Source organism: Paenibacillus sp. NPDC056579 (assembly GCF_042793215.1).
Taxonomy (GTDB): Bacteria; Bacillota; Bacilli; order Paenibacillales; family NBRC-103111; genus Paenibacillus_S.
The window spans coordinates 142034-199704 of the sequence record NZ_JBHTVD010000002.1; the positions used below are offsets into that span (position 1 = coordinate 142034).

General features: G+C 51.7%; 51 protein-coding genes. 30 read left to right on the forward strand and 21 right to left on the reverse strand.

The window, feature by feature from the left end:
• Positions 1-582 precede the first annotated feature (582 nt).
• Positions 583-1155: an RNA 2',3'-cyclic phosphodiesterase gene (gene thpR, locus ACFQ88_RS08195; RefSeq protein ID WP_379453776.1), complete on the reverse strand. Its 573-nt coding sequence runs from the start codon at positions 1153-1155 to the stop codon at positions 583-585.
• 176 nt (positions 1156-1331) lie between these two features.
• On the opposite strand from thpR, the gene serC reads away from it, so the two are divergent.
• A complete protein-coding gene (serC, locus tag ACFQ88_RS08200; protein ID WP_239632637.1) occupies positions 1332-2420 on the forward strand; it encodes a 3-phosphoserine/phosphohydroxythreonine transaminase in 1089 nt (362 codons plus the stop codon).
• A gap of 161 nt (positions 2421-2581) precedes the next feature.
• On the opposite strand, the gene ACFQ88_RS08205 is transcribed toward serC, so the two are convergent.
• Positions 2582-3295, reverse strand: a complete 714-nt coding sequence (locus ACFQ88_RS08205) for a response regulator transcription factor (RefSeq protein WP_239632640.1) — start codon at positions 3293-3295, stop codon at positions 2582-2584.
• A 151-nt stretch (positions 3296-3446) separates the two neighbouring features.
• Here ACFQ88_RS08205 and trmL point away from each other — a divergent pair, with 151 nt between their 5' ends.
• Positions 3447-3911, forward strand: coding sequence for a tRNA (uridine(34)/cytosine(34)/5-carboxymethylaminomethyluridine(34)-2'-O)-methyltransferase TrmL (gene trmL, locus ACFQ88_RS08210; protein WP_239632643.1), 465 nt, complete (start codon positions 3447-3449; stop codon positions 3909-3911).
• A 149-nt stretch (positions 3912-4060) separates the two neighbouring features.
• Complete coding sequence (locus ACFQ88_RS08215) at positions 4061-4315, forward strand: AbrB/MazE/SpoVT family DNA-binding domain-containing protein (RefSeq protein WP_239632645.1); 255 nt, start codon at positions 4061-4063, stop codon at positions 4313-4315.
• 327 nt (positions 4316-4642) lie between these two features.
• On the opposite strand, the gene ACFQ88_RS08220 is transcribed toward ACFQ88_RS08215, so the two are convergent.
• The 4 genes from ACFQ88_RS08220 to ACFQ88_RS08235 are packed head-to-tail and all read right to left on the reverse strand — an operon-like array spanning position 4643 to position 9635.
• A complete protein-coding gene (locus ACFQ88_RS08220) occupies positions 4643-5719 on the reverse strand; it encodes a phosphodiester glycosidase family protein (protein ID WP_239632647.1) in 1077 nt (358 codons plus the stop codon).
• Positions 5720-5743: 24 nt separating this feature from the next.
• The gene (locus ACFQ88_RS08225; RefSeq protein WP_239632650.1) at positions 5744-6178 is read right to left on the reverse strand and encodes a hypothetical protein; all 435 of its coding nucleotides are present in this window, start codon (positions 6176-6178) and stop codon (positions 5744-5746) included.
• Entirely contained in the window at positions 6175-7791 is a 1617-nt protein-coding gene (locus ACFQ88_RS08230) for a response regulator (RefSeq protein ID WP_379453777.1), read from the reverse strand. The genes ACFQ88_RS08225 and ACFQ88_RS08230 overlap by 4 nt, the downstream gene beginning before the upstream one ends.
• 50 nt (positions 7792-7841) lie before the next feature.
• Positions 7842-9635 (reverse strand): cache domain-containing sensor histidine kinase, encoded by a 1794-nt coding sequence (locus ACFQ88_RS08235; protein ID WP_379453778.1) that lies wholly within the window; start codon positions 9633-9635, stop codon positions 7842-7844.
• A gap of 168 nt (positions 9636-9803) precedes the next feature.
• Here ACFQ88_RS08235 and ACFQ88_RS08240 point away from each other — a divergent pair, with 168 nt between their 5' ends.
• From ACFQ88_RS08240 to ACFQ88_RS08260, 5 genes are all read left to right on the forward strand, one after another.
• Positions 9804-10688: a carbohydrate ABC transporter permease gene (locus ACFQ88_RS08240; RefSeq protein ID WP_379453779.1), complete on the forward strand. Its 885-nt coding sequence runs from the start codon at positions 9804-9806 to the stop codon at positions 10686-10688.
• Positions 10688-11524 (forward strand): carbohydrate ABC transporter permease, encoded by an 837-nt coding sequence (locus ACFQ88_RS08245; protein ID WP_239632658.1) that lies wholly within the window; start codon positions 10688-10690, stop codon positions 11522-11524. The genes ACFQ88_RS08240 and ACFQ88_RS08245 overlap by 1 nt, the downstream gene beginning before the upstream one ends.
• A 142-nt stretch (positions 11525-11666) precedes the next feature.
• A complete protein-coding gene (locus ACFQ88_RS08250; protein ID WP_239632660.1) occupies positions 11667-12968 on the forward strand; it encodes an ABC transporter substrate-binding protein in 1302 nt (433 codons plus the stop codon).
• Positions 12969-13492: 524 nt separating this feature from the next.
• Entirely contained in the window at positions 13493-14764 is a 1272-nt protein-coding gene (locus ACFQ88_RS08255; RefSeq protein WP_239632663.1) for an MFS transporter, read from the forward strand.
• Positions 14765-14913: 149 nt separating this feature from the next.
• On the forward strand, positions 14914-15873 hold the full coding sequence (locus ACFQ88_RS08260; protein WP_379453780.1) for an NAD(P)/FAD-dependent oxidoreductase: 960 nt from the start codon (positions 14914-14916) through the stop codon (positions 15871-15873).
• A 73-nt stretch (positions 15874-15946) separates the two neighbouring features.
• Here ACFQ88_RS08260 and ACFQ88_RS08265 read toward each other — a convergent pair whose 3' ends face one another.
• Both ACFQ88_RS08265 and ACFQ88_RS08270 read right to left on the reverse strand, forming a co-directional pair.
• Entirely contained in the window at positions 15947-16828 is an 882-nt protein-coding gene (locus ACFQ88_RS08265; protein ID WP_379453781.1) for a polysaccharide deacetylase family protein, read from the reverse strand.
• Between the two features lie 121 nt (positions 16829-16949).
• Positions 16950-17825 carry a DUF2161 family putative PD-(D/E)XK-type phosphodiesterase gene (locus ACFQ88_RS08270; RefSeq protein WP_379453782.1) on the reverse strand — a complete coding sequence of 292 codons (876 nt, stop codon included), beginning with the start codon at positions 17823-17825 and terminating at the stop codon, positions 16950-16952.
• A 121-nt stretch (positions 17826-17946) separates the two neighbouring features.
• Between ACFQ88_RS08270 and ACFQ88_RS08275 the strand changes: the two genes are divergently transcribed.
• Positions 17947-19275: a sn-glycerol-1-phosphate dehydrogenase gene (locus tag ACFQ88_RS08275; protein WP_379453783.1), complete on the forward strand. Its 1329-nt coding sequence runs from the start codon at positions 17947-17949 to the stop codon at positions 19273-19275.
• Positions 19276-19808: 533 nt separating this feature from the next.
• On the opposite strand, the gene ACFQ88_RS08280 is transcribed toward ACFQ88_RS08275, so the two are convergent.
• Positions 19809-20021, reverse strand: coding sequence for a hypothetical protein (locus ACFQ88_RS08280; RefSeq protein ID WP_379453784.1), 213 nt, complete (start codon positions 20019-20021; stop codon positions 19809-19811).
• Positions 20022-20251: 230 nt separating this feature from the next.
• Between ACFQ88_RS08280 and ACFQ88_RS08285 the strand changes: the two genes are divergently transcribed.
• On the forward strand, positions 20252-22147 hold the full coding sequence (locus tag ACFQ88_RS08285) for a PrkA family serine protein kinase (RefSeq protein WP_379453785.1): 1896 nt from the start codon (positions 20252-20254) through the stop codon (positions 22145-22147).
• A gap of 203 nt (positions 22148-22350) precedes the next feature.
• On the opposite strand, the gene ACFQ88_RS08290 is transcribed toward ACFQ88_RS08285, so the two are convergent.
• From ACFQ88_RS08290 to ACFQ88_RS08300, 3 genes are all read right to left on the reverse strand, one after another.
• Positions 22351-23889 (reverse strand): PAS domain-containing sensor histidine kinase, encoded by a 1539-nt coding sequence (locus ACFQ88_RS08290; RefSeq protein WP_379453786.1) that lies wholly within the window; start codon positions 23887-23889, stop codon positions 22351-22353.
• Positions 23890-24154: 265 nt separating this feature from the next.
• Positions 24155-24316, reverse strand: coding sequence for a hypothetical protein (locus ACFQ88_RS08295; RefSeq protein WP_239632682.1), 162 nt, complete (start codon positions 24314-24316; stop codon positions 24155-24157).
• A gap of 62 nt (positions 24317-24378) precedes the next feature.
• Positions 24379-25134, reverse strand: coding sequence for a YwaF family protein (locus ACFQ88_RS08300; protein ID WP_239632684.1), 756 nt, complete (start codon positions 25132-25134; stop codon positions 24379-24381).
• 300 nt (positions 25135-25434) lie between these two features.
• Here ACFQ88_RS08300 and ACFQ88_RS08305 point away from each other — a divergent pair, with 300 nt between their 5' ends.
• The 7 genes from ACFQ88_RS08305 (at position 25435) to ACFQ88_RS08335 (ending at position 34217) form a co-directional block, all read left to right on the forward strand.
• On the forward strand, positions 25435-25584 hold the full coding sequence (locus ACFQ88_RS08305) for a hypothetical protein (RefSeq protein ID WP_379453787.1): 150 nt from the start codon (positions 25435-25437) through the stop codon (positions 25582-25584).
• Positions 25585-25726: 142 nt separating this feature from the next.
• Positions 25727-27679 carry a DUF2334 domain-containing protein gene (locus ACFQ88_RS08310; RefSeq protein ID WP_379453788.1) on the forward strand — a complete coding sequence of 651 codons (1953 nt, stop codon included), beginning with the start codon at positions 25727-25729 and terminating at the stop codon, positions 27677-27679.
• Positions 27680-28011: 332 nt separating this feature from the next.
• Positions 28012-28896, forward strand: a complete 885-nt coding sequence (locus ACFQ88_RS08315) for an N-acetylmuramoyl-L-alanine amidase family protein (protein ID WP_379453789.1) — start codon at positions 28012-28014, stop codon at positions 28894-28896.
• Between the two features lie 72 nt (positions 28897-28968).
• Entirely contained in the window at positions 28969-29661 is a 693-nt protein-coding gene (locus ACFQ88_RS08320; RefSeq protein ID WP_239632693.1) for a response regulator transcription factor, read from the forward strand.
• A gap of 214 nt (positions 29662-29875) precedes the next feature.
• Positions 29876-30133, forward strand: coding sequence for a MerR family transcriptional regulator (locus tag ACFQ88_RS08325; RefSeq protein ID WP_239632695.1), 258 nt, complete (start codon positions 29876-29878; stop codon positions 30131-30133).
• 192 nt (positions 30134-30325) lie between these two features.
• Positions 30326-31618: a cupin domain-containing protein gene (locus ACFQ88_RS08330; protein WP_379453790.1), complete on the forward strand. Its 1293-nt coding sequence runs from the start codon at positions 30326-30328 to the stop codon at positions 31616-31618.
• A 13-nt stretch (positions 31619-31631) separates the two neighbouring features.
• Positions 31632-34217, forward strand: coding sequence for a glycosyl hydrolase family 95 catalytic domain-containing protein (locus tag ACFQ88_RS08335; protein WP_379453791.1), 2586 nt, complete (start codon positions 31632-31634; stop codon positions 34215-34217).
• 572 nt (positions 34218-34789) lie between these two features.
• Here the strand turns inward: ACFQ88_RS08335 and glsA are convergent.
• Entirely contained in the window at positions 34790-35731 is a 942-nt protein-coding gene (gene glsA / locus ACFQ88_RS08340; RefSeq protein ID WP_379453792.1) for a glutaminase A, read from the reverse strand.
• Positions 35732-35901: 170 nt separating this feature from the next.
• Between glsA and ACFQ88_RS08345 the strand changes: the two genes are divergently transcribed.
• Positions 35902-36954 (forward strand): class I SAM-dependent methyltransferase, encoded by a 1053-nt coding sequence (locus tag ACFQ88_RS08345; protein WP_379453793.1) that lies wholly within the window; start codon positions 35902-35904, stop codon positions 36952-36954.
• A gap of 132 nt (positions 36955-37086) precedes the next feature.
• Positions 37087-38016, forward strand: a complete 930-nt coding sequence (locus ACFQ88_RS08350; RefSeq protein WP_239635304.1) for a manganese-dependent inorganic pyrophosphatase — start codon at positions 37087-37089, stop codon at positions 38014-38016.
• 51 nt (positions 38017-38067) lie between these two features.
• Here ACFQ88_RS08350 and ACFQ88_RS08355 read toward each other — a convergent pair whose 3' ends face one another.
• Together ACFQ88_RS08355 and yhbH are read right to left on the reverse strand one after the other, a co-directional pair.
• Positions 38068-39501 carry a SpoVR family protein gene (locus ACFQ88_RS08355; RefSeq protein ID WP_379453794.1) on the reverse strand — a complete coding sequence of 478 codons (1434 nt, stop codon included), beginning with the start codon at positions 39499-39501 and terminating at the stop codon, positions 38068-38070.
• The gene (gene yhbH, locus ACFQ88_RS08360) at positions 39498-40655 is read right to left on the reverse strand and encodes a sporulation protein YhbH (protein WP_239632707.1); all 1158 of its coding nucleotides are present in this window, start codon (positions 40653-40655) and stop codon (positions 39498-39500) included. Before yhbH ends, ACFQ88_RS08355 begins: the two co-directional genes overlap by 4 nt.
• 295 nt (positions 40656-40950) lie before the next feature.
• Between yhbH and ACFQ88_RS08365 the strand changes: the two genes are divergently transcribed.
• Together ACFQ88_RS08365 and ACFQ88_RS08370 are read left to right on the forward strand one after the other, a co-directional pair.
• Positions 40951-41142 (forward strand): IS1096 element passenger TnpR family protein, encoded by a 192-nt coding sequence (locus tag ACFQ88_RS08365; RefSeq protein ID WP_379453795.1) that lies wholly within the window; start codon positions 40951-40953, stop codon positions 41140-41142.
• A gap of 54 nt (positions 41143-41196) precedes the next feature.
• Positions 41197-41409, forward strand: coding sequence for a hypothetical protein (locus ACFQ88_RS08370; protein ID WP_379453796.1), 213 nt, complete (start codon positions 41197-41199; stop codon positions 41407-41409).
• A gap of 549 nt (positions 41410-41958) precedes the next feature.
• On the opposite strand, the gene ACFQ88_RS08375 is transcribed toward ACFQ88_RS08370, so the two are convergent.
• From ACFQ88_RS08375 to ACFQ88_RS08400, 6 genes are all read right to left on the reverse strand, one after another.
• A complete protein-coding gene (locus ACFQ88_RS08375; protein ID WP_379453797.1) occupies positions 41959-43008 on the reverse strand; it encodes a copper amine oxidase N-terminal domain-containing protein in 1050 nt (349 codons plus the stop codon).
• Positions 43009-43153: 145 nt separating this feature from the next.
• Positions 43154-43492, reverse strand: coding sequence for a cytochrome o ubiquinol oxidase subunit IV (cyoD, locus tag ACFQ88_RS08380; protein ID WP_239632716.1), 339 nt, complete (start codon positions 43490-43492; stop codon positions 43154-43156).
• A gap of 1 nt (position 43493) precedes the next feature.
• A complete protein-coding gene (gene cyoC / locus ACFQ88_RS08385) occupies positions 43494-44105 on the reverse strand; it encodes a cytochrome o ubiquinol oxidase subunit III (protein ID WP_379453798.1) in 612 nt (203 codons plus the stop codon).
• Complete coding sequence (locus ACFQ88_RS08390) at positions 44105-46078, reverse strand: cbb3-type cytochrome c oxidase subunit I (RefSeq protein WP_239632720.1); 1974 nt, start codon at positions 46076-46078, stop codon at positions 44105-44107. The genes cyoC and ACFQ88_RS08390 overlap by 1 nt, the downstream gene beginning before the upstream one ends.
• 17 nt (positions 46079-46095) lie before the next feature.
• A complete protein-coding gene (gene cyoA, locus ACFQ88_RS08395; RefSeq protein WP_379453799.1) occupies positions 46096-47088 on the reverse strand; it encodes a ubiquinol oxidase subunit II in 993 nt (330 codons plus the stop codon).
• 259 nt (positions 47089-47347) lie between these two features.
• Complete coding sequence (locus ACFQ88_RS08400) at positions 47348-47623, reverse strand: hypothetical protein (RefSeq protein WP_239632725.1); 276 nt, start codon at positions 47621-47623, stop codon at positions 47348-47350.
• Between the two features lie 288 nt (positions 47624-47911).
• Here ACFQ88_RS08400 and ACFQ88_RS08405 point away from each other — a divergent pair, with 288 nt between their 5' ends.
• The 9 genes from ACFQ88_RS08405 (at position 47912) to ACFQ88_RS08445 (ending at position 57433) form a co-directional block, all read left to right on the forward strand.
• Positions 47912-49096: a glucuronate isomerase gene (locus ACFQ88_RS08405; RefSeq protein ID WP_239632727.1), complete on the forward strand. Its 1185-nt coding sequence runs from the start codon at positions 47912-47914 to the stop codon at positions 49094-49096.
• Positions 49097-49131: 35 nt separating this feature from the next.
• Positions 49132-50091 (forward strand): Gfo/Idh/MocA family protein, encoded by a 960-nt coding sequence (locus ACFQ88_RS08410; protein WP_379453800.1) that lies wholly within the window; start codon positions 49132-49134, stop codon positions 50089-50091.
• Between the two features lie 125 nt (positions 50092-50216).
• Positions 50217-51242 carry a response regulator transcription factor gene (locus tag ACFQ88_RS08415; RefSeq protein ID WP_379453801.1) on the forward strand — a complete coding sequence of 342 codons (1026 nt, stop codon included), beginning with the start codon at positions 50217-50219 and terminating at the stop codon, positions 51240-51242.
• 37 nt (positions 51243-51279) lie between these two features.
• On the forward strand, positions 51280-52293 hold the full coding sequence (locus tag ACFQ88_RS08420) for an NAD-dependent epimerase/dehydratase family protein (RefSeq protein WP_379453802.1): 1014 nt from the start codon (positions 51280-51282) through the stop codon (positions 52291-52293).
• 67 nt (positions 52294-52360) lie between these two features.
• Positions 52361-53344 carry an aldo/keto reductase gene (locus ACFQ88_RS08425; protein WP_379453803.1) on the forward strand — a complete coding sequence of 328 codons (984 nt, stop codon included), beginning with the start codon at positions 52361-52363 and terminating at the stop codon, positions 53342-53344.
• A gap of 125 nt (positions 53345-53469) precedes the next feature.
• The gene (locus ACFQ88_RS08430) at positions 53470-53760 is read left to right on the forward strand and encodes a DUF3817 domain-containing protein (protein WP_239632738.1); all 291 of its coding nucleotides are present in this window, start codon (positions 53470-53472) and stop codon (positions 53758-53760) included.
• Between the two features lie 209 nt (positions 53761-53969).
• On the forward strand, positions 53970-56282 hold the full coding sequence (locus ACFQ88_RS08435; RefSeq protein ID WP_379453804.1) for a glycoside hydrolase family 95 protein: 2313 nt from the start codon (positions 53970-53972) through the stop codon (positions 56280-56282).
• Between the two features lie 200 nt (positions 56283-56482).
• On the forward strand, positions 56483-56785 hold the full coding sequence (locus ACFQ88_RS08440; protein WP_239632742.1) for a hypothetical protein: 303 nt from the start codon (positions 56483-56485) through the stop codon (positions 56783-56785).
• A gap of 267 nt (positions 56786-57052) precedes the next feature.
• The gene (locus ACFQ88_RS08445; RefSeq protein ID WP_379453805.1) at positions 57053-57433 is read left to right on the forward strand and encodes a DUF423 domain-containing protein; all 381 of its coding nucleotides are present in this window, start codon (positions 57053-57055) and stop codon (positions 57431-57433) included.
• Positions 57434-57671 lie beyond the last annotated feature (238 nt).

The window sequence follows — 57671 nt, forward strand, 5'->3', positions numbered from 1 at the left end:
CGCCCCAGCTCAGCTGTAACGCTGAAAAACCGTCTTACAGCACGCGAGAAGCGCCTGCGCCATGCTGTAAGCCGGAAAATCCGCGTTACAGCGTGACATGAAGCACGTTCAGGTGCCCCAGCAGCACTGTAACGCTGAAAAACCGTCTTACAGCACGCGAGAAGCACTTACGGCCATGCTGTAAGACGGAAAAACCGCGTTACAGCGCGACAAGCAGCACGTTCAGGCGCCCCAGCAGCACTGTAACGCTGAAAAACCGTCTTACAGCACGCGAGAAACGCCTGCGCCATGCTGTAAGACGGAAAAACCGCGTTACAGCATGGTATGAAGCACGTTCAGGCGCCCCAGCTCAGCTGTAACGCTGAAAAACCGTCTTACAGCACGCGAGAAGCGCCTGCGCCATGCTGTAAGCCGGAAAATCCGCGTTACAGCGTGACACGAAGCACGTTCAGGCGCCCCAGCAGCACTGTAACGCTGAAAAACCGTCTTACACGCACGCGAGAAGCGCCTACGGCCATGCTGTAAGACGGAAAAACCGCGTTACAGCGCGGCTCTATGCCCGCCCCACCACGCCGCTCCGCATTATCCCCCTAGCACGAAGGTGTCCACGGCTTCGTACATCGGCTGGCGCCCCAAATGAGTGCGGTACAAGATCACATGCTCCGCCATCCACTCGGAGGGAGCGGATAGCGCATCTGCAGCGGCGTTCCTGAGCTCAGCCTCCGGGAGCGCCGCTTCGCCTTTATATTTCCGCGCCATCGTAATATGCGGGCGAAACGGCCTGTCCTCCGGGGCAAAGCCGAGCGGGGCCACCGCCGCTTCTACTTTGGCCTGCAAGGCGGCCAAAGCGTTCATATCCCCGCGGACGCCCATCCACAAAATGCTCGGTGAAGACGGTCTTCCGAACGTCCCCAGCTCACTCAAACCTAGAGAAAACGGCTGGCTGCCGGCCGTGATTTCTCTTAGCTTTTCCCCGACTCGCTTGGCTGTTACCGGATCGGTGTCACCCAGAAATTTCAAAGTTAAATGCAGGTCGTGCGGATGCACCCATTTGCTGAAAGGCAGGGCCGACTGGAGCGTATTTCCCAGCTGCTGCAGTGCCGTCCGCTGCGCTCCTCCGACCGGAATGGCGATAAAAAGACGGTCTGTGCTCATAAGCCAAACCTCCTGTTGAATTGTCTTACTGGATAAGGTATCCGGCAGCTTGTGAAATATGTATCAATGATGTGAAGAATACGCATTTCTACTTGATGGATAGGGACAAACTTTGCTATCATAGCCATATCATATCAAAAGATGCTGATGCTAAAAACAAGGTGAAGGTGGAAACCATGACAAAACGCGCGTACAATTTTAACCCGGGTCCGGCGGCGCTTCCATTGGAAGTTCTCCAGCAGGCTCAAGAAACATTTGTGGAATATAATGGAATCGGTATGTCCCTGATGGAAATTTCCCATCGCAGCAAAGAGTACGAGGCTATCAACTCGGAAACGCAAAGCCTGCTGCTCGAGCTGTTGGGATTGGAATCCGGTTACCAGGTGTTGTTCTTGGGCGGTGGCGCCAGCACGCAATTCGCTACCATTCCTTTGAATTTCTTGAAGCCGGGTAAAGTCGGCAGCTACATCATCACCGGAAGCTTTTCCGAGAAGGCTTATGAAGAAGGTAAAGTGGTCGGAGAAGCCGTTATCGCGGCATCCAATAAAGAGGGCAAGTGGAGAAGCCTGCCGAAGCAGGAAGACCTCCAAATCGACCCGAACGCTGCTTATGTGCATATGACTACGAACAATACGATCGAAGGCTCGCAGTTCTCTTACATTCCGGAAACGGGCAATATTCCGCTGATCGGCGATATGACGAGCGGCATCCTGAGCCGTCCGATCGACATGAAGAAATATGCAATGGCTTATGCAGGCGCACAAAAAAATCTGGGTCCTGCAGGCGTTACGGTAGCCGTAATTCGCGACGATTTGCTGGCGGAAGAGCCTAAGCACATCCCGACGATGCTGCGCTACACTACGCATGCGAAGAACAGCTCCCTGTACAACACACCTCCGGTACACTCGATCTACATGATGAACCTGGTTCTGAAATGGGTCAAGAACAACGGCGGCGTTGCAGCAATGGAGAAAAGCAACATCGAGAAAAGCAAGCTCGTTTACGATGTAATCGATGCAAGCGGCGGCTTCTACAACGGAAATATCGACAAGGACAGCCGTTCCATCATGAACATTACGTTCCGTTTGCCTAGCGAAGAGCTGGAGAAGAAATTCGTTAAAGAATCGGAGCAAAACAACTTTGTCGGCTTGGCCGGTCACCGCAGCGTAGGCGGCATCCGCGCTTCCGCGTACAACACAGTACCTTATGAAGCTTGCAAAGCATTGGCCGAGTTCATGGTCGATTTCCAACAACGCAACGGATAATACGTTTTACAGGGCAGTCCTCCCCGCAAAAGAGGGCTGTCTTTTTTTGCCCTAATGTCGCCGGGGGTGACGAACCTTGGAGGCCTGTCTTCTACGGAAAAAAATAAAAAATATGAGCACCGTCCTACTTACGGCACTCATATTTTATCGAAAGGTTCGGATTAAGCAAGAGATTCCTTCATCACAGGCTCGGTCAGCTTATAGCCGACGTTGCGGATGGTTACAATATATTCCGGATTGCGTGCGTTGTGCTCAATCTTATCGCGCAAGTGGCTGATATGAACATCGACGATGCGCGTATCTCCAAGAAAATGATAATCCCATACTCCGTGAAGAAGCTGTTGACGGCTTAACACTTTGCCTCGATGCTTGCACAAGAACAGCAGCAGGTCGAATTCCTTCGGAGTCAGCTCAATCGCTTCCCCGCGGATCGTCACTTCACGCTGGTCCGGCTGAATCTCGATTTGGCCGATAGTCAGAGGAACATTCTCTGCGCTGGAAGGCAGCGTTTGAATGCGGCGCAAAATAGCCTGAATCCGGGAGATAAGCTCTTGCGGACTGAAAGGCTTGGTCATATAATCGTCGGCTCCGTTGTCGAGGCCGGCGATCTTATCGGACAAGTCCTGCATTGCTGTCAGCATAATAATAGGTACTAGATTGTTTTGGCTGCGCAGCTTTCTGCACACTTGAATTCCGTCCATTTTAGGCAGCATCAGGTCTAGCACGATGACATCAGGGCGAAAATGTTGAATAGCCTGGAAAACCGCTTCGCCGTCATATACGCAATGTACCTCGAAGCCTACCAGCTTCAGGTTAAACTCTATCAGCATCGAAATGGAAGGTTCGTCGTCAACAACAAGAATTTTCTTCTTCATCGCTCGAATCTCCTTTTGTGTTAGCACGTGATATACTTATTATGACAAGGCTCTATCATCCGCATATTAAGAAAAGGTAAAACGAGTGTAAAATTATCGGTGCGGAAAACATTGTAATGTATTGTAAAATTTAAAGAGGTGACCTATCAACATGGCGTTTCATATCGTATTGGTAGAGCCGGAAATTCCGGCCAATACAGGCAACATTTCAAGAACATGCGCAGCGACAGGCACGGTGCTGCACCTCGTGAGGCCGCTTGGCTTCGATACGGACGACAAAACTCTGAAAAGAGCGGGGCTCGATTACTGGCATTCCGTGACCATCGAATATCACGATTCGTTTCAGGAAGTGAAGGACAAATATAAGGACGGCCGCTTCTTTTTTGCAACGACGAAAGCGGAAAAAGTTTACACTGAGTTTACATTCCGGGACGGGGATTTTTTCGTATTCGGCAAAGAGACCAAGGGGCTGGATCCTGAAATATTGGCCGCCCACCCTGGTCAGCTCATGCGCATGCCGATGACGAATACGGTGAGGTCGTTGAACCTTTCGAACTCCGCTGCGGTGATTTTATACGAAGGGTTAAGACAAACCGGCTTTCCGAATCTTTCCTAATTGTTAAATCATAACAAATCGTATGGGTATGGCAGGAATTTTAACACATGTAACGAATAGGTATAAAGACAGGCTGCAGATACGGTAGTTTTTCCCGGCGGCTTGCGTGATACTGTTCTTTTTTGGGTGGAAAGAGAGGTGAATTAATAATGAAGCCAGCAGGTGTAGTAAGAAAAGTCGATCAATTGGGCCGTATCGTGCTTCCGAAATCGCTGCGCAAACGTTATCAGATGAATGAAGGGGACCCTGTTGAAATATTAGTGAGCGGAGATCACATCATTTTGGAAAGATACCGTCCTCGGTGCGTATTTTGCAGCTCGATGGAGCAGGTAAGCGAATTCAAAGAACGTCATATTTGCGCTGAATGCTTGGGCGAGATGAACAGCTTGAAGCAAAAAGCATAGCATAGAGCGTACAGCATAACTTGGTATAAAAAGCAGAAAGCATCACGTGGTTCTCCGGTCGGGAGAGACGTGATGCTTTTTTTACCACAATAGAAAGGACCTCGATAGAGGTTTCTCATCTTGAGTATTTAGTAAGGCCGAAGAAGAGGCGAGCCCATTCCTACAGACCTTTTGTTTTGTCATCGTTATATGATGCAGTTAACATCGCTACGATAAACAGAAGAAACACTAAATTGATAATCCAAAATGCTGCTGACATTTGCCGCACCCCCTGCCCCTTATTATAACCAATGATTGCCCAAAAAAATGTTACTGAATTGTGAACATTTATTTAAAAAACAAGAAATGCGTCGGCAAAGGCCGCAATCTTCCGTCCGAAGGACGATTTATGATTTGCCCTTCGTAAATCAGGCTGGAGGAGCCTCCTCCGTCCAAATTATAGGCGTCCTTCACGCCAAGCTGTACAAGCTTCTCCTGCAGCTCGGCCAGCGTCGCTCCGGAATTGCCCCGCTCGTCGTAGCCGTCGGTAACAAGGAACAGCAGCTGATCGTTCTTAAAGTTGCCGACGACGGTACGTGGCGCTCGTGCAGGTGAGGTTTGCCATTGCGGCGGAATCGCCTGTTTCTTGCCGTTTTGCAGCAATACAGGAACGAACGTGGCGCCAAACGCCGGCTTGAGCTTGTCCAAGTCCTCCTGCCGCGAAAATCGTCCGCCGATCAGCTTCTGGTCGGTGCTTAAGCCGATGAAGGCCAAATCCTCGAAGGTCGGCTCGAAGCCGTATACGTATTTGCTGTTGTATACGGTCGTGCTCAGCGGGAACCGCTTGCCCGTCTTGTTATCATCGGCAAAACCGCCTGCGTTGATACCGGCGACCGCTCCGTAGCGTCTTGCGGCATCCAGCGTTGTCTCGCTGCCGCCTACCGCGTCTTTGCCGAGCACCATCTTCATCGCTTTATCCGACTTCATATTAACCTTAAGCGCGTAGCCTTTATAGTTGGCGTCACTGAAATTGTACAGCTTTAAATCGATATTGCCGCTGTTCGTTTGACGGGCAATCTTCCCTCCCAGCTTCGTGCTGATCCGAGAGTCGAAGATCGCATTCGGCTTGGTGGAAGCCGCATCCGCCGTTGCCACCATGGCTGTCATATCGGAGGCGCTTTGCTCGTACAGCTGGAAAAAACGCTCGATCGTCGATTTCGTCTGTGCCGCGTCCACTTTGGCTTTATCGAGCTGCTGTTCGGACTTTTGCAGCTCCGCCTGGATGGAAAATTCCGTTTTGGCGAGCCGTTTCACTTCCGGCAGCTGAACAGTTGGGGGAGAGAGCAGTAAATAGATCATGAGTCCGATAAATGGCGCACAGGCAAGAAGCAAAGTACGGTTGATAAGTTGTATACGATTTGTCATGTCGATATCTTCCTTATAAAGCTGTTATTGCAGTACATCCAGGTTTTTCTTCAGCTCGTCCAGCTTCTTCTTCACTTCGTTAAGCTGGGTGTACAGCTGGTTACTGTTGTCGGTTTTGCTGTTCGCACTATCCTTAGTAAAAGCGAGCAGCTCGTTCAGAGAATCGATCTTTCCTTGCATTTTGGATAAATCGGCACTTACGCTTTCCTTGAGCTGCCCAATCTGCTTCTGATAATCCTCCTGCACGGCCTGCAGCTGCACCTCGGTCTGCTGAGCGATTTCAGCAGCGATTTGCTGGCGCAAGTAATCCGTGTACATTTTGGCGCCAAGCACTCCCATAGCTATAAGCAAGGTCCAGCCCATAAACAAGAAGAGATAGATTCGCTTTCTTCCTCTCATAGGCTTGGCGTTTCGCACCAAGGGCTGCTCGTAAACGGCAGGTTCAATGGGCGTGTTCATGGTTGATTCACCTTCCTGTATTCGTTCGGTGAGAGGCCAACCATCTTTTTAAACACTTTGCTGAAATATTTCTCATCGTCATACCCGACCATGCCGGCGACCTGAGCGATCCGCAGATTCGGATTCAACAGCAGCAGCTTCGCCTTCTCCACACGAATATCGCTTAAATAATCGGATAAGTTGACTTTAAACTCTTGTTTAAACTTACGGGAAATATATTCACGGCTTAAATAGAAATGATTGGCAATCTCTTGAAGCGTAATATCCTGATGATAATGGTTTTGAATATACTTTGCAATCTCATAAATGACATTGTTATCCTGGTGCTGATGCTTCAGCAAATGCTTGGATAGCTCCGTCAAGCCCTCTGTTAGCTCCTTTTGCCATTGGTTAATGGATAGGGAACCGCCATCGTCCGAAGGGATGGCCAGCGGGGAAGAGGCGTTCAAGAGCGATTTCAGCTCCGGCTGCCGATCCCCGAACCAGTCGACGAGCCAGCGGTTGCGGACGACATGGTATTCGTTCCACCACAGCTCGAGCTGCTCCGGCGTGATGATCTCCAAGGTACGAACCGCATTGATCCAGCCTTCGGCCGCTTTGGCTATTTGCTCCGGGCTGCCGCTTTGGACAGCGAGTCGGATTTGTTCCGCATAATCGGAAAAAGAGAGCATCGGCTGTACAGCGGGAGGCGTGTTGGCCGTCTGGTATATCTGCTTGTCTTTGGCGAGCAGGTTGCGGCGCCTTAGCGCCGACTTCGCTTCCTTGTAAGCGGAGGGAAGGCCGGTAGGAAACGGCCTGGTATCGCTCAGCCCGATGTCGAAGCTGGCGCGGAGCGCTGCCGCCAATCCGCGCTGAATCTCTCGCAGAACGGTAAGGGGCTCCGAAGCGCCGTACAGCAAGATGAGGATTTCACCCTCGGTGTTCATATAACGGAAAGCGACGCCGCTGCGGGTCCCGCGCAATATCTCATTACATATGTTCGTTAAGGAGAAGAACAATAGGTCCGAATTGGCTTCGAACTTTTGCTTCAGCTCCTTGTTCATCGTGTCCATGCTGATGACGGCCAGCCGGCATTGGTTCACGCTGCGGTCCATGCCGAATTCCTGGGCTAACGCCAGGGCGGATTGCTCGTAGGCTGACGGCTCGGTCACCAGATTGGATAAAATCTTCTCCCAATACACCGGACGAATTTGATTCATCTCAATATTGCTCTGCAATTGGCGATTCCGCTCGTTTTCCTCGCGATGCCACGCTTCTATGGCCTTTTCGACCGCATCGTGAAGCTGATCCGCATCGATAGGCTTCAATATGTAGTCAACGCCGCCGTGCTTGACTGTATGACGAAGCAGCTGGAAATCGTCGTGGCCGCTGATGACGATCGTTTTGCCGCAGGCGTAATGCCGATCCAGCCATTCCAGCAGCTCCGGACCGCTTTTGACGGGCATCATCATGTCGGTAAAAATAATCTGGGGCCGGTGCTCCGTGATGAGAGCGATCGCTTCTTCTCCGTCCTGCGCCTCCAATATCGTATCTATATGGAAATGCTGCCAATCGACGAGCAGCTTGACGGCCTCGCGGACGTGCTTCTCATCGTCAACTATGATGGCTTTCATGAAGTTTCTCTTCCTTTGTCAGCAATTGTGTATAAAATGATGCGTAATTCCTAATCGCTATGCTCGGAATCCGGCAGGGCGAGCGGGATCGTCAGCGTAATCCGCACGCCTGAAGGCTCGGCTGCCTCCAGCTTCATCGACGCTCCGGGATAGTAGAGCTGAAGCCTTGACGATACATTGACGAGCCCGATGCTTTCCGTCGGGTCGACAGGCAGCTCCGGGCGCTGTCCAAGCCTCCGCTGAAGCTTGCTCAGCAGCTCCGGCTCGATGCCCTTGCCGTTATCCTCGACGACGAGCTCTAGCTCGCCGTTACCGGTAATGGCGGCTGCTATGTACAAGGTGCCTGTTTTTTCGCTCGGATCGAAGCCGTGCTTGAAGTAATTTTCTACGAGCGGCTGCAGGATCATTTTGGGCACGTGGATATTCAACGTGTCCGGCGACACCTTGTAAGACACGGTCAGCTCGTTCTCGAACCGCTGCATTTGCAGCTCCAAATAAGATTTCACATGGTCGATCTCCTGCTTGAGCGGAACCTGCGTTTCGTTCGTATTCATGCTGTAGCGCATCATCTTGGCCAGGGACGAAAGCAGCGAATACACCTTGGGGGCCTGATGCTGAAGGGCCAGCGTTCCGATGGATTGCAGACTGTTGTACAGAAAATGCGGATTGATCTGCGCCTGCAGCGCCTTCAGCTGGTTCGTCTTATTCGCGATATCCAGCTTATATTCGCTCATGATCAATTCGTTTATCGTCTGCATCATAATCCGGAAGCGGCGGGCCAAAATCCCGATTTCATCATTGCTGGATACTTGGATATCCACATGCATATTCCCGGTTTGAATTTTGTTAATGTAGCCGATCAAATTTTTGATCGGGGCCGTAAACCGGAACGAAATAAACAAAGTCGCGGTAATTACGATAACCAGGAACAAACTGGAAATAATTGTATTGATCATGGTCAACTCTCGGGCGTTCTTGTACAGGCTCTCATACGGAATCCGTTTGACCAAGGTCCAATCCATGTAAGGCGTTTCCATCCGCTCATAAATATGCATGCCGGCAAACGATTTGCTTTTCCACTCGAAGCTGCCTTTTCCGTCCGGAAGCTCCCTTAGATAATTCACCCAATCCTCATTCAATACTTTACCCCAAAGCGAAGGATCGGAGCCGTACACGACCGTTCCTTCCTTATCCAGAATATAAAGCTCCTCTTCACCCAATGTGTACAGCTGCTTGCTGATCGAAGCAATGACATCGATGCTGAAATCAATGGACAGGATGCCGAGCTCCTGCTGGGTCAGAGCGTTGCGGATGGACCGGTGAAGGGTGATCACGGTGGAGGGAGGCACGTAAAACAAGCTGCCCATCTTATAATCGTGGCTTAGATGCGTCGGCTCCAGCCGCACCACAGACGAGCCCATATCGGGATGATATTTATCCGAAGATCCTTCGTTACGGCCCGGGTTCCCCTGGGAAATAAGGAAGGAGCGGTTGCTGCTCGCAATATACAGGTACGTTTGCTTAATTTCCTTAATCGAATTGGCGATCGTCAGCATACCGCGGAAGATTTCGCTTGTGCTCAAATAGTCGGTATCCCCGTCCTCGATAATCGAATAAAGCACCGCATCGTTATAGACGGACAGCGAATTCTGCTCAATTACCCGCAAATAATTGATAATGTTCGCCTTTCCCTGAAAGATAAGATTCGAGTTGTTCTTCACCGCTTCGTTAGTTATCGACTGCTTCGTAAAAAAGTAAGAAATCACAATTGAAGTACCGATCGGGATAATCGTGGCGACAAGGAGGAAGACGATTAATTTGTTGCGGATGCTGTTGCGGATCATGGACGTCCCCCTTATTTTGTCTCGGTTAATCTCCGATCAGGTTGGGTATATCATTATTGTAGCAAGGCACATCAATAAATTCCACCTGATGGGTCACGATAGTCGGTGTTGCCGAATGAAGGAAGTTTTTATACTGGGGGTATACTATCAAGAGGGGGAAAGATGCTTATGAAAGCAAAGCGTCGCTTGTCGGATTGGATGCTTCAGACGGTTTTTGTCGGTCCGGCGATCGTCTTTTTCTCCATTATCGTTATCGCACCGTTTCTGATGAGCATTTACTATTCGTTTACAGAATGGAACGGGGTTACCTCGACGGTCAAATGGATCGGATTCGATAACTTCAAACACATCATAATGGATGATGAAGACTTTCATAAATCGTTCTGGTTTACCGCCAGATTTACGGTAGCTCAGGTGATATTCGCCAATTTGCTCGGTTTTTCACTGGCATTGCTGCTGACACAGGCCTTGAAAACACGGAACGTGCTCCGCACGGTGTTTTTCCTACCGAATGTTATCGGCGGCTTGCTGCTCGGCTTCATTTGGGAGTTTATTTTCGTCAAAGGCTTTGCAACGATCGGTGAATTGACGGGGATCGGCTTCTTCCAGCTTCCGTGGCTCGGGGACGCTCCGACCGCCTTCTGGGGACTTATCATTGTCAGCGTATGGCAGACGGCCGGTTATTTGATGGTCATCTACATCGCGGCATTGGCCAACGTGCCCAAAGATATTGTCGAGGCCGCCTACATAGACGGCGCGAGCAAATGGCAAACGCTACGCAGCATTACGTTTCCGCTTATTATGCCGGCTGTAACGGTTTGTTTGTTCCTGACGATTTCGTGGGCGTTCAAAATGTACGATCTTAACGTATCGTTGACCAAAGGTGGACCGTTCAACTCGACTCAATCCGTCGCTCTGAACATTTATGAGGAAGCGTTCCGCAACAACCGGTACGGTCTCGGAACCGCCAAATCGTTCATTTTCTTCATTGTCGTTGCCATCATTACGATGATTCAAGTGGGGATCACCAAGAAGAAGGAGGTTGAAGTGTAATGGAAACGAAGCACACTTACAATCTTCGGCTGCTTTCTCTGGAAGTGTTAGGTATCGTGCTCGGATTGCTCTTTCTGGTGCCGTTTTACTTCGTTATCGTCAACTCGATGAAAACGTTCGGCGAGCTGCTGATCAACTCGGCCAACCTACCGCAATCGCTCAATTTTGCTAACTATGCCAGAGTATGGGATATCATGAAGTTTCCGAAAGTGTTCTGGAACTCGCTTTTGATCACGGTATTCAGCAACATCGGGCTAGTCGTGATCAGTTCTATGGCGGCTTACCGCCTTGTACGTGTACCCAACAAGTTCAACAATCTTGTGTTTCTGGCTTTTGTCGCTGCGATGGTTATTCCGTTCCAGTCGATTATGATTCCGCTTGTACGCGTAGCCAGCGAGGTTGGTTTGATGGACAGCATCCCGGGCTTGATCATTTGTTATTTCGGCTTCGGTGTATCGTTGAACGTATTTTTGTACCACGGCTTTATTAAATCGATCCCTCTTGAAATTGAGGAATCGGCTACGGTCGACGGCTGCTCGCCGTTCGGCGTCTTCTGGAAAATCGTTTTTCCGCTGCTTAAGCCTATGACCGTTACGATCGTTATCCTAAACAGCTTGTGGATATGGAACGACTTCCTCTTGCCGATGCTCGTTCTGAACAGCCCTGATTTGAGGACGATTCCACTCGCGACTTACTCTTTCTTCGGGCAGTATACGAAGCAGTGGGATTTGGCCTTGGCCGCACTGGTGCTCGGCGTCATTCCAATTGTCATCTTCTTCCTGGCAATGCAAAAACATATTATCGAGGGGATTACGGCAGGTTCCGTCAAAGGGTGATCTATGGTACATCCCGCAAGGGTGTAAATGCTTACATGCATCAACAGGTTACACCTTTTCGATCAATATAGTCCGTGTTCTGCGGGCAAACTATTTTTTACAATGATCATGTAAACAAAGAAGATGAAGGGGAGGCTTTCACATGAAGAAAAAAATCGGAATTATCGGTATGACCACCGTCATGCTGGCATCCCTCTTGGTTGGCTGCGCAAAAAGCGAACCGACTCCAGGGGCAGGAGGCACTACCGGAGGGAATGCAGGGAATAAGCAGGTAACGTTGAAAATGTTCCAATTTAAAGTGGAAATTGCCGAACCGCTGGCAAAATTGGCGGCGGAATACGAAAAAGCAAATCCGGGCGTTAAAATTCAAATCGATACAGTAGGCGGCGGCTCCGACTATGGCGCTGCATTGATGGCGAAGTTCAATTCGGGCGACAAGCCGGACATCTTCAACAACGGCGGCTTCTCCGATCTGGATAAATGGATCGAGCATCTGGAGGACTTGTCCGACCAGCCTTGGGTCAAAGATATGGTGACCGTTGCCAAGGAACCTATGACCAAAGACGGCAAGCTGTACGGCCAGCCGTTGAACCTGGAAGGCTACGGCTTCCTGTATAACAAAGACTTGTTCGCTCAAGCCGGAATTACCGAGTTGCCTAAGACACTGTCCCAGCTCGAAGCAGCCGCTCAAAAGCTGCAAGCTAAAGGCGTAACGCCGTTCGTGAACGGTTATGGCGAGTGGTGGGTGCTCGGCAACCACTTCGTGAACCTTCCGTTTGCTTACCAGCCGGATCCGAATGCATTTATCGACAGCTTGAATAAAGGAACAGGCAAAATTCAAGGCAATGCAACGTTCGATAATTGGGTGAAGCTGTTCGATCTGCAATTGAAATACGGCAACAAAAACCCGCTGCAAACCGATTACAAAACGCAAGTGACCGAGTTCGCGACGGGCAAAGCGGCTATGACGCAGCAGGGCAACTGGACACAGCTGCAAATTACGCAAACGAACCCTAACATTAAAGTAGGCTTCCTGCCGATGCCGATCAGCGAAGATGCGGCTGCCAACGACAAGCTGCCTGTAGGCGTGCCTAACAACTGGGTAATCAACAAAAACTCGCCGAATAAAGAAGAAGCGAAGAAGTTCCTTAACTGGATGGTTACTTCCGATATCGGTAAGAAATATATTACGGAAGAATTCAAGTTCATCCCTGCCTTTACGAACATCCCTGCCGATGAGAAAATTTTGGGACCGTTGGCGGCAGACATTATGAAGTACAGCAAAGACAACAAAACGCTCAGCTGGAACTGGTTCAAATTCCCTGGCGGAGAAGCTAGCAGCAAGAAGTTCGCCGCTACGATGCAGGCTTATGTTGCGAAGCAAAAAACGAAGGATCAAATGCTTGACGAGTTCCAAAAAACTTGGGAAAGCTTGAAGAAATAAGCTTGAAGTTCACTAATGCCCCCGGCGGTAAGCCGGGGGTTTTTTTAGTCTCGACTTAATGAAGCGGAAGATGTGACTAAGGGTTTCAAAGATGTTGAAGACAGCACACCTGTAGAACCGAAGAGGAGATGGGCAGGGGGTGGAAAAGCGGCAGCGGCCGCCTTTGAAATCGCAGGTATACCTATAACATTATTAATTAATTCAAAAATCTGCGATTTCAACAGCGGTTGGAACCCTCTGCCCATCCCTCCCGCGCACATACGATTGGGTCAGCACTTGCTTTTAATTGTATTTAACTGCTTTTAACTGAGTCCAAGAGTTACTATTTTACACCGAAGAGAGCATAAGGAAGCAATGGAGACGAAAAGCCATTCAAAGCAGGAATAGGGAATGTTAAATGAGGTAAATCCGTCCACAACCCTCTACATAGCTTAAAGCAGCCGGATTAAGCATTTAACATGGAGGGGAAGCGCTGTTACAATGGTTATGATTGCAGATAGGGAGACGCTGACGGGGGATGGGTCATGATAACTAAGCTTTATTCGGGTGGCAGGCAGTGGGTTCAAGCAAGAAGACGTTATTTACCTGAGGATAAGCGGTTATCTAGGGATGCGGTAGTGTCGTTGTTTATTCATTTTTGTTTCCAGTTCGGGGCTTCCATGTCGGGTATTTTCCTTACCCTCTATTTATGGCGTCTCACGGAAAGCCTGTGGATCAACGGGATGTACTATATTTTCAACTATGCGATCGCTCCGCTCGCGTTTGCACTCGGAGGGCTGATCATCAAGCGGAAAGACCGGATGGTTACGTACCGGATCGGGATCGCACTGATCGCCATATTTTATCTGCTGGTTGTATTTGCCCAGGAAAAAGTCGTCGACTACTATATTCTGTTCGGGATCTTCGCCGGTTCGGCCTCGTCATTTTATTGGGCGGGTTATTTGACTTTAATGTACGATGTGTCGACGGAGCAAAACCGGATACGCTATTTGGCGATCAATATGATCGTCTTCACGCTGGCGGGACTGATAGGGCCGGCGCTGGCCGGAATCATCATCCGATATAATGAAGGCTTGCAGGGCTATACAATCGTATTTTCCATCGCCTTCTTCATGTTTCTGATCGCGACGTTAGGGAGCTTCAAGATCAAGACGGCCGTGTCTCATCATAAGGCTTACTACTTGAAATTCGTCGGGCTGCTGATGAACAAGAATAAGCAGTGGTCCAAATCGCTGTTCGGATTTCTCGTATTGGGGCTGTTCCAAGGCATTATGCTCTTTTTGCCGAACATTTTGCTCTTTCAAATCGTCGGCAGAGAGGATCTTGTCGGATATTTGGGCGTGCTGTACGCAACCCTAAGCATTATAACGGGCTTCGTTCTGACGAAGTACGGCAGGGAAGACCGGACGAAGCTGTTCCTTATTGTTTCGACGCTCGGCTTTATTATCGGTACCTTATTCATTATTTGGCAGTTATCGTTAATCTCCGTCGTTTTATTCATGGTGCTGTACTCCATCTGCGCGCCGCTGCAAGGCAATACGATTACTTCGGTTTATTTCCGTATTATCGGGGCTCTTCCCTTAAAAGGGCAGCTTCGGGTGGAATCGGTCGTCATGCGGGAAACGTTCGTGAATGTAGGGCGCGTCATTTCGATATTTACGCTAATTTTACTGACCAAATATGGCGGCAACGGCTTGCTGCCGTGGGTGCTGTTCGGAGCATCGATCTCGCAGGCGGGACTGGTGTGGCTGCTGCAACGATCACCGGATATCGCTACTGAGAAACAAAATCAATAAATTATAAAAGGAAGGGATGCCGGCAGGCAATGCCCTTCCTATTTTTGTTCGTAAGTAGGCCTGGGCGTCCCATGAAGAAAAGCGCATCGCACTCAGGCGGAATGGTTACCCTAAGGGCATTACGTATTTTGAAAGGACGGTTATGCCGGATGACGATCGATACGGGGACCAAGTACGACTGTATTGTCATCGGAGGGGGGATTGCAGGGCTGCAGGGAGCTATTCAGCTCGGCAGATACAAGCATCGGACACTGATAATCGATAAAGGAGTCGGCCGTTCTACGCTGTGCAGAAGCTACCACAATGTGTTGGGCTGGCCGGATGGCGTATCGGGCACGGAATTGCGCAGGCTGGGAAGGCAGCATGCGGAGCAGCTGGAAGTGCAGTTCATGGAAGACGAAGTTGTAAGACTGCTTCGATCGGAGGATGGCTTTGTTGCGGAGACGAAATCCGGCGGCGACAAGCTGGCAACCGCAACGATTTTGTTGGCTACCGGTATTATGGACCGCTATCCGAACCTTCCGGGGCTTGAGCGCTGCTTTGGCTTAACGGTATACGTTTGCCCGGATTGCGACGGCTACGAAGTCAGCGGCAAACAAACCATCGTCATGGGGGCGGGAAACGTAGGCGCTTCGATGGCGTTAACGCTCCGCTATTGGACGGAACAATTGACCTATATTAACCATGAGCCAGGCATATCCCGCATAAGCACCGATGTTCGAGAGCAGCTGGCCGATCAAGATATCACGCTTATTGAGCAGCCGATAACGGAAGTTCTAGCTTCGGAAGCGGGCGAATTTCATGGCGTGCGGCTTCAAGACGGGCAAATGGTGGAGGGGGAACGAGGGTTTATTGCTTTCGGAGGAAATGAGGTGCAATCCGGTCTGGCGGCTCAGCTCGGGCTGGAGCGTCTGGAGAATCGGCACATCGTCACGGACCCCCGATCCAAAATGACCAATGTACCGGGGGTTTGGGCGGCAGGAGATGTAGGAGTACATGCGGAGCAAGTGACGATTGCAATGGGTGAAGGCTCCCAGGCAGCCATTTGGATTCATAAGGAGCTGTTGAAGCGCGGGAGCAAGACGCTGCACAGCTGCGGAACGACTTAAGGAATGAGAATGAGATATAAGGCGATCGTCCGCCACTTTTTCTTGGCAGGATGCACCATCGGAAGCGGCTGGACTACCATTTTTCTAATCTGTATATCCATTGTTCGATATGCTCCTCTCCATTGACGAACACACGCTTAAGCTTGAGCTTATCCTGCTCGTGGGTCGTAAACCCTTGCTCGATGGTGAAGGCGTAGCGGAATCCGTGCTTTTTTAACAGATTGAGTGTCGTTTGATTGAATTGACCGTATGGATAACAGAATACATCGGCGGTCGTACCGAGCTGCTCTTCGATTTGCCGTCTTGCTTCCGTCAGCTGATACTCCTGATCGGCTTGCTTAAGCCGGTTCAAGTAAGGATGGTTTATGCCGTGAGGCTGGATATCCCAGCCGGCCTGATGCATTTCCTTGACTTGATCCCAGTTCAGGAACCATCCGTCGTCTACCATGCCAGGTGACATAAAAAGGGTGGCGTGAAAGCCAAGCTTCTTCAACACCGGCATTGCGTGCACATAATTGTCGGCATAACCGTCGTCGAAAGTCAGCAGAACGGGCTTCGCAGGAGCGCGCTTCCTTCCTTCGAGAATGCCGATAAACTGTTCTAGCGTTAACGTTGTGTAGCCGTTGGCGTGCAAATAATTCATTTGAGCTTCGAATTTCTCGGGTGTGATGGTGGCGCGGTTGCCGGGGTCAACGGTGATGCTGTGATAATTGAGCACGGGGATGCGGGGCGGAGGCCCGTCAGGCTTGTCTTCCAGGTTGTCTTCGACAACGGCTGCAGGAGCCTCCTGCTGCTGGAAAACGGGCTCGGCTGTCTGGGCGGAAGCGGAAGTAAGCAGCATCGACCAGACGACGCAAATGACACCGAGCATGAAGGCAAGCAGGGTGAAGCCAATACGATACGTTTCGGTGCTGACGAAATGAGACCGCATACATAATGGAACCGGCTGACTCATAGACACAGACTCCTTTACTAAGAAATCTAGTACTCTATTTATATCCTGAGCTAGACCGTAATATGACTGTAAGCCGGAAAAAGAGGGACGGCCCGCCGGAGAGCTCCAGTGGAAAAACGCGTCAGACCGTATCGGGCGGGACGGCGGCGGAAACGGGAACAGGCAGCCGCTCGATGACATGAGCGTATGTTCGCAGCGCTTCTTCGCCTTGCGGGGTCAATCGGTAAATGCCTCGTTCTACCCGCTGAAACCAGCGGTAATAATTTTTTTGCAGCAGCCCTGCTGCATTGGGGATACCTGTCTGATCCCGCAGCTTGCGCGGACTCATAGGACCGTTTTGCAGGAGCAGCTGCGCCATGAAAAGGGCTTTTTCACGGTAGGAGGTGACCAGCTTGCGTTTGGTGCTGCCGCCTACATTGTAATCGGCGCGCCGTTCCTTGAACTCGCGGACGAAGCGTTCCGTTGCCCGTTTATTATGGCGGGGCAGGACGGTGGGAAGCGGCGGAGGAGACAGCGGGTCTTCCTGAGCAGCTGCAGCGGCGGCTTCAGCGTCAGCCGGTTCATGAGCCGGAAGCAGAGCGGCGACAACAGCATCGGCCGTTAGTCCCAAAGGGGAAGCGGAAGCGGTAGTGGCCGGAGGATGGCATTCTACCAAGACCTTCGGTTTCCTCGTTTTATAAAATTGCACGGTGATCATGCCGACACCGAGCATTTGGCAAAGCTTGCGCAGCTCGGGCCAGGTGGCTCCGTGCGGGGCGCGGCCTTTGTTCGGAAGCTCGAAGGCCACATAGACGTAGCGGGTTAGCCGCAATCGGTTGATTCCTTGCAGCAGCAAGGGGATGGAGAAGTTTTTCTTCAGCTCTACAATGACCGGAGGCTCCTCATCGCGGATGGCAACCAGGTCGCAGTGGTGCACTTCGCCCCGAACGAGGTAGCCTAGCTGCTCGAAGTAGCTTTTGACCGGCGCGTATAGCTCCGTTTCGGTTTTGATCGCCACAGTCGTTTGGACTCCTTTTATAAAAATCAGTTGATGAAGGTTTTGTTTTTATTCAAATTCACTGTAATTATAGCATAATTTTGCTAGTATTATAGGTATAGATAAATGGAGGGGACCTACGATGATTGCTGATGCCGGACGGATAGAACCGTGGCTTGGAAAAAGATTTCAATGCTCTTGCGGGAGGGAGCACGAAGCTCCGATCCGCAAGGTGACGATAGAGCGCGGAGCCTTGACCGCGCTCCCTAAGTATGCCGAGGAGCGCGGGTACCGCGAGCTCCTGCTGGTAGCCGACCGGCGCACGCTGGATGCGGCCGGGAGGGAGCTCTTGCAGCTGTGCGAAGCCGCTCAGCTGCAAGCGCGATTGTGCGTGCTCGAGGACGACGAGCACGGGGAGCTTGCCGCCGACGAGCGCGTCATTGTGCAGCTGATGCTGCACGTGACGCCGTCGGCGCAGGCGATCGTGGCCGTCGGCTCGGGCACGATTCACGACGTCGTCCGGTTCGTTGCGCACCGGACGAACCGGACGTTTTGGTCCGTGCCGACGGCCCCGTCGGTGGACGGCTTCGCCTCGGTAGGCGCGCCGCTGATCGTCGGCGGCTTCAAGCAGACGGTTCCGGCCTGCGCGCCGGAAGCAATCTTCGCCGACTTGGCGCTGCTGGCCAAATCGCCGCAAGCCATGATCGCCGCAGGCTTCGGCGACATGCTGGGCAAGTACACGTCGCTCGCCGACTGGCAGCTCGGACGGATCCTGTTCGGCGAGCCGTACTGCGAGCTCGCCGCCGAGATGACCCGGCAAGGTCTCGCGCTGTGCGTCGACCATGCCGAAGACATCGCCGCCGGCACGGAGCTGGGCGTACGCAAGCTGATGGAGGGCCTGACACTGTCGGGCATCTCCATGCTGCTTGTCGGCAACTCGCGGCCGGCCTCCGGCGGAGAGCATCATCTCTCCCACTATTGGGAGATGCGGTTCATTCAAGAGCGGCGCCGGGCGCTGCTGCACGGCGCCAAGGTCGGTGTCGCGGCCGTGAAGATGGCCGCGCTGTACGAATCCGCCGCAGCACTGTCGCAGGAAGCGGCGGCAGAAGCGATCGCCGCGCGTCAAGCTCGCGGCGATGTGCCGACTCTTGAGCGGATGCGCGCTCAAATCGCGGCGGGCTACGGCAGCATAGCGGAGCAGGTGCTGGCCGAGAACGGCCTCGGGGCGGCGTCGGAGTCCGCCCTGGACAGCGAGCTCCCGCGCCTCATCGTGGAGCGCTGGGACGACATCCGCTCCGTCTGCCGGAGCGTACCGTCCCCGCAAGAGCTCGCAGCTGCGCTGCGGCGGGCCGGAGGACCGGCCGCCGTCGAGGAGCTCGGCGTAGAAGAGAGGCTATTGCGCGATAGCTTGCAATATGCGATGTATGTGCGCAACCGGTATACGATCATCCGGCTTGCGCAATGGCTATAACCGCGACCCGGCGGCGCGTCTGCCTTGCGCTCCAAGCTGTAGCGCGGATTTTTCACCTTACAGCAGGATCCTCGGCCGTTCGCCCTGTCCTCAGAGCAGTAACGCGGATTTTCCGCCTTACAGCAGGAGTAATCGGCCCGCATTCTTGCTTTCAGAGCAGTAACACGGACATTCCGCCTTACAGCCCAGCAGCCCCACAAATCCGCCTGCTGTAAGGCGGTTATTCCGCGTTACAGCAGGAGTAATCGGCCCGCATTCTTGCTTTCAGAGCAGTAACGCGGATATTCCGCCTTACAGCCCAGCAGCCCCACAAATCCGCCTGCTGAAAGGCGGTTTTTCCGCGTTACAGCAGGAGCCATCAGCCGGCAAGCTTTGCTTTCAGAGCAGTAACGCGGATTTTCCGCCTTACAATCTGCGGATTCGCAAATCCGCCTGCTGTAAGGCGGTTTTTCCACGTTACAGCAGGATCCCCGGGCGCGCCAGCCTTGCCTTCAGAGCTGTAAGGCATTTTTACCGCGTTAAAGCAGGAGCCTTCAGCCGCACGCCTTGTCCACAGAGCTGTAACGCGGATATTCCGCCTTACAGCTCAGCAGCCCCACAAATCGGCCTACTGTAAGCCGATTTTTCCGCCTTACTGCAGGAGCTATCGGCCCGTACGCCTTGCCCTCCGACCTATACCGCGAATTTCCCGCCGTACAACCAGAGGCTTCCCATCCGCCCGGCTCGCTCTCCAAGCTGTAACGCACAGATTATCCGCCCTGCGTCTATATGGGTGACAAGTACCATCGGACAACGGCGGCAATCACCGTCCTTGACGACCTCACAAGGGGAGTCAGGTAGGGATTGCCGCCGTTGTTTTTTCAAATCGTCTTAAAATTTCGGTCAACTTATCCCTGTGCCCTGCATAATTATTTAATACACTTCGTTTCTTTGATGTTGTGACCGCAAATGCACCGTACGGAGGAGGTTAACACTCATGGATATATTTAAAAGGATATCTGATTACCGCACAGAAACCGACAGACTTGCTTGGTCCGGAACCTTTGCCGACTATATCGCCTTGGTACGCGAGAACCCGCATCTGGCGATGACGGCGCATGCACGTGTTTACGAAATGATCGCTGCGCAGGGGATCACGAACGATAACGGAAAGCGGAAGTACCACTTCTTCGAAAAGGAAATATTCGGTCTCGATACCGCTATTGAAAAGCTGGTCGAGGAATATTTTCATTCGGCGGCAAGACGCCTCGATGTGCGAAAGCGTATCCTCCTACTGATGGGTCCCGTCAGCGGCGGTAAATCGACGATCGTTACGCTTCTGAAGAAGGGGCTTGAACAGTTTTCGCGTACGGATAGGGGCGCGGTGTACGCCATCAAAGGATGCCCGATGCACGAAGAGCCGCTGCATTTGATACCGCAAGAGCTGCGTGCGGAAGTGGAGGAAGAATTCGGCATCAAAATCGAAGGCAATTTATGCCCATCCTGCCAGATGAGGCTCAAAACGGAATATAGCGGCCGCATCGAGGAAGTGCTGGTGGAGCGGGTGCTGCTCTCCGAGGATAGCCGTACCGGGATTGGTACGTTCAGCCCTTCTGATCCGAAGTCGCAGGATATCGCGGACTTGACGGGAAGCATCGACTTCTCGACGATTACGGAATACGGCTCCGAATCCGATCCGCGCGCTTACCGGTTCGATGGAGAGTTGAACAAAGCAAACCGCGGGTTGATGGAATTCCAGGAAATGCTGAAGTGCGACGAGAAGTTCCTGTGGAATCTGTTGTCGCTGACGCAGGAAGGCAACTTCAAAGCGGGCCGCTTCGCGCTCATATCGGCAGATGAGCTGATCATAGCTCACACGAACGAATCGGAGTACAAATCGTTCATTGCCAACAAGAAGAATGAGGCGCTGCAGTCGCGGATGATTGTTATGCCGATTCCTTACAACCTGAGAGTGTCCGAGGAAGAAAAGATTTATACGAAGCTGATCAGGCAGAGCGACATGTCGCATGTTCATATTGCACCGCATTCCCTGCGCGCCGCTGCGATCTTCTCCATCCTGTCCCGTCTCAAAGAATCGAAGAAGCAGGGAATGGATCTCGTCAAAAAAATGCGGATGTACGACGGAGAAGAAGTGGAAGGTTTCAAGGAAGCGGATCTTAAGGAAATGCAGAACGAGTATTTGGATGAGGGCATGTCGGGTATTGATCCCCGTTATGTTATCAACCGGATTTCCAGCGCTTTGATCCGCCAGGGACTTGAATTTATCAACGCTCTGGATGTGCTGCGCGCGCTGAAGGACGGATTGGATCAGCATCCTTCTATTACGAAGGAAGAACGTGAGCGCTATTTGAACTTCATCTCCGTTGCGCGCAAGGAATACGACGAATTGGCCAAGAAAGAAGTGCAGAAAGCGTTCGTGTACTCCTTCGAGGAGTCGGCCAGAACGCTCTTTAACAACTACCTGGATAACATTGAAGCTTACTGCAACTGGGGTAAAATCAAAGATCCGCTGACCGGGGAAGAAATGGATCCGGACGAAAGACTGATGCGTTCCATCGAGGAGCAAATCGGTATTTCGGAAAATGCGAAAAAAGCGTTCCGCGAGGAAATTTTGATTCGTATGTCGTCCTACTCCCGCAAAGGTGCCCGTTTCAATTACAGCAGCCACGAGCGTCTGCGTGAAGCGATTGAGAAGAAGCTGTTTGCCGATTTGAAGGATATCGTGAAAATAACGACGTCTACCAAAACGCCGGACGAAACTCAGTTAAAACGGATTAATGAAGTAATCAAAAGGCTGGTCGAGGAGCATGGCTATACTACCGCATCGGCCAATGAGTTGCTGAGGTACGTTGGCAGTCTGCTAAACCGATAAACCCTCAGTAGCTCTGACCACCTTGCGTTGATCCCAAAAAAATAATGGAGTGAATCATGAGGGGCCATCCGTTCGATGGCTCTTATTGTTTTGGCTCTACTATCGTTACTCGTACTTAGTGTTCTCGGATACGACAAACCCCTTCCGTATTCAAATGAATGAGGGAAGGGGTTGTTTATCATGTGTCATAGTTAGCATCGATATCATCGTATGACCGGCATATAAATTTCGACGACGGTTCCTTTGTTCACTTCACTGCGGATCGCCATCCGTCCGCCGTGATTTTCAATGATTTTGAACGTGACCATCAGCCCGAGGCCGGTACCTTTCTCTTTTGTCGTATAAAACGGCTCGCCCAAGCGGGGAATGCGCTCCTCCGGTATTCCACAGCCTTGATCGATAAAGCGGATGAGCAGCTGATTCTCGTCCCAGAGGCCGATTTCAATCCGCAATTGTCCGCCGTCGGGCATCGACTCGATTGCGTTGTTCAATATGTTGATAAATACTTGCTTGATCTGGTTTTCATCGCACAGAATCGCAGGAAGCCCTTCCTCGGCATGGACGACGAGCTCGACGTAATGTATCATCGCCTGCGAGCCGATTAATGCGATCGTATTGTGAAGGATAGCCTCCGCCTGCTTCGGTTGAGAGCGAAGGGATTGCGGCTTGGCGATGACGAGAAATTCGCTTACGATAAAATTAATCCGTTCCAGCTCGTCCATCATGATGTCGAAATACGATTCGAAGCCGGATATTTTCGTCTGCATCAGCTGCACGAACCCTTTGAGCGAAGTAAGCGGATTGCGGATCTCATGAGCGACTCCGGCCGCCATTTGGCCGACAATCGAGAGCTTTTCCGAGCGAAGGAGCATTTCCTCCGCTTTTTTCCGTTCGCTGATATCTTTTCCGATCATATAAACGCCCTTCATTTGACCGTTCACGACGATCGGGACATTCAGCACGCTCAGCTCCACGGGATGACCGTCTTTATGGACGAAGGTAATCTCATAATGGTGGGTTTGTCCCTGCAGCGTATCATCGAACCGTTCCTGCCATCGTTCTACATGCTCGGGCACGATCAGATGGTGAATGGATTTATGGAGCAGCTCTTCCTCCGTGTAACCGGTGATCCGGAAGGTAGCGGGGTTAGCGCTCGTGCAGTAGCCGTAGCCATCGAAGGAACAGATGGGATCGGGATTGTTCTGGAACAGGGATTTGTAGCGCTGCTCGCTTTGCTCGAGCTTCTTCTCCGCCTTTTTCTTCTCGTAAATTGCTTGAATCATGGCGTAAGAACGGGCAAAACGGCTGTCTTCCTCCTGGTCGAGGATCGTGTCGAAGATGTCATCCTGAAAGTCGTCCGGATCGCTGCTTCTGTCCAGCTTTTTGACTTCGTACAGCATGTTTTTGACATTTGCGACATGATCTTTATGAATCCAGGCAACGGATGCGGTTTTGGAGCCGGCCGCCCCTTCCGGACTTAAATAGACGATGCCTTTTTTGACATCGTATTCGGTGACATGGTTCATGTTGACCACGTTCATTTGATCGATCAGCCGAAACCCGTCCTCGTACATCCATTCTTCGAATGCTTCCAGCGTCGGAGTCCAGTAATATTTATCGTTAATCGTATGAATGACGTATTCTTTATTCCTCAGGCACTCGATTTTAACGACATCATCGGAATGGATGAGGATAATATCCGAGCCCTTTTTTCCGTCTCTGGTTACGGGGATTTTTTGCATGCCCAAGATTCACCTGCCTGCCTACATCATATCATTTTACCATAATAGTTAAAGTGTCGGGGCACTGGGTCTGAGTAGGAGCTATAGTTGTGCGAACAACAGGTTAAGTCATCGGATTCATGCCTGCAACTGAGAATAGCTTAGAATATCCCCTACCGGAAAATTAACACAATGACTCCATTATAGCGCTTGTGGAAATGAGAAGTAAATGCATTTTTTAGCAAAAAAGGAACCGCCTTTGCAGGCGGTTGCGGAGCTTCCCTCGTCAAGCTTCATCTATATACTCATCCTGATCGCTGCCCCAAATAAAATCTTTCGTATAATCGATCCCCGGCTCGCTTGGCTGTTCCTTGCTGCTCAGCTGGGCGATTTCGGTGCTCAATTCTTGCTGATCTTTGGACGGGGTTTGATTGCGCTGATCGGCCATAGTATCCCTCCTTTCTTCCTGACTTGTATACTTTGCCGCCAAGGGCATTATTATTCGATGGCTTAGCCGTGGAGGTTCGAGGGAGGTGGCATGTGGTCTTGTTTTCGAAATGGCTTGAGAAAAAACACGGCGTACATCAAGGCAAACAGTGCTGCGGCTATCGCTTCCTCGGCAAGCAGGTAGTAAGGGTATGGGCCCAAAGCATCCAGGATGGAGGCGGTAGCCGGCTTGTGCATAAGAAACATGTAATTCGATCCGAGCTTCTGATTAATGATCCAGACGATACCGGCGAGTACGTTCAGAAAAATCATAGCGAATCCGACGGATCGCCAAGTTGGCTTGCAGCCCTCGACCCACGTCATATAAAGGGCGGAGAGAATGATGGCGCCATGGACGATGAAAAAATGAAGAAAGCGGAAGTGTGGGAACGGATAACCGAGGCTGGGCGTTAGCATGGCCTGTAATGCGCCGCCGATTCCTGCAAAAAACAGCAGCTGATAAAGAAGTCGGCTGCGGGTGACCAGCATGATTGCAGACAGCATGAGCGTGATACTGCACAGCTCAAGGGGCAGCGTGCTCTTAACGTCCCATGTCCGTTCAAGTGCGTACCACCCATACAGCAGAGCTTCAGGGACAAGGAGCATCACCAGGAGCAATCCGCGTACGGCGGTTTGCCGGGAACGGTTGGCTCGAATCGCGCTTCTGCCGAAATACAGGAGTACTGCGAGCGATACCAGGATAACGATTGCCGCCAGATGGGACGGCGAAAATAGAAGGAATGCTGCCGTGCGCTCGGCAGACCAAAATGAAGCATTCATTGCAATCCCCCCTCTTCTTTTTGTCAATTGATGGGATACATCTGTAGTGTAAGAGAGGGACGCTGCATGGGGACAGTACTAACTTTATGTAGTACCGGGTGATTCACGAACCAGGTTTGTGTGCTACAAACAAAAAAAGCACCCGTACAAAGGGTGCTCGCTTTCGTATCGCTATTTTTGAAAAGACCTTATTCAACATCGTAACAAAAGCTGAAGAAACAGTCTGAGCACAGCTTCCTGGAATTTCGCTTTGGAGATAGCTACAGTTATTTAAGGAACGATTCATTAGATAGCCATCGGATGAAGTTTTACAAGCTATATCATCATATTTCCTGCACTGCTGGCGGATTAAAGCTGCTGCATCGGGGATTTCCCGACAAGCAGGCGGCACAGCATATCGTCGATTATAATTGCGCCAGCGCCTTGAAATTTGCCCGTTCCATCAATTAACCTGCGGTCCATTCCGGATTAAAAAAATGATGTTCGCCGGAGGCGAAATTTGATACAATTTTACTAGGCAAAATTGAAAGCGTTTGAAATGAAGCGCAGGCCTTTCGTTTTGTACAGCATGAAGGGAGCAGGATGACCGATAATGTCCCGCAATTTTAGAATGAAATGGCTGCGCTATGCTATTTCGGTACTTGTAATTTTTATGATGATAACCTCTTACAACATCAAGGTGGAAGGGGAGTCGACCAATCCGCGCTTTGTGTTGATGAGGCTTGAAGATATCGGGCCGGGGGGACAGTACGGTTCGATGGAGCAGCTGGGGAAGCTGAGGGCGGTAATGGAATACTTGCGGGATCAGCACGTAGCATATCATCTCGCGGTGATTCCGCGCTGGCTTGATTTTCCGGCGGACGGCTCTCGCTACGATGTCTCCTTAGACCAGGCTGACAATCCCTATGTTGCCGCCTATCAGACCTTGCTGAGACAGGCGGTCAACGACGGCGCCGTTCTCGGGATGCACGGATACACGCATCAGGTCGGGTTGGTGCGGCGGGATGACGGTCACCATGAATCGGGAATCGGCAACGAGTTTAACGAGACCGACGAGGATTACACGCGTTCCGCTTCGTTTGCGGAGCCGCGGTTGAAGGCGGGACTCGATATATTAAGCCGTGCCGGGCTGAAGCCGCAATTTTGGGAATCGCCGCACTATCGCTCGACGCCGCAGCAGGATGCGGTGTTCCGATCCTATTTCGGATTAAGCTACCAGGCGGACGTGCAGGCCAACCGCAACGCTTCATCCGCGCAATATTTGAATCAACGAAACGCGAGCTACGGTGAGCCGAATATGGGAGCAGCTTACATCCCGACGCCGTATGACTATATTCCATATAATAAGGATGAGAAATTCATTCTGGACCGGCTGGGCCGGACGAACAATATTCACTCCTTTTTTTACCATCCCTTCCTGGAATTCAAGTATTTGATTCCTGTTCTGGATGAAGAAGGCGAGCAGGTTGTCCGGGACGGATTGCCGGAGTTCCGGTACCCCGATCAAAACCGCAGCGTACTGCAAAAGCTGATCGCCGGATTGAAGGAGAAGCGTTACGTGTTCTACTCCATACAGGATTACGTACCGTTCACTCCTTCCCACAGCTTGAAGCTGAAGGATGCGGCTGCAGCTGAGCAGCAAGGACCGAAAGGGCAGCAGGCGCAACCGCAGCCGTCCTGGCAGACGAAATGGATGTTCGGCGATGTTACGGGAGACGGGCAGGCGGATGCGGTTAGCTGGGATTTGAAGAGCGGCTCCATTACGGTTGCCGCAGGTGCTTTCGGCGGGTTGCGCAACGAGCCTCAGGGCGCGCCTTCGGTTTGGGGGAATTTATCTTACGCGCCGGGCGCGGCAGCAGCATTGGGGAGCGCGAAGGGAGCGGACAGCGCGAGCCTCTGGGTCGCCCAGCCGAACGGCGTGCTGGAACGGTTCATCCCCGACGGCGGCCGGTTCCAGCTGGCCAATCATTGGCAGCTGGAGGCGAAAAGCTGGGCGAATTTGCAGGTGCTGCCTCAGGCCGGCGGCGACGTGGTAGTGACCGGGCTCTCGGCGGACCGGATGCAAGTGAACGGCTACTGTATATCCAAAGGCGAGGCGAAGCCGCTCAAGCCCTACAAGCTGAAAAGCGAGTGGAAGTACGAGCTGCAGCCGCATGCTATGGAGGATGGAAGCAAAGCGTTGTTTTTGACCAAACCGTCCACTATCGGCGGGTTGGAATTATCCTTCGACAAAGCGTCGCTGTCGTGGAAAGCGAAGCGAATGCAGCTGAACGTGCCGGACGAGGACGGCGACATGCGACTCGGCGATTTTAACGGAGACGGCCAGGAGGACGTGCTCAGGTACCATCCCGAATCATCCCGCTATACCGTATATTTGCGAAAGGGAGCGAACGAGTTTCAATTGCTGTCAACCTTCGGACCTTGGGGGAAGCCGGGGATGAAGCTGATCATTACCGATTTTGACGGGAACGGCAAAAGCGATCTCGGATTGTACGACCGTCAGGACGGATTCCTGGATACGGCGCTTTCATTTGAACACCAATAATCAAGCTAAAGCTTCTAAGAAACGGACTTATTTCTTTTATTCATTTATACATTCAGCTCGGACCTGGCAGTATGCCGGGTTTTTCTTTTGTCAAACGATTTTTCCCTTGAAAGGGAAGGCTGAATCCATGACAATGTGGATGGTGCCTTGCTTGCAATCAATCAAAGGAGCAGCAGTGAACCACGGGTGCCATCAACCTGAATAGGGTCGGACACATAGGCGCACGAGCCGGACTACACGATGTTTTAACTTTGTTTGCAGTACCGATCATAGTACGATTTTATCGGATGAATGGCAGGTACGGAGTCAACAAACCGGAGGGGTAGATTCAAGTGAAGTTGTTGAAAACAAGCGTATGGGCCGCATTGCTGGCTATTGGGGTCGTATACGCCATGATAGGCTATTCCAATGAAAAAGAGCCTGAACAAAAGCCGCATGAGCCTGCCGTTGCTGTGGCTCCTTCTAAGGCTCCTACAGCGGTGCCCGGCGGTCTGCCGGCCAGCGGGGAAGCTGCTGCAGGCGGCTCCGTTATGCCGGAGCCTGTACCGTCGCCTACAGTGCCGGCCGAAAATCAAACGGCCGTATCCAAGCCGGTTATTTATCTCGATCCCGGCCATCAGCGCAAAGGCAATAACGAGCTAGAGCCGGTAGCTCCAGGCTCCAAAGCGATGAAGCCGAAAGTATCCGGCGGAACGACCGGCGTCTCTACGGGGAAGCCGGAATATGTGCTGAATCTCGAGGTGGCGGTGCTGTTGAAGCAGATGCTGGAGGAGCAAGGCATGGAGGTGCTGGTGACACGGGAGGAGCACGACGTCGATATCAGCAACAAGCAGCGGGCCGAGCTGGCTAACGAAGCGAGCGCCCGGTTAGCGGTTAGACTCCACGCCGACGGCAACGAGTCCCCCAAAGCGGAGGGCTTCTCCGTGCTGTACCCTCACCCGAGCGTCATACCCGATGAAGCCGTCCAGGCAAGCAGCCTCAAGGCGGCCGAGCTTATTCACGACTCTCTGAAGGAGAGTACGGGAGCGAAATCGCGAGGTATCGTACCGCGGCAGGATTTGAGCGGCTTTAACTGGTCGACCGTACCGGTGGTTCTCGTCGAGATGGGGTTCATGACGAACCCTGCGGAAGACGTGCGCATGTCGGATCCCGACTACCAGCGCAAGCTGGCGGAAGGAATGGCTCAAGGAATCGTTGCCTATATACAAACTTCTTGACCTGAAGCAACCTTTTGTCTATTCTTGTATTAATTGGATGAGTGATATAATGTCTTGGTGGTGTGAGTATTCATGACAGGGCAAATGATATTGATTGTAGAAGACGATCAGGAAATTCGCGAGATCATGCGAACGTATTTGGAAGCGCATCAATTCCGAGTCATTTGGACGGATCGGGGCGACGATGCCATTCGGCTCGTCCGGTCGGTACAGCCGGATCTGATATTGCTGGATGTGCTGCTTCCCGGCAAGGACGGGTTTGAAGTGTGCAAGGAAGTGCGGCTCATGTCTTCGGCGCCGATTATTTTTGTCAGCTGCAAGCAGGACGAGCAGGATAAGATTACCGGGCTCGCTCTCGGAGGCGACGATTATATAACGAAGCCGTTCAGTCCCAATGAGCTTGTTGCGCGAGTGAAGGCTAATTTGAGGCGGCCGCTTCTGAGCGGAGGCTACACCGACTCATCTTCGAAGCTGCGCTTTGGCGAGGTCGAGATCGATCCTGTCAGCCGAACGTTAATGGTAAGCGGGAATGAAATCATCTTATCCAAGAAGGAATTCGAGCTGCTGTATTTTTTGGCGACTCATCCCGGCCGAACGATCACTCACGAGGAGCTGTTCCGGGAAATATGGGGGCAGGAAATCCTTAACGATACAAGAACCATCATTGTTCATGTGAGCAATCTGCGCAAAAAAATCGAGAGTGACCCCGCCAACCCGAGACACATCATTAACGTTCACGGGGTCGGCTATAAATTTTATATATAACATCCTTCCTTCGGTCCTGCGTCAGTGATGCGGATTGATCGAAGGATTTTTTTTCGAGCGGATATGACATAAAAACAAACAGCGGACAGCGCGGAAAATAGTCCGTTTTTCACTGTGCTCCTTTTTCCAATGTAATATAATATAACATAAATATCTCATTCCACATTGGGGTTATTGTTCCATATCTAAAGCAGGATAGAGGAGATGAGCGGCGATGTCGTTATTAGAGAAAAAAGTCATCAGCATCGGAACCGTAAGCCAACTGAGCGGGTTATCAATAAGGCAAATCCGGTATTACGAGGAGAGAAAGCTCATTTTTCCCGAACGCACGAATGGGGGGACCCGATTGTACTCTTTCCGGGATGTGGAGAAGCTGGTTGAGATTGTGGAGCGGATGGAGGAAGGCTTTCAAACCTACGACATACAGCAGCTGGAGAAGCGGGCAGTGATGAAGCGGGAGAGCTGTTCGTGATTCCGCAGTCTTGATGCTTTGGCAGCCAATAATTGGGAAACTGCGTACGGGCTCATTCCGTCGCCTAAGAAGCCCCCTCGTCTTTGACGAAGGGGTTTTTGAGTCGGAAACCGGGATTGCGTATTTGTACCTGCTTGCCTATGATGATTTTGTATGCAATTTGTAAACGTAATGGAAGCGGAGGGACAATAAATGAAAGCGTTATTAGTCGGCGTAGGCGGATTCGGCTCTGGATGGTACCGAAGACTGCGGAATCAATACGGCGAGGTGGCGTTGGCGGTTGCCGACAGGGATGAGAGCCATCGCAGCAGGATCGAGGGGGACGGCGTTCCCTTTTATACATCCATAACGGAAGCCATTGAGCAGGAAAAACCAGATGTGCTTCTGAACGTAACCCCGCGCCATGTGCACAAAGAAATCAACAGCATTGCGTTCGACTACAAGCTGCCGGTTTTCAGCGAGAAGCCGATTGCCGACAATTATGAGGATGCTAAGGCGATGGTCGAGCGGGCGGAGCAAGAGCAAATTCCTTATATGATCGCAGAAAATTACCGCAGATTTCCCTTAGTCCGTAGGCTGAAGCAGCTGCTCGTTGAAGGGACGATCGGCGACATTGTAACGGTGGATGGAGAATTTTACAGAAATCTGGATAAACCGATAGAGAATAAGCTGGATGTGCTGGAGGAGCTTGTCGTTCATCATTTCGATCTGGTGCGCTATTTGACCGGACGGGAAGTCGGCAAAGTGTTCGCAACCTACCGTCACCAGCTGCACATCGTCATGGATATGCAGGCGGGAATTATCGCGACGTTCACCTGTTCTACCCGTTCCAAGGGCAAGCATACGGAGTGGGCCGGCAATTGGCGGATCGAAGGGACCGAAGGCTGTCTCGAGCTCATCGACAGTCAGATCGTTTTGACGAAGGATGGAGAGACGACGCTGTTTGACGAGTTCAGCGATGTGGAGTCCCCCGGCGCTTTCAGCGAGTTCTTGCTTGCATTGGAAGAGGGAAGAGAGGCGGAGACGAGCGCGAAGGATTATTTGAAAAATCAGGCGCTGGCCCACTACACCCGGCAGTCGATCAGGGAAAATCAGATGGTGGACACGTCGTCGAGCTGGGGCTACGGCCCGATGATTGTACGCAATTTTCTTGAGACCGAGTTCAGCGCACCGGGTGTAAGCCATAACGGAAAAGGCTTGACGCTGGGAAAAAGGCTGTTCAGCAAAGCTGACTTCGATACGCCGATCATGTTCCTCGGCTACACGGAAATTCCTCCCGGGACATCCATTGGCTATCACGGCCATCGCGAGGACGAGGAAGTATACATCATCTTGGAAGGGACAGGCATTATGACGGTCAACGGCGAGCAGAGACAGGTCAAGTCCGGGGATATCGTACTGAATAAGCCGTGGTGGAAGCATGGATTGGAGAATAACAGCGAAGAACCGCTTCGCGCGATTATTTTTGAAGTGAAGAAGGGATGAGGAGATGAGCACAATGCCGCATTCATTGCCTATGATGGATTATCGGGAGCATGTTTCGCGCGGTGACCTGCATTACGAGAAGACGGTGAAGCGAAGCGAAGGCGGATTGCCGATAGGAACGGGGACGATGGGAAGTCTGGTGTGGACATCCCCGTCGGCCGTTAAGCTGCAAGTGAACCGGGTCGATGTGTATGCCAACGATTGCTCAACAAACAGCTTCAATGAGAGACATTCCGACTATGCTTACGGATGCGGCTTTGTCGATATCGATTTTGTCGATTACGGAGCCGATGTGTTTACAGACGATACGGTACAGCAGCATTTGAGTCTCTATGACGCTACGGCCGCTATCCAAGGAAACGGGGTACAATTGGAAGCGTTTGCTAAGTCAGGCGGCGACGTGTTCGCCTTCTTGGTAGAGGACCGCAGAGCCGAGCCGCAAGGCATCAATGTAAAGCTGAAAATGCTTCGTCCCGCCGAAGTATTGACCAAGCACCATCTTGCGGTGTCCACGCTGAAAATGGTGAACGATATGATCGTTCTGAAGCAGGTGTTCCGCGAGGGAGAGCATTATTGCTGCTCGGCCGTTGCTATCTGCTTGTCAGGCAGAGACGCGATAGCCCGCATGAACGATGAATTCGGCGGAAGAGAGCTTGTAGGCAGCTTCCGCAAACGTCCTGTGCTCGGGCAGCCTAACGAGACCGAAATGCGGCTGTGCGTCAAGCCGGGAGCGGGAGCCTTCGAGCTGTTCGTTGCCAGTGCAGCCTCGTTCGACACGGAGGAGGATGTCGTCGCCTTGGCGGTGGAGCGTGCGGAAGCGGCGAGAAGCCAGGGCTATGCCGCGATGCTGGCGGAACACAAGGCATGGTGGAATGAATACTGGAGCAAGTCGTATATTCGCTTGAGCAGTGAAGACGGGGCGGCTGAGAAGGTGGAGGCGCATTATACGTACTTTTTGTACCTGATGGCTTCCAATTCCCGCGGCGGACAGTTTGCGCCGAACTTCGGCGGCATGCTCCTTAGTCCTCGCGGCGACCGCCGCCATTGGGGGGCGATGCAGTGGTGGAACAACCTGAATCTGTACTACAACGCGATACTTCCCTCAGGGCATTACGAGCTGATGGAGCCTTACTTCCATATGTACTCGAACATGTACGATTCGTGCGCCAGAGCAGCCGAGCAGCAATGGGGCAGCCAGGGGATTTTTATTCCCGAGGTCGTCTGGTTCAACGGATTGGACAATCTTCCCGCCGATATTGCCGAGGAAATGAGAGAGCTGTATTTGCTTCGCAAGCCGTGGGAAGAGCGTTCTGAAAGATTCAAGCAGTACGCCTATTCCAAGCATCCTCACGAGAGCCGTTGGAACTGGAAGTCCTACGAGTCTTGGGAGGAAGGACATTTGGTGTACCCCGACAGGGGATATGGGCCGTACGGCTTCACCACGCACATGTTCGCCAATCAGGTCGGCATTGCCTTCCATTACTGGATGTACTATGAGTACACAAAGGATGAAACCTGGCTGCGCGAACGCGCTTATCCGATGATCAAGGGTGCGGCGGAATTTTTCCGGCATTTCCCTAATTTGCGCAAAGAAGAAGACGGCTTGTACCATATTTACCATACGATCAACGATGAGAAATATATCGGCGGCAAAGATTCCATGGATGCGATGTCCGCTATGCACGGCATCTTGCCGGTGCTGCTGAAGGCGTCGGAGCTGCTCGGTGTAGACGCGGATTTGCGTCCTGTATGGCAGGAGCTCTACGACCATCTCGCTCCGATCCCGACGAGCGACAATCCGGAGGCGGTATTGCGGACGGAAGAAGGCGCACCCGGCGTCTGGGTTGGCGCGCTGGAGCCTGTGCTTGATAATAAAAGCGGCATCGATCTTCGTCCGGCCCGCTTTTGCAATCTGTGCACGCTGGCCACGGAGGATGAGAATCCTTCCATGTACGAAACCGGCGTTGCATCGCTTCAATTCCAGGAGGAGCGCTTGAACGGCGATTGGGGCCGAAGCGCCTCGGAAATGTCCGCATCGGCGCGCGTATTGGCCGGGATGGGCATGGCGGAGCCGTTTAAGGAGACGGTGCTGGCCCAGCTGGACTGCATTAATGCGGAGAGGGAATACTGCTATATTACCGAGACGGGTCACGTCAAATTTTTTGACAACCGGCTGACGGTCCGCGAGGGCGTGAATGCAATCAGCGCGCAGCGGCTCGGTAATGCGGCCGCGGCCTTGCAGCTGGCGCTATGCCAAAGCCAGCCTGGCGCTCCGGCTAAGGAGCCGGCGATTCGCGTCTTCCCGGCGTGCCCGAAAGGATGGGACGCCGAATTCGCGCTGTGGTGCCACGGCGGGTTTGTCGTAAGCTCGGCGATCCGGCAGGGTGTCGTCACTCGCTTGAGCGTCAAGTCTACGCTTGGCGGCGTGTGCCGGATTCACAATCCGTGGAAGGGCGAGAACGTCGCGCTGCACCGCAAGGACGGCAGCTCTGGCAGTACCAGCGGCTCCAGCAGCTCTGGCAACCCGATGCGGATGAGCGGCTCCATGTTCGTCTTCGACACCGTCGCAGGCGGGGAATACGAGCTGGTTCGGGTCTGACTTGGAGTTGGAGTTAGGGGTCAGACCTGTGACGGCAACGGTGTTTTTGCAGGTATGAAAAACGGCTGCCTCTTATTTTAGAGGGCAGCCGTTCGTGTTGGGGAAGCCAGGCAGTTGCAGGTAACAGGATATGATGGCATAGCCATTCACGATCTCCCGCAATTTCCAAATATTGTCCAGTGTCCTTTTGTGCAAGCGTAGAGAACAAGCTGCCCAAGGACGAGGTGGCGGTCTATCGGACAGAGATTCCGCTAATCCTTGGAATGGGGCTTCTTTTGCCGTACGATCTGACAGTGAATCCGCTAATTGCCCATTTTTTAAGCGAAAATAGTAGTTTTTGGCGAAATAACGGATCTACAGTCCGATCGCATTGAAAATAGTACCATTTTTGGTGAAATAACGGATATGTGGTCCGAACGGAATATAACCATGCTCTTCAATAGGTTCGTATATGAGCTCTAGCAACGAAACTATGAAGAATGCGCTTTGCCTACAAGCTAAACGGCTACCCTTGGAAGGCAGCCGTTTATTCGTCATACCTTTGAGATGTGCATTTTCACTTCTCACAGAACCTAGAAAATGCTCCAATCGAACTCAGTGGACAATGTCTCCAGCAGATGGACACCGGCCGTGCTGTTGCCCTTGGCATTCAATGCGGGTCCTACGACCCCGATGCCGTATTTGCCGGGAACGAGCGCCAAAATGCCGCCGGACACGCCGCTCTTGGCCGGTAGGCCGACGCGAATCGCGAATGCGCCAGATTCATTATACATGCCGCAGGTAATCATGAACGACTTGGCGATCTGCACATATCGTCTCGGGATGAGCTGGCGGCCTGTAACAGGATCCGTGCCGTCAAACGCCAGAACTTGTGCCATCCGCGCGAGCTGCGTGCAGTTGACTTCAATCGAGCAGTGCTTGAAATACACTTCAAGCACTTCCTCTACATCTTCCTCGAGCACGCCGTTCGCTTTGAGGAAGTAGGCGAGAGAACGGTTGCGGTGAGCCGTGGCCGTCTCCGAGCGGTAAACCGCATCGTTGTAGCCGATCGTCGGATCGCCGGCCAGCTCGCGGAAGAACGTGAGGATGCGCTCGCTTTTTTCGGCAGGATCAGCTCCCGCAATCAGGGACGAGACCGCTATCGCACCTGCGTTAATGAGCGGATTGAACGGGATGCCGGGGTCGACCAGCTCGAGCTTCAGCATCGAGTTGAAGTTGTCGCCTGTCGGCTCCATGCCCACTTTGGCGAACACGCCGCTTTCTCCTTTATCCGTTAAAGCGAGCAGCAGGGTGAACACTTTGGAAATGCTCTGCAGAGTAAACGGAAGAACAGCGTCTCCCGCTGTTATAATTCCTGAAGCGCCGTTCATTATTGCAATGCCCAGTGCGTTTCCCGGTGCGTGCGCCAATTCGGGAATATAGGCGGCTACACGACCTTGGGCTGTATAGGCGCGGCTATCCTCCAGACGACTCGGCAATTCTGTGACTATTCGGTTCCATTCTTCGGTTGCCATCGGGAATTCCTCCAATACAAATATCTCCTACTCTTTTTCGACAAGGATGCCTATCCTCCTCCTGTCTTATGCAAATGAAAAGCGAATGGCCGGCATAAATTTTTTACAAAACGCGTTTTGCTGGTTGTTGGGTTGCAGCAGCGAAATAGGCCATTCGCAGGAGGTGCCAGATGGACTTCAACCGGTTATTGAACATACCGATGCAGCACTTTACGAAGTCCGTTCCTTTGATCAATTCGTTCGGACCAATGTTTCCGGCTCTACAAGACGACATTCTCGCGGAATTGCTCGAGATCAAGCCCGAGGAGCGCGTGCTGGACATCGGCGGGGGAGCGCATCCGTTCCGTCGCGCAGATACGGTGACGGAGCCTTTTCTTCATCAATCCTCACACAGGTCGGGGCAGAGCGTCGTTGATCATGTACGCTATGTAGAATGCTTTGCCGAGCAGCTGCCGTTCGATGACCAGTCGTTCGATTTCGCCATCGCACGCCAGGTGTTCGAGCATGTGAACTCGCCAGGGGATGCCTGCAAGGAAATGATGAGGGTAAGCCGAAGAGGCTTTATCGAAACCCCGCAAAAAAATTTCGAGCTGCTCCTCGGCCCGAACCCTTCACACAACTGGTTCGTCACACTTCAGGACGGCGTGCTCTTATTCGAACGCCGAATGTTCATCCGGCATCCGTTCCGGCATATCAGCTTCAGTGCGGTTCCGAGCTCATCGGAAGGCCAGCTGCTGCAGCATCTGGAATTCAAGAATGTGACGAACGTGCAATTTTATTGGGAGCATCAAATCCGCTACGATGTAATTGACAGCGAGGATGGCTTCGATTACCGCAATCAGGAGCACGCCGCTCAGACTCATCTTGATACTGCGTTGTGTTCGCTCCTGCACCGGGGGATTTTTCTTGAGGCGCGTGAGCATGACGCCAGAGAAGCGGTACGGCTGAAGCCGGGCTGGGCATTGGCGCGCAACACGCTTGGCATTTTATTGTGGAAGCAGCGGAAACGGGTGCAGGCGATTGAGCAATTCGAGACTGCAAACGCCCTGGAGCCGAGAGAGGAGTACCGCCATAACGCCCTGATCGATCCTTTGGGAGAGGTGGAGCCCATACTGGTCGATTTCGAGGATACGCTTGAAATGGATGAGCGGTTTTATGAACGGTTTTCCCGCAAGGGCTGCTTCCAGATCGCCGACTATTTGTATGGCCCTCACGTCAAGTAAGCGGGTCGGGGGCTCCTTACAAATCACTGTAAGTTCATTGGAATAAGGAGAGTATGGCGATATAATCTAGTATAGAGAGAGCAATTTATGATATACTTTTCTAAGCAAAAAATATGATTAAGGAGTAAGATGATGGAAAAAACATTGATTTTCGGTCACAAAAATCCTGACACCGATTCGATTGGCTCTGCTCTTGTGTACGCAGATTTGAAAACCAAGCTGGGTGCCAACGTAGAAGCAGTCCGCCTGGGGAATGTCAGCAGCGAAACGCAGTTCGTGCTGGACTATTTTAAAGTAAGTGCTCCTCGCTTGGTGGAAACTGTGGCGAACGAAGTGAACACCGTGATTTTGGTCGATCACAACGAACGTCAACAGAGCGCAAGCGATATCGATAAAGTACGTGTTACCGAAGTTATAGACCATCACCGTATCGCGAACTTCGAAACAAGCGGCCCGCTGTATTACCGCGCCGAGCCGGTAGGCTGCACAACGACGATCCTGAACAAACTCTACAAAGAGAACGGTGTAGCGGTTACGAAAGAAATCGCAGGCTTGATGCTTTCCGCCATCATCTCCGATACATTGCTGTTGAAATCCCCGACTTGCACGGAGCAGGATGTGGCAGCTGCCAAAGAATTGGCTGCTATCGCCGGTGTAGAGCTCGAGACTTACGGATTGGCTATGCTGAAAGCCGGCGCCGATTTGAGCGACAAAACGATTCCGCAGCTGATCTCCCTCGACTCCAAAGAGTTCCAAATGGGAGCAAGCAAAGTCGAAATCGCGCAAGTGAACGCGGTTGACGTGAACGACGTATTGTCCCGTCAAGGCGAGCTGGAAGCCGCTCTTTCCACTATCATCGCCGACAAAGGCTTAGATCTGTTCTTGTTCGTCGTTACGGACATCTTGAACAACGATTCCATCGGGATTGCGCTTGGAAGCAAAGCTTCCGCAGTAGAGCAAGCTTACAATGTAACGCTGGCTGACAACAAAGCGGTGCTTAAAGGTGTCGTTTCCCGTAAATCGCAGATCGTACCTGTGTTGACCGATATTTTCACGAAGTAATAAAAATAACAGGCTGTACTCTTTGTTGAGTACAGCCTGTTTTGTTGAGTTTTACAAAAACTTCCGGTTATGCTTCTTCCCGTCGTAGGTGAACAGCACCTGCTTCGATTCCACCGTCGTTTCGAGGTGGACGGTTTTGCCCCACAGCTTTTGAATATAAGGGAGCGTCCGCTCCACATATTTCAAATCGAGCTCCAGCCCCTCGAAGGAGTGCCTCAGGTACAGCTCCCCATTTTTCTCGTAGTCCCCGTTCTCGACCACAATGTAAGGGAAGCCGCCGTTGACGCGGGAGTAGACGAGCTGATCACGGATGTTGCTCCACGATTTGTCGGTAATTTTCCACTCGGGGCCTTTTTTCTCGAAAATGTATAGATCCAGATCGTCTACAAGCTGCTTGTTCAAGTAGTTGCGGATGAACGACAAATCCGAATCATATTCGCGAACGTCGAATATTTTGCGCCGTCCCGATCCGGGCTCGCGGCCGTAGCGTTCGCGCTCTTCTTCCGTCGGATTATTCCAGCGCTTCTCGATATCCTCGAATATTTTCAAGCCGAGGTAGTACGGATTCAGGCTGTGCCTCGACGGAACGACAACCGATGAATTCAGCTTGGCGAATTCGATGGTCTCATCCTCGGTCAAATCCATCTCCCGAAGAATTCTTTGATGCCAATACGAAGCCCAGCCTTCATTCATAATTTTGGTCTCCAGCTGCGGCCAGAAGTAGAGCATTTCGTCGCGCAGCATCGTCATAATGTCTCGCTGCCAATCGGTCATGTATGGTGCGTGCTCCTCAATGAAGAGCATGAGATCCTTTTCCGGCTTCGCCGGGAATTTGCGGTTTTCAGCCTCCTTCGAAGGCTTTTTATCCATTGACGCCGTGTCCAAATCCCACAAATCCTCATATCCTAGCTTGCGGTCTTTTATGATCTCGCGTTCGGACGATTTTTCGTTGTTTCTGCCGTATCGGGAAGCATTGTAGGGAGCGGAGATCAGCGGATCGACATGCTCTTGAATGGCCAGCACCGCATCGATAAACTTCTCGACCTCTTCCCTTCCGTACATGATTTCGTATTGCCGGACGCGCTCCGCCGTAGCCGACATGCTTTCCACCATGTTACGGTTCGTTTTGGAGAAACGGATGTTGTTTTTGAAAAAATCGCAGTGTGCCAAGACGTGCGCAACAATCAGCTTATTTTGAATGAGCGAATTGCCGTCGAGCAGGAACGCATAGCATGGATCGGAGTTGATGACCAGCTCGTAAATTTTACTCAAGCCAAAGTCGTACTGCATTTTCATCTTGTGAAACGTTTTGCCGAAGCTCCAGTGGCTGAAGCGGGTAGGCATCCCGTAGGCGCCAAACGTATAGATGATGTCGGCGGGACATATTTCATATCGCATGGGGTAGTAGTCGAGACCGAATCCACTGGCGATTTCGGATATTTCGGCAATGGCATATTCCAGATCCTTGATATAGTCGGCGTTCATCGTGCGATCCTCCCTTCGGACTTAGGAAAAAAGGTGCGAAGCGCCTTGTATACTTCGCCTTTCTCGCGAATGACGTAATGCACGAACTTCGGATCATGAATGTTACGGTAAGCGGACATGAGCGTGCTGCTGCGGTTGTATTGGTTCACTTCGCCGTAGCCGAACATATTCGAACGCTTCACGAGCTCGGTGATGAGCTTGACGCACCGCTCGTTGTCGGAGGTCAGGTTATCGCCGTCGGAGAAATGGAAGGGATAAATGTTATAGCGAGCCGGAGAATACCGGCGATCGATCAGGTCGACTGCGAGCTGATAGGCGGAGGAGCAGATCGTCCCGCCGCTTTCTCCCTTGGTGAAAAACTCTTCTTCCGTCACTTCCTTCGCCTCCGTATGGTGGGCGATGAAGACGATTTCCACGTGCTCGTATTTCGTGCGCAGAAACCGCGTCATCCAGAAGAAGAAGCTGCGCGCGATATATTTCTCGAACGATCCCATAGATCCGGACGTATCCATCATGGCTATGATGAGCGCGTTGGATTGGGGAACGATGATTTCATCCCACGTTTTGAACCGCAGATCGTCAGGGCTGATTCCATGGATGCCCGGAATGCCGGCACCTGCATTGCGGCGAAGATTTTCGAGTATCGTCCGCTTTTTATCGATGTTGGACATGATCCCTTTTTTGCGGATGTCATTGAAGATGATGTCCTTGGTCATCACATTGTCTTTTTCTTTTTGCTGCAAATTCGGCAGCTCCAGCTCCTCGAACAGCATCGACTGCAGCTCCTCCATTTGTACCTCTGCGTCGTAATAGTCGTCTCCCGGCTGGTCGCCGGCACCTTCTCCTTTGCCCGGACCTTGGGAGGGGGTCGGGTCTACGCCGAGCACGTCGCCAACCTGGCTGTCGCCGTCACCCTGGCCTACATGCTTGCTTTTATTGTAATTGTAACGAAAACGGTATTCGTCCAAGCTGCGAATCGGTACTTTGATGATCTGCTTGCCGTCGGACATAATGATGCTTTCGTCCGTTACGAGGTCAGGCAGGTTTTGCTTAATCGCTTCACGTACTTTTTGCTGATGGCGGGTCTGGTCCTGATACCCTTTCCGATGCAGAGACCAGTCCTCGCGGGATACGGTAAATAAAGGTTCAGTCATGTCGGACACCTCCTGATATGGGTTGGTTCATGCATACTATGAAACGGGCGGTAACAAGACAACTAGGGAAAAAAAGTGCTTGTTACTAAATATATTCAAGTGAAGGGGGGATATGTGATAGGGACGGGCACCTATTTTTTTGAAATCGCATTCATGAGTTGTGAATTGAAGCGGCATAGCGGGCAAGAAATCAACAAGGCACTACAGCGTTTCGCCGCTTTGGCAGAAGCAAAATAATGGTATAAGGACGGTAAGCTCATAATTCGGTTATTATGATTAATTCTAGGAGGACGGCATGGACTTTATTTGTAAAATTGTGCTGGACGAGCTTACACCTGCGGTTTGGCGCCGATTTCAGTTTCATTCTGAAATTACCTTTCATCAGCAGCATCAATTGTTACAGACCGTTATGGAATGGGACGATTACCACTCGTACGAGTTTGTCTTCGAGGCTGCAGGAGGCCAAACAGGCTATTGCCGATTTTGAACGGCTGACAGGCAACGACAAATACAGCTTGGAGCTCAAGCTGTTTATGTCGAGATGGGTGTTTCCTATACTAACATCTACGGCGAGATAGATGGACGATTTTACAACAGTATGCTCCAAATGTATGCTGAAGTGATCCGTACCGACGATACGGGCAAGCTGATTGAGGAATATGACGAGCGGATAGCTGCGATTGTTGCCGGCACGGTAGGCATCGGATGGGGATTCCATGATGTGCTGGCTGAGTTGTATGAGCAAATTCGTTAGTGAACGGTTTCCTTTATGGGATTACGTGGGGGACAAGGGTACGGAATAGCAGCACATCGGTCCGGGAGGCAGACTATCGGACAGGAGATCCGTTATTTCCTGGAATTAAGCCGCTTTTGCAATGCTACCGGACAAGGGATCCGTTATTTTCCAATATTACCGGATAATTTAGTTTGTTTTGGCTAAATAACGGATCTGTAGTCCGATCGACCTGCGAATTGAGCCATTTTTGGCAAAATAACGGATCTGCGGTCCGCATCAATCAAACAAATGCTTGTATCGCTTTTTCAGCGGCAATTTTCAGAAACAAAAGTGGATTTAGCGTCAGCGCTCCTTCTGAGATGCCTTACCAAACCTCAACCCTTACCGCGCATTCGTTCTGACCGGTTAGGTCGTGGCACTAGCGCGGAGCACCATCGAGTGGCCTTGCTAGACGATTTCTCCTTATGGCTCAACAGCACCTCTTACGAAAAAAAGGGCCGCTCCCTGGCGGAACCACACGCCAGAAGAACAACCCTTTAAGAGAACTTCTCTACTTCAAAATCGTGCTTATTCCGCTTGCGCTTGAAGAACGATTTTCCAAGCCGTGCCAATTGGAGGCAGGCTTCTCGTCAAGACACCGTCGTAGAAACCGATCACTTTCGCGCCTTGAACGAGCGTCGCTTTATCGATCGCTTCGCCTTTCAAATCCGTAAGGACGGATTGCTCCGACAGACGCAGCACAACCTCGGAAGGGGACGTTTCGGTTAATCCAGTGCCTTTGATCCGCACGCTAACCGCTCCTTTGTCGTCGGTACGCACTTCCTCGATCGATCCGGCTGTTCCGATAACGTCCTTTGCTTCTGCTTTATCAAGCACCGTAATCTTGAATGTCGGCGTTTGCGGAGGCAAGCTTAATGTCGCGGCCAAGGAATGCTCGACTTCTACCTTCATGCCCAGAGCAAGGTCGGTAAACTTCAGCGGCGCTCCGTCGGCAGTCTGGTACGCTGTTTCATCGGAAACGTTCAGTACGAGCCCGTCCATGGCCACACCGGTGATCTGAACCGCCTTGTGCCCGTTCGCATCGCGAATCGCTGTAATGACGCCGGTTGCGTTCACATGCTGCTGCTTCTTCTGTTCCGTAATGGCAACCGTCCCTCCTTCGGTCACGACATTAGCTCTTAACACTTCCTGCACGAAGGAAGCCGGGATATACATGGTGTTGTCTACCAGGGCAGGCGCGGTGCCAAGCGGCTTGTACATTTTATTGATCGTATAACGGTCTTCCCCGTTCTTCACCTTCGTCCAAATGGCATCCTTGCTCAAATCAACGGACAAATCTTCCTGATTCCACGTCAAGGTGAAACCAAGTGCTTCTGCTACGGCGCGAAGAGGCAGCATTGCTTCCTTGCCGTCGTATAATTGAAACCCATGGAGGGCTGCCGCTTTACCGTTCACGGTAATTTGAATGTCCTTTTGAGCGGTTGGGGCTTGTGCTTGAACGGCTGCTGGCGCATCGTTAGGCGCGGCATAAGCTGCTCCTCCGGTTAGCGCAACGGAAAGCGCCAGGAGGGCGACCCCTTGTTTGACTATATTGGATTTGTTCGTACGTTTCGTCATCATCTGATTCTCCTTTTGTAGGGGTACCTTATGTAATAAAGTCGATTACAGTATCTCTGACGGGATTTATGTGCATTTTGTTGCAGTTGGTTGCAAAAAAAAGACTTCCGCTCTTCATAGAGCGAAAGTCTCTCCTACAGACAACTTAATGTGCGACCTGGTTGTAGGTCATGATCCAGATCGATCCGGCCACGATCGTCAGCAAGATGATGATGCCGAGAATCAAGGCCATAATGTTCCAGCGGGCGTTCTCGCCTTCTTTCAAATGCATGAAGAACACAAGCTGAACCGCGAACTGCAATATCGCCATCAGCAAAATGATCGCAATGCGGGCCGTTTCGCTGAACATCCCGTTCAATATGACGACCAGCGGGATGATCGTCAGTACGATCGATAAGATAAAGCCGATGACATAAGATTTCAACGACCCGTGAGACCCGGAATGCGAATGCTGGCCGTGCGAGTTCGAATTTGCTTGACTCATCTTACATCACCCCCATCAAGTAAACGACCGTGAAGACGAAAATCCATACGACGTCAAGAAAGTGCCAGTACAAGCTGATAACGTCGACTTTACGCTTTGTTACCGGCGTTATGCCGCGTTTTTTCAATTGTAGCATCAGGCCGATCATCCAGAACAAGCCGAGGGAAACGTGCAATCCGTGCGTGCCGACCAAAGTATAGAACGCGGACAAAAATGCGCTCGTCTGCATCGTAGCCCCTTCGTGCACCATGTGCACGAATTCCATAATCTCCAGCGTTACGAAGGACGCGCCGAGTAAAACCGTGACGCCCAGCCAGGCAATGAGCTGCTTCACGTTGCCTTTATGCATGGCCAGAACGGCCAAGCCGCTCGTGAAGCTGCTCGTGAGCAGGATGAACGTTTCGGCGATAATGCCGGGCATTTGGAACAGCTCTTCCGGCGTAGGGCCGCCGCTTGTATTGCCGCGAAGTACGATATAGGTGGCGAACAACGTGCCGAATAGGATACAGTCTGTAATCAGGAACAGCCAGAAGCCGAACGTTTTGAGCGATTCATGGTCATGATGCTCGTGCTCGTGATGATCGTGAGCATGTGATGCTGCCGAATGTGCCATTACGCTTTCGCCCCCCTTAATGCAGCTTCCGTCTGCTTAATTTCATCTACTGGAATATAGTAGTCCGTGTCATACGAGAACGAACGGACGATCATGCAAATCAATACGCCGATCATAGCTGGGATTGCCAGCCACATCCAGCCCCATACGAAGCCGAAGCCGGCGAAAAACCATAGAGTCGACTTGACGAACGGAATCGCCGAGTTTTTCGGCATATGGATCGGTTCCAGCGGCGTCTCAGGTGCAGGCACGATCCCTTGCTCACGCTGCTGCTTTTGCTCCCACCATTCGTCTACATGATTCACCTGAGGCACTCGCGCAAAATTATACAGCGGTGCAGGGGAAGGGATGGACCATTCCAGCGTGCGTCCGTTCCAGGCATCGCCTGTAACGTCGCGTTGATTGTGCTTAATGCTGTAGGCGATTTGCCATACTTGGAAAATGAACCCGATTCCCATCAAGAAGCCGCCGACAGTGGATACCAGGTTCAGAGGCCCCCAGCCCATATCGAAATCGTACGTGTACGTACGGCGGGTCATTCCGTCGAGACCCAAGAAATACTGCGGCATGAAACATACATAGAAACCGATGTTCCACAGCCAGAACGCCCATTTGCCCAAATGCTCGTTGAGCTTGAAGCCGAACATTTTTGGCCACCAGTAGTACAACCCTGCGAAGTAACCGAACGCAACGCCGCCGATCAGCACCTGGTGGAAATGCGCTATCAGGAAGTAGCTGTTATGGAACTGAAAGTCTGCCGGAGCTACCGAGAGCAGAACCCCGGTCATCCCGCCGATAACGAAGCATGGAATAAAAGCGACGGTCCACAGCATCGGTGTCGGATAGGATACCCGGCCTCGGAACATGGTGAACAGCCAGTTAAATACTTTTACGCCTGTCGGTATGGCAATAAGCATGGTTGTAACCGCGAAGAAGGCCGCAACATTGGCGCCGGAGCCCATCGTGAAAAAGTGGTGAGCCCATGTAAAGAAGGAAAGAACAGCGATACTGATCATGGCGAATACCATGGACGAATAACCGAATAGCTTTTTCTTGGAGAAGGTTGCCACGATTTCCGAGAAAATACCGAACGCCGGAACGACGACGATATAAACCTCAGGGTGCCCCCACATCCATATCAAGTTAATGTACATCATCGGGTTGCCGCCGCCATCGAGCGTAAAGAAATGCGCACCGGCGAAGCGGTCCAGGAATAGTAAGGCAAGGGTTACGGTTAAAATAGGGAAAGCGAATATGATCATGATGCAGCTGGAGAATACCGACCAGGTGAACATCGGCATTTTCATCAGCTTCATGCCTGGCGCGCGCATTTTCAAGATAGTGACGATAAAGTTAATCCCTGTCGCCAAGCTTCCGATACCGGATACTTGAATGCCCCAAATATAAAAGTTTTGTCCGACGCCAGGGCTATGCGACAGCTCCGACAACGGCGGATAAGCCAGCCATCCTGCGTCCGGCGAGCCGCCGATAACGAAGGAGACGTTGAACAGCATCGCGCCCCAGAAAAACATCCAGAAGCTGAGCGAGTTCAGGAACGGGTAAGCGACGTCACGTGCCCCGATTTGCAGCGGAACGACGATGTTGAACAAGCCGAACATGAGCGGCATCGCCATGAACAAGATCATAATGACGCCGTGCGTAGTGAAGATCTGGTTATAGTGCTCCGCCTCCAGAAACTTCATGTCGGGCATGGCGAGCTGAAGCCGCATGAGCAGCGCGTCGACGCCGCCGCGGAACAGCATCAAGATGGAACACAAAATATACATGATACCGATACGCTTGTGGTCAACGGTAGTCAGCCATTCGCGCCACAGCCAGCCCCATTTTTTAAAATAGGAGAGCGCGAACACGATGGCGACCATGGCCAGCCCGATGCTGACTTGGGCTCCGAGAATCAGCGGATCGCCCGTTACGAAAAACCACGATGCAAAATCTTTTATACTATCCAGCATGTGTATGCCCCCTTTCGTTAGTGATGACCGGAATGCTGTTGGGGTGTCTCTTGTGTTTTTGCCCCTTGGCCGGCTTTATTGTCGGTGTCTGCTTTTGACTGCTCTTGATGGGCAGGAGCGGAAGTTTGTCCGCTGGAGCCGTGATTGGCGTGGCCGCCGACACCGTATTTCGTAACGATTTTGTTAAACAATCCTTCCGGGAACGCGGAGAACAGCTGCTTGCCGGACACACCCGGTGTCGCGAGCTGGTTATAGCCATCCATGGTTAAAGGATTGGAGCTTTCCTTAATGTTGCGGACCCAATTGTTAAATTGTTCGTCCGATGTGGCATGCACCTGGAATTTCATGTCGTTAAAATGCTTGCCGCTGAAATTGGCGCCCGTACCGTAGTAAACTCCTTGCTCATCGGCTTGCAGGAACAAGGTCATGGCCATGCCGGACATGGTGTACATTTGACCGCCAAGCTGAGGAATCCAGAACGAGTTCATCGGCGCATCCGACGTCAGCTCGAATTTGATCGGCGTATCCTCCGGAATCGCAATATAGTTCACGGTAGCGATGCCTTGCTCAGGATAAGTGAAGAGCCATTTCCAGTCCAACGAAGTGGCTTGCACCACGATGGGCTTTTTGTCTGATTCAAGAGGCTTGGAAGGCTCCAGCGCATACGTTTCTCTTACCGTAACAACAGCCAATATGGCGATGATAACGATCGGAATTCCCCACCAAACAATCTCCATTGTCGTGCTGTGAGACCAGTTGGGTTTATAGGAAGCTTTATTGTCCGGCTTGTCGCGGTAGCGCCAAACAATAAAAGCGGTCAATACGAGCACAGGAACCAATATGATACCGCACAATATCGATGCAGTAATAATGAGATCTCTTTGCCCTGCTGCTATCGGCCCCTTCGGATCCATGACCATCAAGGATTGCCCGCAGCCCGACAAGAGCACAAGCATGGCAAGGAAGAGCAGCGGTGCCGCTATTCGAGCCGCTTTTTTCGTGATTCGCATACATTATCATCTCCAGCTCTCTTAGTAATGCCGAACGTTCGAAACGGTTGTGAATTATGGAACGTTCTTATCTATTTCATACGATAACAGATATTAAACGAGATTTCGCCGCTGTTAACAAATACGTCAACGTTTCGACTTTTTTCTGTAAAACAAAGTTCACGAAAAAGATGATTATTAATTTTTGGCAAACAAAAAACCCCTCTAAGACGCTGCTTAGAGGGGTTTTACGGTAAAACGTTGTCACATATCGGACAAGTTATGATTGGCTGTTGACATCGTCTGCCTCTTGCTTACGAGAATGAACGAGATGAATCGCCGTGCGGATGACATAAATATGAACGCTTCCGACCATGAAACCCAAACCTACCATTAAAGAGGTGTTCCGGTCGCTGAAATGATTCAAATTAAACAAACACATTAAAACGCCGATTCCAAGAATAACCCATGCGGCGGCGGTCATCCAGTTGACAAGACGCTGTACATCTCGCTCATTGTGACGTACGCTGCTTACGGATGCGGTCTTCGTCGTCATAATGATCACTTCCATTTCCTTTGTAAGTGTTTTCTTGTAACCAGTATAGCATACTTTGCCATGTTCGTTCAATAAATGTTCAATATTTGATCGAAATTCGGACAAAATTAGGTGAAGGTGACCCTCTTAAATAAGAATTGGTATATTATGGATTTGGTCATGAAATTTCCCCATAGTAATCATAAAAAATGACAACTATCTTTGAAACTAACGCCATGGAAGGCATGACCATCAAGGTGTATGATGGATGGGGACCTTATTATCAAATGGAAGAAGGGAACAACTCGCATGTTGACTCATGAAGCATTCATGGAAGAGATTATGGGGTTTGACGTACTGGATACACACACCCATTTGGTGGGGGACCGCCTTGGGGCAAGAGATTTTTGGGAAATCGCTCACTATTTCTGGCTGAACCGCGAAATGCAAGCGGCGGGGTATCCGGATCAAGCTATGGAGCTGCCCGAGGATGAGCGTATAGAGGCCTTTTTGACAGCATATCAAAAATCCCGCAACACGCTGATGAACTGGATTTTTACGAATATTTTCAAAAATCTGTACGGTATCGAAATCAAGGATGCGGATTCGATCCGGAGAGCCGACGCCGCTGTCCGCGCGACGAGCGCACAACCGGGCTGGGCGCAGCAGGTTGCCGATAAGCTGAACATTCGTGCGTTTGTGACGAATATTCCTGAGCACGCCGAGTTTCTGAATATGGATCGCAATGCCATTCTGATTCCGAGAATCGACGGCAAAATTTTCGAATGGACAAAGTCGGTGCATCAGGCGGAGCAGCGCGAGCAAGCTTTGGAGGAAGTGCGCGGCGCCGTATTCAAGCTCGTATCCGACATTAAGGAACGCGGCTGTCCGGGGATTATGACGACGCTGCCAGGCTATGACGCCAAAGCGAATGCGACGTATGCTCTGGAGGAAGCGACCCGTGACCAGCTTATGATGAAGGTGCTTCATGTTGTGTGCGAAGCGCTGGAGGAACACGGCTTGTTCTTGCAATTATTCCTTGGCGTAGAGCGCTCCTGGTGCAACACGGCCGTGCCTGTCAACGACCCGCTGCGCATCGTGAAGCTGAACGGGCTCTTTGAGCGTTACAAGATTCAATTCGAACTGGTCGTAGCTTCCGAGCTTAACAATCTGGACGTTGTTCAGGCGGCATGGAACTACCCTAACGTCCATGTCGGGGGCATGTGGTGGTTCAACTTCCGTGCCAGCACTTACCGGGACATGATGCAGTACCGTTTGGAGGCGCTTCCGGCAATCAAGAGCTCGCTGATCGTTTCCGATGCCCGCTGCATCGAGTGGAGCTACGGCAAAATTTTGATGGTCAAGAAGCTGATCGCCGAGGTATTGTACCAGCAAATGCAGCTGGGCTGGATCGATTACGATACGGCTATACAGGTGGCCAAAGACTGGCTGTACCATAGCGCGGCCGAGAGATACGGATTTACGCTGAACTAATTCATTCATTTATGCAGCCGAAGGGGAGTATTGCGATGAAAGCGATTTTGGTAGGGTTTGGCGTGGCGGGATTTTCCTGGTACAAAAGATTGAGAGACCGAGGGCTTCTAGCTGCCGTCGTAGAAACGGATCCTGCAATGAAAGAGAAGATGGGAAGCGACAATTTCCCGTTCTATACATCGCTTGCCGAAGCATTGGACAAGGAGCAGGCCGATTTCCTCGTGAACGTAACTTCCCCGATGGCTCATACTGTAGTCAACAATGCGGCTTTCGACCGCAAACTGCCGGTATTGTGCGAGAAGCCGATTTCCTTTGACTATGAGGAATCGATTCAAATCGTGCAGCGCGCCGAGAGGGAGAACATCCCGTTCATGATCGCCGAGAACTACCGCTGCAACGCAGGGATTCGCAAGCTGAAGCAGCTGCTCGAGCAAGGAGCGATTGGACGCATTTCTACTATAGATATACTGTTTTACCGTTATCATCATGTTCAGCGCAAATATACGGTAAGCCTGCTGGACGACATCGGCGTACACCATTTTGATATGATCCGTTATTTGAGCGGCGCCGAGGGACAAAGCGTATATGCGGAGCTGTACAATCCGATCGGCGGCTGGGAAGAAGAAGGAGCCGTAATCAATACGAATGCAATTATCGATATGGAAGGCGGCATCAAGGTCAGCTATACCGCATCCATCGCTTCCAGAGGGAACCAGACTCCGTGGGCGGGCAATTGGCGTATTGAAGGAACGGAAGGGACGATCGAATACATCGATCAGGTCATTTATCATATTCGCGACGGCGTTACGACCAAGATCGACGATTATTCCGATGTCCAAGCTCCGGATACGTTGAAGGAATTTTTGGCCTCGCTCGAGGAGCAGAGGGAAGCGGAAACTAGCGGGTCCGATTATTTGAAAACCCAGACGCTGGTGCATTTCGCGAAAATATCGAGTACGGAAGGGCGAAAAGTGGAGATTAAGCATCCGAATTAGCAGCTCATTCTTCGTATCAGGCAATCATCGGGGGCTGCTGCAAGGGAACACCTTGCGGGCGGCTCCTTTTTTTCAAACTGCCGGTTCAGTATCGTACCGTTGCGGCATGAGAGGAGAGAGCGTCCATGCAGTTGCTTATTGTTGATGACGAACCGATTATCCGCTTGGGACTGGTGAAGATGGCGGAGGTGTATGCACCTGCCTTTGCGGGAATCCGAACGGCGGAGAACGGACTTGATGCCCTGGACAAAATTCGTGCTCTTGAGCCTGACATCGTCTTGACGGATATCCGCATGCCCAAGATGGATGGCCTCGCATTATGCCAGAAAATCCATGATGAGTATTCGCACATCCAAACAGCCGTCATATCCGGCTACAGCGATTTAGAATATGCGCAAAAGGCGATTAGCTTCGGTGTGAAGCAGTACCTTCTAAAGCCGCTGGAAGTGACGGAGCTCCATGAGGTGTTGAACAACCTGGCGCAACAGTCTTCCTCAGGCTATATTTCGGTATCCCGCTATATGGAATGGATAGATCGGATGGAGCAGTCGATTTGGTCGATGAAGATGAGCGACCTGAACGCGGTGATGAAGCAGTGGCGGGAATACTGTCTCTCGTCCAACTTATCGTTAAGCCAGGTGAAGGAGCTGCTGGAGGATTGCATAACGATGTTGGTTAAGCGCTTTCAATCCAAGCAGCCGGGCAAGGAAAAAGAGTTTGTGTATCAGAGTATCCATGGGGAAAGCATCATGGCTGCGCTCGATCGTTTCGACGGCGTCCTGCGCCAAATGGCCGAGCACTTGCTCATCTCCCGTAAAGGAAATTACCGTGACCCGATGGACGAAGCCAAAGCCTATATCGACAGCAGGCTGTCCCAGGAAATATCGCTGGATCAGGTAGCCGCCATGATCGGCCTGACTCCGACTTATTTTAGCGCATTGTTCAAGAAAATGACTAACGAAACGTTCGTCCAGTATCGGATTAACCGGAGGATGGAGAAGGCGAAGGAGCTGTTGTCGGTCCCCCATATTCGAATTGTCGATGTGGCCTCGCTGGTCGGCTATGAGGATTACCCGCATTTCACGAAAACCTTCAAAAAGATCGTCGGCATCTCCCCGTCGGAATATCGAAGCCAGCAGGGGATCAAATGATGTGATAAACTGAAGAAAAAGGCAGGTGACATCCATTATGAAACTATTGGTTCTTGGGGGCACAGGCGTAATCAGCCGCGCCATTGTGGCGGAAGCTCTGGCAAGACAGCATGAAGTGGCGGTATTCAACCGCGGCAGCAAAAACCATTTGTTCTCGGGCGAAGTCGAATGCATCGTCGGCGATAAAGCGAACCGCGAGCAATTCCGCGAAGTGATGAAGGACAGGCAGTTCGACGCCGTGATCGACATGATTTCGTTTGACGCCAAGGACGCGCAGTCAACGGTCGAAACGTTCCAGGGCCGGACGGGTCAAATCATCGTCTGCTCCAGCACGGCGGCTTACAAGAGGCCGTTTCGGACCGTTCCCACGTCGGAGGATGCCGAGCAATTGGTTGAAGATGCGGCGTTTCCTTATGCATTCCACAAAGCGGAAATGGAGCGGTATTTGCAGCAGGTCATCGAAGCGGGAGAGCTTCCCGTGACGATCATCCGGCCATCCTTGACTTACGGCATCGGGGCGGCGAACCTGGGAGTGCTGCGCCAAAACTATAACATCGTCCACCGTATCCGCAGCCGGAAGCCGCTTGTCATGTTCGGCGATGGTACGATTCCTTGGAGCTTCAGCTTCGCGCCGGACGTAGCCAAGGCTTTCGTAGGCGCCGCAGGCAATGAGCGGATGTACGGGCAGCATTATCATGCAACCAATGAAGATATCCATGTATGGCAGGATCTGTACTTGGAGCTCGGCAAGCTGCTCGGAATCGAGCCGGAGCTCGTTCACATCAGCTCGAGCATGCTGAAGGAGGCGAACCCCGATCTATTCGCTCATCTGTACTATGAGAAAAGCTACTCCGGCCTATTCGACAACAGCAAGCTGAAGCTGGATTTGCCGGGCTATCAGGCGTCGATCTCGCTGTCTTCGGGACTTGCGATGATGCTCGAATGGTATGAAAGGGAAGGGCATTCGGTCGATGAATCGAAGGATCGGCTGGAAGACCGGCTGACGGCATTTTACACCGATGCGTGCAGCCAGTTAAAGGGTTTGTTTTAAGGTATAATCGTTCAAGAAATGAATCCATGAATCATGATCATATAGTTGGGAAGCGGAGGGATTGTGAATGAAATACAGACAACTGGGCTCGACGGAATTGTCGGTAAGCGAGGTCAGCTTCGGCACTTGGGCTATAGGCGGATCTTGGGGCAAGAAGGACGACAGCGAATCGCTGCGCGCCTTGGATCGTGCGATGGAAGCAGGAGTCAACTTCTTCGATACGGCTGACGTGTATGGCGACGGCCATAGCGAGCAGCTTTTGGCGAAGGCGACGAAAGGTAAGGAGGATTCCATCCATATTGCAACCAAATTTTGCAGAGCGGGAGATATTCACGATCCTTCGATTTATTCGGAAGCTTCGGTTCGAGCGTATTGCGAGCAAAGCTTGAAGCGTCTCGAGCGCGAACGCATCGATTTATATCAGATTCATTGTCCGCCAATTGCCATTTTGCGGGACGGATCGGTATTTGAAGTGCTGGATAAGCTTCGTGCGGAAGGGAAAATCAGAGAGTACGGAGTCAGCGTCGAGACGGTGGAGGAAGGGCTGCTCTGTCTGCAATATCCCGGAGTGAAGGCGCTTCAGGTTATCTATAATCTATTCCGCCAGAAGCCGGAGCAGGAGCTGTTTCCGCAGGCGCATGCCCGGGGTGTCGGCATATTGGTCAGGCTGCCGCTGGCCAGCGGGCTGTTGACCGGCAAATTTTCGGAGACTGCGAAGTTTGATGCGGATGATCACCGTACATATAACCGGAACGGGGAGAGCTTCAATGTGGGCGAAACGTTTGCCGGACTTCCATTTGAAAAAGGCGTATCCTTGAGCCGCAGCCTGCATTGGATCGCAGAGGGCAGAGGCAATATGACCCGTGCGTCGTTGCGGTGGATTTTGGACAATCCGAATATCACGTGCGTCATTCCCGGCTTCAAAAATACCGCCCAGGTCGAAGACAACCTCGGCGCGCTGGAGGTGCCTTCATTTACCGACGCGGAACGCCAGCGGATAGAGCAATTTTATAAGAGAGAGGTTCATGAGCATATCCGCGGGGCTTACTGAGTAATAGCGCAAAATGGCAAAAGTGAATAGTTTCCGACAAATGCCGCTTTTTATAGGAGAAAAGCGGTTTTTTTTATATAATGTCATTGTCATGATTAAATATTATGGAACAGGATGGTGCATTCATGTTCAAGACCCCTATCGGGCGTTTCCGTGCTGTCGGGTTATATGAGGGAATTTCCTACCTCGTGCTTTTGGCAATCGCTATGCCGCTGAAATATTTTGCCGATTTTCCGCAAGCGGTTAAAGTCGTCGGCATGCTTCACGGCGTGTTGTTCGTCCTCTACATGCTGGCTCTGGCACATGTCATTTTGGTTCACCGCTGGAATATCGTGAAAATTTTCGGAGCCATTATCGCGTCGCTTGTACCGTTCGGAACGTTCGTGCTGGATGCCAAGCTGCGCAAGCAATCTTAATCTTAATCGTGTCTACCATGGACAAGCTGACGCTGTAGAGGTGTCGGCTTTTTGCTTTTTTCGGGTGTCGGGACGTTTACCTTAGTTTTATGCAAAATCATGTGAGCATTCTACATGGTATTTAACGTCCAACTCTCTTACAATAGAAAAGATGTACTTAATTAGATTTGCAAATGCAACAACTCTATATAGTTGGAAGGAGTCTCATCATGACCAGTTTACAGAAAGAATCGGCAGCTCGCTCAACCTTATGGTATAAGCAACCGGCTAGCAAGTGGCAGGAGGCTCTTCCTATCGGAAACGGGCGTCTTGGCGGGATGATTTATGGGACGGTAGCCCAGGAGAAAATTCAATTGAATGAGGATACCGTGTGGTACGGCGGTCCAAAAAAGGCGAACAACAAGGAAGCGCAGCAGCATTTGGCCGAAATTCGCCGGCTGTTGTTCGAAGGCAAGCAGCAGGAAGCGGAGCATCTGGCTCGTATGGCTCTTATGTCCGCCCCAAAATATTTGCACCCGTATCAGCCTTTGGGCGACTTGCTGTTTTATTTCTTGAATCATAACCAAAAAGCAGAACATTACCGCAGAGAGCTGGACTTGGAGACGGCTACCGCTAGCGTTAGCTATCAAATAGACGGGTACGATTATAAAAGGGAATATTTCAGCAGCACGGTAGACGGCGTCATGGCGATCCGGCTGACCACGAATAACCCGGGCGGGCTTACGTTCAGCGTTCATTTCATGCGCAGACCGTTCGACGGCGGCTCCAAAAGTATCGGATCGGATACGATCATGATGCTTGGCGAATGCGGTAGGGACGGCGTTCAATTCCGTGCCGGGCTGAAGGCGATCGTAAACGGCGGTTCGGTCCGTACGATCGGCGACTTCCTGTCTGTGGAGCAGGCGAGTGAAGTAACGCTGCTTCTGGCGGCCAATACGACGTTCCGCTATGACGATCCGGAGAAGCATTGTCTGGAGCAGCTGACGCAAGCAGCGCACAAATCGTACGAGCAGCTGAAGCGCGATCACGTAGCGGACTATTCGGCGAAGTTCGGCCGTGTCCGTCTGGAGCTGACTTCTCCATCCGATTCTGCAGCACAAGCGCTACCTACCGACGTTCGGCTGAACAAAGTTCAGGAAGGGAACGACGACTTGGGGCTTGTACAGCTGTTCTTTGATTTTGGAAGGTACTTGCTCTTATCCTGCTCCCGTCCGGGCAGCTTCGCGGCGAACCTGCAGGGCATTTGGAACGATAACTATACGCCGCCCTGGGAATCGAAGTTTACGATCAATATCAATACGGAAATGAACTACTGGCCGGCCGAGCTGACGAACTTAGCGGAATGCCACGAGCCTCTCTTCGATCTGATCGAGAGCATGCTTCCGAACGGCAGAGTGACGGCACGCGACGTCTATGGCTGTGACGGCTTCGTTGCCCACCACAACACGAACCTGTGGGGCGATACGCATGTAGAGGGCATTTTGGTAACGGCATCCATCTGGCCGCTCGGAGCCGCCTGGCTGTCGCTTCATCTATGGGAGCATTACCGCTTCGGATTGGACCGCAGCTTCCTGGCCGAGCGCGCTTATCCGATTATGAAGGAAGCGGCCCAATTCCTGCTGCAATATATGGTCGAGGATCCGAAGGGACGCCTCGTAACGGGACCGTCCATCTCGCCGGAAAACAAGTTCATCCTTCCGGACGGGACTCAGGGCAACTTGTGCATGGGACCTGCCATGGATATGCAGATCGTGTACACGCTGTTTACGGCATGCACCGATGCGGCGAATGCGCTCGGTATCGACCAATCGTTCCGTGAAGAGCTCGCCACTGCATTGGAGCGGATTCCGAAGCCGACCATCGGCAAGCACGGACAAATTATGGAATGGCTCGAGGATTATGAGGAGCACGATCCGGGCCACCGCCACATCTCGCAGCTGTTCGCGCTGCATCCGGGCGAAATGATTCATGCCCGTCATACGCCTGAACTCGCAACGGCAGCCAGACGGACGCTGGAGCGCCGTCTATCTAACGGGGGCGGCCATACCGGCTGGAGCCGTGCATGGATTATCAACTTCTGGGCGAGACTCGGCGAAGGCGATACCGCTTACGAGAATGTGCGCGCATTGCTGGCGAAATCGACTTACCCGAACTTGTTCGACGCGCATCCGCCGTTCCAAATCGACGGCAATTTCGGCGGCACGGCGGGCATTGCCGAGATGCTGCTGCAGTCTCACGGCGGGGAGCTCGCGCTGCTGCCTGCGCTGCCGAAGGCTTGGGCCGAAGGCAAAATCAGCGGCTTGCGCGCCCGCGGTGGGTACGAGGTTGCCCTGGAGTGGAAGCAGGGCGAACTGACTCAAGCGGTCATCCGCGCGAAGCATACGGGCACGGTGCGCATTTATGCGGGCCTGAAGCTGCAAGCGCAGAGCGAGGGACAGCCGGTCGCAGCGGCTTACCAGGGCGACCTGATGGAGCTGCCTGTAGAAGCGGGAGCTGTGTACGTGCTTACGCCTAGCGTTTAATATAGGAAGAAGACCTGCCGTATCTTCGGGATCGGCAGGTTATTTTTTTGTCATCATGATACAGGAATATGGACCTACATATAATGAAATATGCGAATGTGTAACAAATTTCACGAAAAGGCAATCATGAAAAAGCAGGAATAATGGCGGATTTCGTCGAAAATTTGGGAAAGCCGTGTAAATCCAAAGGAGGATATTCGATGCAATATTCCATTGTCCAATCCGTTAAAATTGTTGATATGAACGACGAGATTATGTCCGAGGTGCTGTTCCATCATGGGGAGCATGAATTGCTCGCACTGGCCGTCGGTTCATCGGTCATTACATATCAGCTGGGGCTGCGCCAGTTTGAGGTCGTCTATGATAAGAGGGAAGGCAAGCAGCAGCGCGTCAAAATCGTCGACATCGAAACCGATCTGATGGCTAGCCCGGCCGCTACCCGGGTGTATCTGGAGTCTGTGACGCTGATCATCGGCCAACATGATGTGGGTCAAATTTACTAATTCCTTTTGCAAGTCTATATATTCATTATAGAGTGCGGTATATCATATCCGGCTGTTATCGCTTGAGGCGAGGCCGGTTTTTTGTTGGAGATTTTAGGCTAGGGAATTGCGGTGATAGGCCTTCCTCGTGTCGATCGGCGTTTTAAGCCAATGCGGAGGTAAGTCCATTTTGTGAACCCGGGCGCAGCTAGTGGAATCAGGTTGTGAAATCCATTATGATGGAGGAAGCGATTAAATTACCGTTTGGGTTGTGCGGAGGTGAGTATGATGAATTCACGCTTTGTTGCGATTGGAGCGATTTGCGCCTTCTTATCCGTAGCTATCGGAGCGTTCGGTGCCCATGCGCTCAAAGAGAGCATGTCGGCCGAGATGATGGCCATTTATGAAACCGGTGTACAATATCATATGATGCATTCGCTCGGTATTATTGCCATTGGCCTGGCGGCTGCCTTTATGCCGGAGAGCAAGGCATTGGTACGGGCAGGCTGGTCGCTCTTGATCGGGATCATCCTGTTCTCGGGCAGTCTGTATGTGCTGAGTATTACCGAAATTAAGCCGTTAGGGGCGATTACGCCGTTCGGAGGCGTCGCTTTCCTGTTCGGGTGGTTTAGTTTGGCTCAAGCCGCGTTCAAGTTTAAAAAGCAATAGGGATCGGCGATCCCGTTCTCATGCGGCTGCGCTGCATGCCATCGTCCCATACCGACGCATATTCTGCGTGCGGTATTTTTTTGCCTCAATAAGCAAGACTTGGCGTCTCTTCCGTTGCGGTGCCGGTTACAGCATTGATATCATGAATCGAAATAAGCTTCGCCAGTACTTTAACCCATGGTTCCCGAAGCGGTTCCGTTCAGGCAGATTGCAGAGAGCAGTCTGTTTTTTTTGTTAT

What these genes read in the sequence shown, in the direction of transcription:
- glsA (WP_379453792.1), bottom strand. Translation starts at nt 35,731, where the DNA reads ATGGCAACCGAAGAATGGAACCGAATAGTCACAGAATTGCCGAGTCGT.
- ACFQ88_RS08440 (WP_239632742.1), top strand. Translation starts at nt 56,483, where the DNA reads ATGCAATATTCCATTGTCCAATCCGTTAAAATTGTTGATATGAACGAC.
- ACFQ88_RS08430 (WP_239632738.1), top strand. Translation starts at nt 53,470, where the DNA reads ATGTTCAAGACCCCTATCGGGCGTTTCCGTGCTGTCGGGTTATATGAG.
- ACFQ88_RS08215 (WP_239632645.1), top strand. Translation starts at nt 4,061, where the DNA reads ATGAAGCCAGCAGGTGTAGTAAGAAAAGTCGATCAATTGGGCCGTATC.
- ACFQ88_RS08400 (WP_239632725.1), bottom strand. Translation starts at nt 47,623, where the DNA reads ATGACGACGAAGACCGCATCCGTAAGCAGCGTACGTCACAATGAGCGA.
- ACFQ88_RS08320 (WP_239632693.1), top strand. Translation starts at nt 28,969, where the DNA reads ATGACAGGGCAAATGATATTGATTGTAGAAGACGATCAGGAAATTCGC.
- ACFQ88_RS08415 (WP_379453801.1), top strand. Translation starts at nt 50,217, where the DNA reads ATGCAGTTGCTTATTGTTGATGACGAACCGATTATCCGCTTGGGACTG.
- ACFQ88_RS08205 (WP_239632640.1), bottom strand. Translation starts at nt 3,295, where the DNA reads ATGAAGAAGAAAATTCTTGTTGTTGACGACGAACCTTCCATTTCGATG.
- ACFQ88_RS08355 (WP_379453794.1), bottom strand. Translation starts at nt 39,501, where the DNA reads ATGAACGCCGACTATATCAAGGATCTGGAATATGCCATTGCCGAAATA.
- ACFQ88_RS08295 (WP_239632682.1), bottom strand. Translation starts at nt 24,316, where the DNA reads ATGGCCGATCAGCGCAATCAAACCCCGTCCAAAGATCAGCAAGAATTG.
- trmL (WP_239632643.1), top strand. Translation starts at nt 3,447, where the DNA reads ATGGCGTTTCATATCGTATTGGTAGAGCCGGAAATTCCGGCCAATACA.
- ACFQ88_RS08240 (WP_379453779.1), top strand. Translation starts at nt 9,804, where the DNA reads ATGAAAGCAAAGCGTCGCTTGTCGGATTGGATGCTTCAGACGGTTTTT.
- ACFQ88_RS08220 (WP_239632647.1), bottom strand. Translation starts at nt 5,719, where the DNA reads ATGACAAATCGTATACAACTTATCAACCGTACTTTGCTTCTTGCCTGT.
- ACFQ88_RS08350 (WP_239635304.1), top strand. Translation starts at nt 37,087, where the DNA reads ATGGAAAAAACATTGATTTTCGGTCACAAAAATCCTGACACCGATTCG.
- ACFQ88_RS08405 (WP_239632727.1), top strand. Translation starts at nt 47,912, where the DNA reads ATGTTGACTCATGAAGCATTCATGGAAGAGATTATGGGGTTTGACGTA.
- ACFQ88_RS08245 (WP_239632658.1), top strand. Translation starts at nt 10,688, where the DNA reads ATGGAAACGAAGCACACTTACAATCTTCGGCTGCTTTCTCTGGAAGTG.
- ACFQ88_RS08420 (WP_379453802.1), top strand. Translation starts at nt 51,280, where the DNA reads ATGAAACTATTGGTTCTTGGGGGCACAGGCGTAATCAGCCGCGCCATT.
- yhbH (WP_239632707.1), bottom strand. Translation starts at nt 40,655, where the DNA reads ATGACTGAACCTTTATTTACCGTATCCCGCGAGGACTGGTCTCTGCAT.
- thpR (WP_379453776.1), bottom strand. Translation starts at nt 1,155, where the DNA reads ATGAGCACAGACCGTCTTTTTATCGCCATTCCGGTCGGAGGAGCGCAG.
- ACFQ88_RS08370 (WP_379453796.1), top strand. Translation starts at nt 41,197, where the DNA reads ATGGGTGTTTCCTATACTAACATCTACGGCGAGATAGATGGACGATTT.
- ACFQ88_RS08330 (WP_379453790.1), top strand. Translation starts at nt 30,326, where the DNA reads ATGAAAGCGTTATTAGTCGGCGTAGGCGGATTCGGCTCTGGATGGTAC.
- ACFQ88_RS08445 (WP_379453805.1), top strand. Translation starts at nt 57,053, where the DNA reads ATGAATTCACGCTTTGTTGCGATTGGAGCGATTTGCGCCTTCTTATCC.
- ACFQ88_RS08235 (WP_379453778.1), bottom strand. Translation starts at nt 9,635, where the DNA reads ATGATCCGCAACAGCATCCGCAACAAATTAATCGTCTTCCTCCTTGTC.
- ACFQ88_RS08425 (WP_379453803.1), top strand. Translation starts at nt 52,361, where the DNA reads ATGAAATACAGACAACTGGGCTCGACGGAATTGTCGGTAAGCGAGGTC.
- ACFQ88_RS08435 (WP_379453804.1), top strand. Translation starts at nt 53,970, where the DNA reads ATGACCAGTTTACAGAAAGAATCGGCAGCTCGCTCAACCTTATGGTAT.
- ACFQ88_RS08365 (WP_379453795.1), top strand. Translation starts at nt 40,951, where the DNA reads ATGGACTTTATTTGTAAAATTGTGCTGGACGAGCTTACACCTGCGGTT.
- ACFQ88_RS08305 (WP_379453787.1), top strand. Translation starts at nt 25,435, where the DNA reads ATGAAGTTTTACAAGCTATATCATCATATTTCCTGCACTGCTGGCGGA.
- ACFQ88_RS08225 (WP_239632650.1), bottom strand. Translation starts at nt 6,178, where the DNA reads ATGAACACGCCCATTGAACCTGCCGTTTACGAGCAGCCCTTGGTGCGA.
- cyoD (WP_239632716.1), bottom strand. Translation starts at nt 43,492, where the DNA reads ATGAGTCAAGCAAATTCGAACTCGCACGGCCAGCATTCGCATTCCGGG.
- cyoC (WP_379453798.1), bottom strand. Translation starts at nt 44,105, where the DNA reads ATGGCACATTCGGCAGCATCACATGCTCACGATCATCACGAGCACGAG.
- ACFQ88_RS08260 (WP_379453780.1), top strand. Translation starts at nt 14,914, where the DNA reads ATGACGATCGATACGGGGACCAAGTACGACTGTATTGTCATCGGAGGG.
- ACFQ88_RS08410 (WP_379453800.1), top strand. Translation starts at nt 49,132, where the DNA reads ATGAAAGCGATTTTGGTAGGGTTTGGCGTGGCGGGATTTTCCTGGTAC.
- ACFQ88_RS08230 (WP_379453777.1), bottom strand. Translation starts at nt 7,791, where the DNA reads ATGAAAGCCATCATAGTTGACGATGAGAAGCACGTCCGCGAGGCCGTC.
- ACFQ88_RS08285 (WP_379453785.1), top strand. Translation starts at nt 20,252, where the DNA reads ATGGATATATTTAAAAGGATATCTGATTACCGCACAGAAACCGACAGA.
- ACFQ88_RS08345 (WP_379453793.1), top strand. Translation starts at nt 35,902, where the DNA reads ATGGACTTCAACCGGTTATTGAACATACCGATGCAGCACTTTACGAAG.
- ACFQ88_RS08255 (WP_239632663.1), top strand. Translation starts at nt 13,493, where the DNA reads ATGATAACTAAGCTTTATTCGGGTGGCAGGCAGTGGGTTCAAGCAAGA.
- ACFQ88_RS08310 (WP_379453788.1), top strand. Translation starts at nt 25,727, where the DNA reads ATGTCCCGCAATTTTAGAATGAAATGGCTGCGCTATGCTATTTCGGTA.
- ACFQ88_RS08335 (WP_379453791.1), top strand. Translation starts at nt 31,632, where the DNA reads ATGCCGCATTCATTGCCTATGATGGATTATCGGGAGCATGTTTCGCGC.
- ACFQ88_RS08275 (WP_379453783.1), top strand. Translation starts at nt 17,947, where the DNA reads ATGATTGCTGATGCCGGACGGATAGAACCGTGGCTTGGAAAAAGATTT.
- serC (WP_239632637.1), top strand. Translation starts at nt 1,332, where the DNA reads ATGACAAAACGCGCGTACAATTTTAACCCGGGTCCGGCGGCGCTTCCA.
- ACFQ88_RS08290 (WP_379453786.1), bottom strand. Translation starts at nt 23,889, where the DNA reads ATGCAAAAAATCCCCGTAACCAGAGACGGAAAAAAGGGCTCGGATATT.
- ACFQ88_RS08300 (WP_239632684.1), bottom strand. Translation starts at nt 25,134, where the DNA reads ATGAATGCTTCATTTTGGTCTGCCGAGCGCACGGCAGCATTCCTTCTA.
- ACFQ88_RS08375 (WP_379453797.1), bottom strand. Translation starts at nt 43,008, where the DNA reads ATGACGAAACGTACGAACAAATCCAATATAGTCAAACAAGGGGTCGCC.
- ACFQ88_RS08325 (WP_239632695.1), top strand. Translation starts at nt 29,876, where the DNA reads ATGTCGTTATTAGAGAAAAAAGTCATCAGCATCGGAACCGTAAGCCAA.
- ACFQ88_RS08390 (WP_239632720.1), bottom strand. Translation starts at nt 46,078, where the DNA reads ATGCTGGATAGTATAAAAGATTTTGCATCGTGGTTTTTCGTAACGGGC.
- ACFQ88_RS08265 (WP_379453781.1), bottom strand. Translation starts at nt 16,828, where the DNA reads ATGAGTCAGCCGGTTCCATTATGTATGCGGTCTCATTTCGTCAGCACC.
- cyoA (WP_379453799.1), bottom strand. Translation starts at nt 47,088, where the DNA reads ATGCGAATCACGAAAAAAGCGGCTCGAATAGCGGCACCGCTGCTCTTC.
- ACFQ88_RS08250 (WP_239632660.1), top strand. Translation starts at nt 11,667, where the DNA reads ATGAAGAAAAAAATCGGAATTATCGGTATGACCACCGTCATGCTGGCA.